We start from the raw sequence: 57,671 nt of genomic DNA, 5'->3' as shown, positions 1-57,671 counted from the left end.
CCGCACCGGGTACGTTGAGCGCACGGAACAGTGCCTTGATATCGGCGATCTTCATCTGTCCCTTGTCGCCTTCGCCATGCTTGCGCACACTGGCGGCATCGTTCTCGATTTCCTTGCCACCGACGACGAGGGCGAAGGGCACCTTCTTCTGTTCGCTCTCGGCGACCTTGCGATTGATCTTCTCGTTCCTCACGTCGAGATGGACACGCAGGCCCATCGCTTCCAGTTCGGCCGCGAGATCGGATGCATACGTATGGTGCGCATCGGCGATGGGCAGGATGCTTACCTGGACCGGTGCGAGCCAGAACGGGAAGTTGCCCGCATAGTGCTCGATGAGAATGGAGATGAATCGCTCCATCGATCCGAACGGTGCACGATGGATGATGACCGGACGATGCTTGGCGTTATCGGCGCCGGTGTATTCGAGCTGGAATCGTTCAGGCATGACGTAGTCCACCTGCACCGTACCGAGCTGCCACTTGCGGCCGATGGCGTCGCGGACGATGAAGTCGATCTTCGGTCCATAGAAGGCGGCTTCGCCTTCACCGATGAAGTAATCGAGCCCCATCTCGTCGGCGGCCTCCTTGATCTCGCGTTGCGAGACTTCCCACAGTGCGAGGTCGCCACCGTACTTGTCCGCGTTGTCGTCACGGAAGGACAGGCGCGTCGTCACGTCCATACCGAAGGTGCTGAACACGAACTGCGTGAGTTCGACGACGCTCTTGATCTCGTCCTTCAACTGATCGTGCGTGCAATAGATGTGGGCATCGTCCTGCGTGAATCCGCGTACGCGGGAGAGACCGTTGAGCTCACCCGACTGTTCGTATCGATAGACCGTGCCGAACTCGGCGATACGGACGGGAAGGTCGCGATAGGAACGCGGCTTCGACGAGAAGATCTGGTGGTGATGCGGACAGTTCATGGGCTTGAGCATGTACTGCTCCTCTTCCACCTGGATCGGAGCGAACTGCGACTCGGCGTAGTACGGATAGTGTCCGGACGTCTTGTACAATTCCAGGTTACCGATGTGGGGCGTGATCACTTCCTGATATCCGCGCTTGAGCTGTTCCTCGCGCAGGAAGGCTTCCAGCCGGCGACGGATGAGCGTGCCGTTGGGCAGCCATACGGGAAGGCCACCGCCGATCATCGGGTTGATCATGTAGATCTCCAGCTCGCGGCCGAGCTTGCGATGGTCACGGCGTTCCGCTTCCTCTCGTTGCGTGAGATACTCTTCCAGTTGCTGCTTCTTCGGGAAGGAGATGCCGTAGATGCGCGTGAGCACCTTGCGCTTCTCGTCGCCACGCCAGTAGGCACCGGCAACGGACAGCAGCTTGGGATACTTGATGAAGCCCGTCGACGGCACATGCGTACCGCGACAGAGATCGGTGAAGTCACCCTGTCGGTAGAAGGTGACCTGCTGGCCCTTCAGCCCGTCGAGCAGTTCGAGCTTGTATTCGTCGCCCTTTTCGTTGAAGTAGGCCACGGCATCGTCCCACGTCACCTCTTCGCGTCGATACGGAACGTCGCGCCTGGCGAGTTCGAGCATGCGCGCTTCGATGGCGGGAAGATCCTCGACGCTCAGCTTCGTATCACCGGGCAGATCGACGTCGTAGTAGAATCCGTTCTCGATGGGTGGTCCAATGCCGAACTTCACGCCAGGGTAGAGTCCTTCCAGCGCCTCGGCCATGAGGTGGGCCGTGGAGTGCCAGAAGATCTCGCGGCCTTCGTCATTGTCGAACGTCACGATACGGATGGCGGCATCGGCCACGATGGGACGCGACAGGTCGTACGGTACGCCGTCGACGAAGATGCCGAGGGCGACGCGTGCCAGGCCGTCCGAAATACTCTTGGCGATGTCCATCCCGGTAGTGCCGGATGCATACTCCCGGACGTCACCGTTGGGCAGGGTGATCTTGATCATGATGGTCTCTTGTGTTGAATGTCACGTCGGTACACGCCATGGAACGGCGCGGAAGCGACGGCGATGTCCCGGAAGGGACGCCGCCATCGGCATTCGATTCTGCAAAGTTAGGGTTATTGGCGTTCGGCCGGGAGGAGGGAGGTCACGTTCGCTGCGTATGCATGGCGCCGAAGAGGCGCACTTCGCACCGTATGACGCGGCCGTGCAGGCGGCGGTTGGCCTCGCCCAGCAGTCGCGGTTCGATATGGAGGTGCCGCAAGGACATGGCGGAAGATAGGGATTTATGGGGAGACGGGGAAGGATGGGGCCTGGACAGGGTTCGAATACCCGCCTCGGTGAGGAGAAGCAGGTCTTCGTCGTGCAAGGGAATATACAGGCATCAGGTCGACCTGAATGATCGCCCGCATCATATGATCCAGCACTCGTGCTTCATCACGGTGATGAAGCGCATCCACGTTCCGTTCTTCTCATTACAGACGCCGGGTATATAGTGCGCGCGTCGGCGGTTCGATTTGCCGGCTGCTTCCGTTTCGTGAGTGACGAGCACGCTACCCGTATCCATCGCATATGCTATGAGGAAAGGATCGGCTGCTCGTGGATCGTGGTCGACCAGACTCGAACAATCCTTGCGAATACGGTCAGCCATCCGCAACAGGTTCATACCTCTGGAGTCTCGATACATCGAGTTCTTACTGCTCTCACACTAGGAACACAGTTCCGCATCGCCGATTCTGCGGACCTCTTCCCAGACATGGTGAATGACATGGATACGATTATGTACGACCATTTCCTCCAGTCTGGCCTATACCGAAGGGAAGACACCGGGAGGATAGTTCTCGCTCTACCAGTCGATAAGCACATTGGTATCCAGAACGTAATGACGGTCGGCCATTCACGACTCCTGATAGACGTTCTCGATCAATTCGCCAAAGTTGTTGGCTCTGACACCGATAGCCGTGAGCGCATCGGTCAGACTCAAGGCTTTACGATGATATGCCCGCACCACACGACGGATGACCATTCCCGAATTCTTGTTCAGTGCCAGATAGACAGGGTCCGGTTGCCCTGGAACCTTGCGTTGGGGCAAACCCGCATTGCGGGCGCTCCATCCACGTAGTCATGCATCATACTCTCGATCCGATATTGTCTTCAGCGCCAATAACCTCGTCATCAATCCCTTTGGGGTAAATCCCAGGTCCCGGATATCGATCGCAAGTGATCGGTATCATCCATCAGCTTTCCTGGAGTGGTAACTCGCAGTAGCTTGTTCAGATCGGTGGCGGGAAGAAGAACATCGCCGGCGATACGTTCGACGGCAGCTTCATTCGCTGTATCCATGGAGGTCGATGCACTGATGGTTGTTGCGTCATGCTGGAGAACATGTACGAGTTCATGCAACAACGTATACAGCTTGAACTCGGTCGAATACTCCTTGTTGTTGACCGCTATCGCAGGATATTGTCCTCCTGGAACCGAGAGACCCCGGAAGGCGTCTCGATTCACGCAGTATGTCTGACGACCAGGATTCCGAGCGACTCGATTCTCCGACGTATATCACGGAAGCTCCGGTCAATGCCCCGGAATTCGTCTGTCCGGATCTCGAGAGAACTACGAACCTGATCGGCCAGTGCATTCTCCGTTCCATTGAATATCCGCCCCCCGTCCACGCTACGACGTGTCGACCGAAGACTTCCATTCATCAACGTATCGATAATCACCGCAACAACAATGGCATCATCTCCGACGACCAGGGCGTACGGCACTCGAGGAAGATCATCGGACCGTATCCATCGGGAAGAGCGATGGCGTGCGGCCCTGCACCGAACCATGTTGCCTCGCTCAGCAACCCGCCCGATGGCGAGTATGCCGACATCCGCACAGGAACATCCAGAACCGTCGTGCTCGTCGCCTGGCGCAGACTACCCGTACCGACGATGCGGACGGACAGCGATTCGATGAAACGCACCATACGCCTGGTGAGACCACAGTTCTCCAGCCCTACGGTTCCCCGCAGCACGGTGACCGACCGGCAGTCGACCGTATCGACACCGGCTCCCGTGATCGTGAATTCAGGTTGCATCGAAAGCATCGCCACTCCTTCGAGGATCGCTACAGTGTCGGATCCTGGAGCGACGGTCAACCTCAACACATCCATCGCGCCGATCGTCGTGCGTCGCACCAGCGTCGCAGGACTCCAGCCCGTTACATGGAAGGCACGATTCGGCACATGGATGTCGATGTCCACCGGTTGTGATGCCAGACCCGTCCTGCGGACCAGCGGCAGCCGGATGTTCTTCCCAGGCTGCACCATGACGTCGGGCAAGACGAAGACGATCGTCTGCGGCTCCGTAATGACGAGCCTCCATTCGGCAGTGTCGGTGCATCCGTCCGGAGACCGTCCGATCGCACGCACGACCGCCATGTCGGACGCACGCCCGGTATAGGAACTCCCCGAACCTATCTTCCCCCACCGGCCATCGTACCACGTGATGTCCACCGCACCAGACGCATGAAGATCGACCTTGTCATTCGCACATGCGGTGGCAACACCGGCGATGGACAGGACCGGACGCGGCAGGACCATGACGACGCAACTGTCGACGCCGACGCATCCATCCATGGTCATACGACAGCGATAGGTCGTCGTACGCGCGGGCCGTACTTCGAACGTATCCGCACCTGCGTTCACGATTCCTCCGTCGGACGACCAGGTCGCCGATCCTTCGCCGTCCGCATAGAGCATCACCGCACCGCCCCTGCAGATCGCCGTATCGGGTCTGCACCGTACGCGTGGCGGCTCCTTCACCCTGACGGTCATCACGAGGGTTCGTTCGCATTTCTGTGCCGACATCACCGTCACGGTATAGGTCGTGGTATTCTGCGGTGTGCAGAGAGGCGTCGCCGAAGACGGATCGTCAAGACCGTCGATCGGTGACCATCGATATCCCGCTCCTCCCTCCGCCTTCAACCGTATCGACGTTCCCCTGCAGATGGCCGTGTCGGATGTCACGCGTGCAGAGAGGATATCGCTGACGGTGACCGTCACCTCGGACGTATCGATGCAATCACCGCGCGCCACGATGACCCTGTACGTCGTCGTCGTATCCGGACTGTCGATGACGTCATGGTCCGTACTGAGCGTTCCCCGGCCGTCGACCCTCCACTCGTACGTCTCACCACCGCTGGCGATGAGGCGTATCGACGAGCCGCGGCATATCGCCGTATCTCCCGGAACGACGGCGATGGTAATGGCCGAACGCACGACGATCGTGTCGCGCGTGGCGCATCCCTGGACGGAGAGGCCCGTCACGATCAGGACGATGCTGTCGCGATCCACCCGTATCGTGGGGCTCGCCGAATTCGGATCGCTGACGGCACCGCGTGGAATCCACGCATAGCGGTCGGCGCCGCGTGCCTGCAACTGGACGATGCTCCCACGACATGCCGAGATATCGGGCCCGGCGAAGACGACGGGCTTTGGGAAGACGACGACGGAATCGACGTAGATGTGTTCGCCGTGCTCGTTCTGCGTACGGAGGATGATCTGATACGTTCCCGGGCTGTCGTACATGATGGGCGGCGGTGTTGGTCCGTCATGGAACGACGGATTGCCCCGCGGAAACATCCACAACCACGACGTCGGGAAACGCGAACTGGAATCGCGGACCACGACTCCTTCGCCGAGGCAGACGTTACGCACCCTGAAGAAGCCGACGGGCCCCGGACAGGTGTAGGTGCGAAGTCCGCGATAGCCGCTTTCGATGATGTTGGGCAGACCGTCGGCACACTGTATGTCATCGGGGAACATCACGGCGTTCGGATGGAAGTTGCATGCCGTTCCCCTGCGCGTCGGCTCGTCGATCACGTGCAGACGATCCTTCGCACCGACGTAGATCTTGCCCGTAGGCCCGATCTGCATCGGCATGGCCCAGTAGTAGACGCCGTCGTTGGACATCGTGGTGATGATCGTTCCGCTTCTGATGATGTCCGACGTCAGGGACAACGACAGGTCGAACTGGATGATCTTCGACGTACCGATGCTCCGCGCCGAGCAGTAGAGCTTCTTCCCATCCCCACTGTAGGCGAGTCCGTACCACACGTTCTCGGCGGAATTGTAGATATCGGGATTCTCCGGTCCGATCGGGATACGCCTGTTCGTGAGGACGCCCGTCGCGGCGTCGAAATCGAACAGTTCGATCTTGTGCATCGGCGATGCGATGGCGAGATGACGTCCATCGGGAGAGATCTTCATGTATCCCACACGGTCGGACGGGACGTTGAAACGGGAGATCACGGGCGTCCTGTCCAGGCCGCCGCTCTGCGTGACATGATAGGCGAAGAAGGTCGTCGTGTCGGCCTCCATCATCACGACCCAGTATCCGAGGCCCGTGTTGTCGTGGGTGGCACAGAGACGTTCGGATCCCGTACCGCCGATAGCCTGGTTCTTCGCGACGACGTCGCCGAAGCCGCCGTTGGCCGACATGTCGATGAGATTGTAGGCATTGCCGGGATTGACGGGCTGCGTTCCGCCGGCGAGATCCGGCGACGTGAACAGATAGACGAGATCGGCGTTACCGGGATGCGGTACGAACAGCGCCGCCTGCGTCGCCGACATTCCGCCATTCAGTGCCGTACCGTTCGGCAATCCCCTGCCCATACGGTCGAAGACCGTCATGCCGTCACTCGACAGCAGGACATCACCGGTACACGGGTCGCTCCATACGGACGTGCCTTCGATCTGTCGTACGGGCGTATTGCGGATCGGCTCCGGTACTGCGAGGTCCTTGCCGTTCTTCACGAAGGTGATGCCCGAACGGATGCCGAAGTGCCACGTAGCCCACTCTCTCTGCGCTACGACATGCGTCGTGCAGATGACGAGTATGGCGACTATGAAAGGCAGACGGCGCAGCATACGGTCGGTATCCAGTGGCAGCCGGGTTGTGCAGGGAGCAACTTAACCCAATGGAGCTGGAAACAAAACACACGGCCGATGGAGGCCCTTCGCGCGGTAGCACGTCACTCTTTCCGGTCGATGAACGGGATGCGTACCGGCGTGCGGCGGCTACCGCTCCTCCGGACCGGCTTCGTCGTCCTGCGCCCGTACCTTCTTCGTTCCCGCATAGAGGGGGAATTCGAGCAGCCTGCACTCGATGTCGGCCGTCCAGAACGGTATGCGGCGCTTGCTCCGGAGCCCGATCTCCTTGGCCAGCTCGAAGTTGCCGGTGAAGACGTAGCCCGTGAAGTCCTGGCAACGTTGCTTGAAGAAGTCGCCGATATCGTGATAGGTCTCACGCAGCTCGTCCACGTCGCCGAGACGGATTCCGTATTCGGGATTGAGGATGACGATGCCTGGAGCGGGCGGGATGGCGGTGCTGCGGAAGTCCTCGACGGTGAAGCGTATGGATGCTTCCACACCGGCCGCACGTGCGTTGGCCCGTGCAGCGTCGATGGCACGACGGTCGACGTCGCCGGCATGTATCGTCGTTGCATCGTCCGTACGGATCCGGGCCCTGGCCTCGGCCACGATAGCCTTCCATGCCTTGTCGTCGTAGGGCAGAACGTGCATGAATCCGAAGTTCGTCCGCGTCAGCCCCGGAGCACGACGTCCGGCGATCATGGCGGCCTCGATGGCGAGCGTACCGCTGCCGCACATCGGATTCACGAAGGCCTGTCCGGGTTCCCACACCGTGGCCATGACGATGGCCGCGGCAAGGGTCTCGCGCAACGGCGCCTTGGCGGGATACAACCTGTAGCCGCGATCCGACAATGCCGTGCCCGACGTATCGAGATAGATCATGGCCGTGGAGTCGTGCCAGTAGAGGAAGACGACGGCACGATCGGTGCGCGGACCGGAGTCGGGGCGGCGGCCCGTCTTGCTGCGCATCCTGTCGACGATAGCGTCCTTGCAGCGGAGATTCGCGAACTGCGTGTTATCGATGCTCGGCGTGTCGACGCTCGATACGACGCTCACGTATCCGTCGGGATCGAGCCAGTCCTCCCATCGCACCGAATGGACGCCGTCGTAGAGATGCTGCGATCCGTGCGCCGTCCATTGATGCAGGCGAAGCAGGACGCGATGTCCGGTACGGACGTGCAGGTTCAGTCGCATCGCATCCGCGAAGGTCCCGCGTGTTTCCACGCCGGCCGGATGCATGGCCACGATGGGCAGTCCGAGGGCCTCCACTTCCCGTGCGAGATAGGGCGGGAGTTCACGAGGACAGGTGATCAGCAGGGGGAAGGTATCGTTGTTCACGTCTTGACTCATCGTTTCGGATCAGTGGGACCGACAGGCCGGGTCATTTCTTCCAGCCGTATCAGATAGGTCATGGCTTCTTGCTTCGACGTGCCGCACATGTCCGCGGAAGGCCGCAGCGTGATGCAGACAGCAGGTCGTTCGGGCGATCCGAACAGCAGGCATCGTTCGTCATCCGTCAACTGCACGCAGCGCGTACCTGCAGGCTTGCCGTCGGGCATGCCCGGTATCGGCGTGGAAATGGAGGGAGCGATGCAGCATGCTCCGCAGTCGGGACGACATTCCATGATGCGGACAATCTATGCAGCCGGGGCCGTAGTCGCACGCAGGGCGTCACCGAACGTCGCGACGAATTCGTCGACCTCGGCACGGCTGATGACGTACGGCGGAACGAGACGCACGACGTTGCCCGACGTGGCGTTGGCGATGATCCTGCGTTCGAGCAGGGCGGTGACGACGGGTGCGGCATCCGATGTAAGGACGACGCCCTGCATGCATCCCCTGCCACGCAGTTCGCGGATACGATCCGGCATCCGCGCCTGGAGATCGAGCAATCGCGCACGGAGATAGTCGCCGATCTCGACGACATGGGCCATCAATCCATCGACGACTTCTTCGACGACGACGGCGCCGGCGGCACAGGCGAGAGCGTTGCCCCCGTACGTCGTGCCGTGCATGCCCCGTTCGAACAGGGCCGCGGCCTCTTCCGTCGCGAGAATGCCGCCGAGCGGCAGACCGCCCCCCATGGCCTTGGCCACCGTCACGATGTCCGGCCGCACCCCGTAGCGCTCGAACGAGAAGAACGTCCCCGTCCTGCCGATCCCCGCCTGCACCTCGTCGGCGATGACCATGAAGCCGTAGCGTTCCTTCAGGCGCCATATCGCTTCGACGAATTCGGAGGTCGCTTCCGTGACGCCACCTTCACCCTGGACGAATTCGAGGATGACGGCTGCGGTATGTTCATCGACCCGGGACTCGAGGGCATCGACGTCGTTGTACGGCAACACCATGGTGTTGGGCAGGAAGGGGCCCATCCCGTCCTTGTACAGCGGCTTGTCCATGACCGACAGCGCGCCGTAGGTCCTGCCGTGGAATCCACCGGTGAAGCCGATCACGTCGTATCTGCCCTGTCTGCTGCCGAAACGCCGGGCCATCTTGATGGCTCCGTCGGTCGCTTCCGCACCGGAGTTGCTGAAGAAGATGCGGGGATAGCCCGACACCTCCACCAGCGCTTCGGCAAGGCGTATCTGCGGTTCCTGGTAGAAGAAGTTCGACACATGCATGTAGCGGCGAGCCTGGTCCACGACCGCTTCCACGACCTTGGGGTGGGAATGGCCGAGAGCGTTCACCGCGATGCCGCCGAGCATGTCGAGATAGGATGTTCCGTCGACGTCGGTGACACGACACCCTTCCGCGTGGGCGATGGCGACGGGAAGCCGCTTGTAGGTCTGAAATACGACGGCATGCTCACGTTCGATGAGCATGCCGCCTTGATCGTTCATCATATGCATCGTTACTATTGCTTGAGGATGACCACTTCCACACGACGGTTCTTCTGTCGTCCATCGTCCGTCGTATTCGTTGCGACCGGCTTCGCCTCGCCGTAGCCGACGGCGACCGTGCGGGACGGATCGATGTTGCCACGCTTCACGACGTAGTCCGCAACGGACTGCGCGCGGGCGAGCGACAGCTTCTGGTTGTAGTCGTCGCCACCACGATCGTCCGTATGACCACCGACTTCGATGACCATGCCCGGATTCTCCACGAGCAGCTTGGCCACGCGGTTGAGTTCCGGATAGGACTCCGACCGCAGCGATGCCTTGGCGTAGTCGAAGAAGATGTTATTGAGCTGTACCGACGTACCGGCTTCGATCGGTACGAGATACAGGTCGCGACGGATCTCCGTGTATTCCTTCAGTTGCGTGAGGTCGAGGTTGTCGTTCACCGACAGGAAATTCGGCGCCGAGGCGCGGAAGCCGTACGATTTGCCGGCAGGCAGGACGATCTTGTACTCACCCGTCGTGGGCGTGGAGCGGGCGAGCCCCGCCTCCGTACCCTGCGGGAGGATTTCATAGAAGATGTCCGTTTCGATCGGCTCGTTGGTCTTCTTGTTCAGCACCCGGCCATAGACGAGAACGACGGGACGGGGACGGACCTTCTCGGGAAGGCGGACGCGGAAGATGTCTCCCGCGCCGAACGAACTGTTGTACGATACGTAGTAGGCGAACTCGCCGTTCGCGGGAATCGTATAGTACAGGTCCCATCCGCTCGTGTTGATCGTCGCTCCGAGGTTCTCCGGCTCGCTCCAGTTCGTCCATGTGGAATCGAGGCGTCGTGTCACGAAGACGTCGAATGCACCGTATCCACCGTGGCCGTCTGAAGCGAAGTAGAGGGATGTGTTATCCGATGCGATGAAGGGTGTGGCCTCGTGTCCTACCGAGTTCACGACGGGGCCCAGGTTCTGCGGTTCGGTCCATGTCGTGTCGTCTTCCCGGAACGAGACGTAGAGATCCTTCCCCCCCCTGGAATCGCTCCGTTCCACGGCCAGGATCATCGTCTTGCCGTCGTTCGAGAGCGAGTATTCACCGAAGCGGTTGTTGTTGTAGAAGTTCCGGATGTTGACGGCGCGCGGTACGCTCCAGCCGTCGGCCGTACGCTTCGAGATCGCGATGCTGCGCTGACGGTTCTTGGCGTCGCTGTAGCCATCCCCGACGATGATGGTATTGCCATCGGGCGTGATCGAACAGAGATAGTTGTTGTCGCGATTGTTCAGCGGCGTACCGATATTCTTCGCCCTGCCCCATGTACCGTCGGGCAGCAGCTCGGCATACCAGATATCCTGGCGGCCGCCACCGATGTTTTCCGGCGATAGACTACGACAGAAATACAGGGTCTTGCCATCCGGTGCGATGACGGGCAGGATGTCGTCATAGACACTGTTGACGGAGGGACCGAGATTCTGCGGCAGGGACGACGTATCGGCCACCCCTGCGTGCATGGCGGCCGGCAACCCCGTAACGACTATCCCTGCGATGATTGCCCGTTTAAGATAACGGAACCACGTGGGTTCGATCATTTTTCACTCTTCTTTTGAATCGTCATTTCGACCTTTTCCAACGGATTGTCCCGCGCATCGCGCGGTGCGGCAACGATGGCGTCCGCGACTTCCATGCCGCTGAGGATCTCACCGAAGGCCGTGTACTGGCCGTCGAGCCAGGATGCATCACCGACGCAGATGAAGAACTGTCCACCGAAGCTGTTCGGATCGTTCGTACGTGCTGCGGATACCACGCCACGCGAATGCTTCTTCGAGGAGAATTCCGCGGCGACCTTTTCCGGCCAGCCACCCGTTCCCCATGCGTCGCGCGCCGCATTCTTGGAATTGGGATCGCCGCCCTGGATCATGAAGTTCGGAATCACACGATGGAAGGCCGACCCATCGTACCATCCTTCGGCGACGCGCGCTTCGAAGAAGGCACAGTGCTTGGGAGCCACATCCGGCCACAGTTGCAGAACCATCTTGCCCAGTTCGCGGCCCGACTGCTTCACCGTAATGACGTACTGGGGTCCGGCAGTCTTCTCGGTCGTCTTGTCCGTCGTTTGTGCGTTCATAGTCACAGTAAGGAACATTGCCATGCAGAACAGCGCAATGGCAAGGGATGGAAGAAATTTCACCGTCATGGAACCTCCGTTGTGGGCGAGTGTCGACGTCATTCGCTGAGTTTCATGGAACGTATCACGATAGGCTTTCGTGGAATGCCGTCCGTCTCGCCGAGCGGCCCGGGCTCGACATCCACGGCACCGATGGCTTCCACGACATTCATCCCTTCGAGGACGCGTCCGAAGATCGTGAACTGATAGGGTAATACCGACGCTTTTTCGAGACAGATGAAGAACTGGCTGGTTCCCGTTCCCGCAGCCTGCTTGCGTGCCATGGCGAGTACACCGGGCTGATAGCCGATCCGTGCCGAAGGCAGCACCTGGTCGAGCTCTTCCTTGAGTGGCTTGCCGTCGGCGGTCTGCCCGCCCCTTCCCCACTCCGCGCGTACCGAGGCATCGCGCGTCTTCGGATCGCCGGCCTGGACGATGAAGCCCTTCGAGACCCGATGGAAGAGGATGCCGTCGTAGAACTTCCTGCGCACGAGACCTACGAAGTTGCGTACGGTATGCGGTGCGTCCTTGCCGTACAGTCCGAGTACGATCGTGCCTTCGCTCGTGATCATCGTGACGCGCTGCGTGATCTCGGCCGTGTCCTGGACGACGGCCGGCTGCGGCGTCGTATCCGTCAGCCTCGTCGGCGGCGCCTTCATCTCCGGAACGACGTCGGCAGGACGCTGATCGGACGAGGAGCTGCAGGACGTCAGGAAGAGAAGGACGATGATACCGAGGGCGATTCTGTACATCACGAATACGTTCATGCTGCGTCGGCGCAAATAGGAAATCAGGAATGCGATGGACCAGTACCCGGTGATACCCGACGCTATCGTAGCTACCAGTAATTCGATACCGCCCTGACCCCAGGACAGATGCTTCAGCTCGTGCAGGAATTCCAGCACGCCGGCACCCAAAATTGCAGGAATGGACAGTAAAAACGAAAACCGGGCGGCACTTTCCCGGGAGAGCCCGCGCAGGAGCCCCGCAAGGATCGTCGTACCGCTGCGGGACGACCCCGGAATGAGGGCGAAGACCTGGGCACAGCCGATCACGAGGGCGTCGACGAGATTCATGTCCGCCGTCGTCCGCCTGAACGATGCACGCCGGTCGGCGAGCCAGAGCAGGACGGCCACACCGATCAGACTGCTGCCGATCACGGTGAGGTCCTTCGTGAAGGCCCCTTCGATGAAGTCCTTGAAGGCGAGTCCGACGACGACGATGGGAATCGTACCGAGAACGACGATCCACGCCAGGCGCGCATCGACACTCTGTTCACGGAAGGGCCTGCGGCCACTGCCGAGGTTCTCCCGGAAGAAGGCCATCACCATGTTGCGGATATCGGCTGCGAAGTAGAACAGCACGGCGGCGAGCGTTCCCAACTGTATCGTGGCCATGAAGGCCGTCCACCGCTCGGGATGATTCGGGTCCACGGCTCCCAGCATCGAGGCGGCGATCGTGAGATGGGCCGTGCTCGAAATGGGAATGAATTCCGTAAGTCCCTGGATGATTCCGAGGATGAGAGCTGTGAATACGGTCATGGATTGGTCGCGGGTTGCGGATGCCTGCTCGCGGAAGCGAGTACGGTGCAAATATCCGAAAAGGGCGAGACATGGGACGACAGGCCGGAACGGGTTCCGGCCCGTCGTCGACGTCCGTCAATGCGCCTCGTACCACGATGCGCCTTCACCGGTTTCCACGATGACGGGCACGCCGTCGAGCGGAAGTGCGGCTTCCATCTCTTCCTTGACGAGGATGCGCAGGACATCCAGCTCGTCACGATAGGCCTCGAACACGAGTTCGTCATGCACCTGGAGCATCAGGAGCGAACGCAGACCTTCGCGCTTCATGCGGTCGTGCACACGGATCATGGCGAGCTTCATCATGTCCGCCGCAGTGCCCTGGATGGGCATGTTGATGGACGCGCGCTCGGCTGCCGTACGCAGACCGCGGTTGCTGCTGTTGATCGCAGGGAAGTATCTCCTGCGTCCCATGAGCGTGGTGGCATAGCCCTTCTCCCGCGTGGCGGCGATGGTATCGTCGATGTACCGCTTGATGCCCGCGTACTTGGCGAAGTAGTTGTCGATGATGGCCTGTCCTTCCGTGCGGCTGATGCCGAGGCGCTGGGCCAGACCGAAGGCACCGAGGCCGTACATGATGCCGAAGTTGACGGTCTTGGCCGTGCGGCGATGATCGGACGTCACGGCGCCGATGGGTACGTCGTAGAGGATGGCGGCCGTGGCCGAATGGATGTCGTCGCCGGAGGTGAAGGCGGCCATCAGGTTGGGATCGCGGGCGATGGCCGCCATGATGCGCAGTTCGATCTGGGAATAGTCGGCGCTCATGATCACGGCGTTCTCGTGCTGCGGCACGAAGGCCTTGCGGATCTGCTGACCGAGTTCGCTGCGTACGGGAATGTTCTGGAGGTTGGGGTCGGTGGACGACAGACGGCCGGTCGCGGCCACCGTCTGGTTGTAGGTCGTGTGTACGCGTCCCGTGCGTGCATTGATCAGACGGGGCAGCGATTCCACGTAGGTCGAGCGGAGCTTCTCCACCTGACGGTAGTCGAGGATCATCTGCGCGATCGGGAACGTCTCGGCCAGTTCGCTCAATACCGACGCATCGGTAGAGTATCCGGTCTTCGTCTTCTTGCCCGCAGGCAGCATGAGCTTGTCGAACAGGACGTCGCCGAGCTGCTTGCCCGAAGCGATGTTGAACTCCATGCCGGCTTCGTTCCATATCTCGCGCTCGAGACGCACGGCCTCGTCGCGCATGAACGTGGCCAGGTCCTTCAATGCTGTCGTATCGATGGCGATGCCGTTGTACTCCATCGTCACGAGCGTCTCTTCCGTGCGGAACTCGATGTTCCGCGCGAGATCCATGAGACCTTCCTCTTCGAGCTTCGGCTTCAGGATGTGCATCAGCTTGAGCGTGACGTCGGCATCCTCGCCCGCGTACTCGGCGACGCGTTCGGGATCGATGTCACGCATGGACAGTTGCTGCCCCTTCTTCTCGCCGATGAGATCGGTGATGGGAATGGGACGGTATGCCATCCAGTGCTGCGCCAGGGCATCCATACCGTGCTGCATGTCGGGATTCAGCACGTAGCTCGCGAGCATCGTGTCGAATTCGATAGGCTGGACGACGATGTCGTGACGCCGCATGATGAGCGCGTCGTACTTGAGGTTCTGTCCCACCTTGCCGACGTTCGGGCTTTCGAGCATGGGCTTCAGGCGGGCGAAGACGTCGGAGACGTGCAGGCCCTTCCGCTGCGAATCGTCGACGAACAACGACTCCGGCGCCGCATCCGTGGGATCATCCACCGCGATATAGTAGGCCTTGCCCGGTTCGATCGACAGGGCGACACCTACCACACCGCAGGACATGGCATCGAGCGACGTCGTTTCGAGATCGAAGCAGACCGTCGTCGCCGTGGCGATCTCCTTCATCATCGCCTCGACCTCGTCATGGGTCCGGACGAGAATATAGTCGTGCGGAGTGTCCTTGACCGTATGCATGACTTCGTCGCTCAGCCTCGACGCTTCGTCGGCAAGTGCATCTGCGGCATCCTCGAGCAGATCCACGCCGGCTGCGAGAGCCGCCTTGCGGAACCGGCTGCGCAGCGTATGGAAGCCCAGTTCGGCGCAGAAGGCATCGATCGCCGCGAAATCCACCGGCTGGCGCACGAGAGCGATGCGCTTGGCGTCGATGGGAACGTCGGTATGGATGGTGACGAGCTTCTTGCTGAGGAAGGCATTGTCACGGCTGTCGGCGAGCTTCTTCTTCGTCGATTCCCTCTCCACTTCGTCGAGACGTTCGTAGATGGCCTCGACGGAACCGAACTTCTCCACGAGGGGAATGGCCGTCTTCTCGCCGATCCCCTTCACACCCGGTACGTTGTCGGATGCATCGCCGGTAAGGGCCAGCACGTCGATGACATGTTCCGGATAGACGCCGAACTTCTCCTTCACGCGTACGGCATCGTACGTATCGTAGATGGCGACGTCCTTGCCCGGACGCAGGATCTTGACCTTGTCCGTGACGAGCTGGAAATAGTCCTTGTCGGAGGTCACGCACAGGACTTCATGGCCGTCGGCCGATTCGCGGCAGGCGATCGTCCCGACGATATCGTCGGCCTCGTATCCCGGCAGTTCGACCTGCTGCAGGCCCATGAGGGTGATCAGACGTTTGATGCGGTCGAGCTGGGGAACGAGGTCTTCGGGGAAGGCATCGCGGTTCGCCTTGTACTGGTCGTACATCTGGTGACGGAAGGTAGGCTCCTTCGTATCGAATATCACGGCGATGGCATCGGGGCTGTGCTTGTCGAGCAGCGACGTCAGAATGTTGGCGAAGGCGAAGACGGCGAAGGTCGGCTCTCCGGACGAGGACTTCATGCCGGTGCGCTGCAACGCGTGATAGGCGCGGAACACCAGCGACATGCCGTCGATGAGGATCAGGGGACCGGGCATCGGGAACTATCCAGACGATTCAAAAAAAGTTGGGCCCTGTTCGGGGACCGGCAAGATACCCAGGGGGACGTACACGGACATGCCTCCCGATACACTCGTATATGAATGCAGAGAATCCCCGTATGTTTGTCGTTCACAATATCACCCCTGCCTATGATTCCGGATATCTGGCTCTATACTGGCTTCGTCATCCTCGTCCTGTTCCTGCTCGCTCTCGACCTGGGAATCTTCAACCGCACGCCCCATGTGGTGAAGCTGAGCGAGGCACTGGGCTGGACAGCCTTCTGGGTAACGCTGGCCATGGCGTTCAACGGCTTCATCTACTTCACACGTGGGGCTCTGCCAGCCAAGGAATTCTTCGCCGGATATCTGCTCGAACAGTCCCTGTCGGTCGACAATATCTTCGTCATCATCCTGATACTTCGATACTTCAAGGTCGCCCCGCAGTATCATCACAAGGTCCTGTTCTGGGGTATCGTCGGCGCCCTCGTCATGCGCGGGGCGATGATATCGCTTGGAACGATGCTCATCCATCAGTTCGACTGGATCTTCTATCTGTTCGGCGCCTTCCTCGTCATCACCGGCGTACGGATGGCCTTCGACAAGGAAGAGGCCGAAGACCTCGAGAACAACATCATCGTCAGGTGGTCGAAGCGCTTCCTGCGCATCACCCCCGACTACCATCAGGAACGGTTCTCCATCGTGAAAGACGGCGTGCGATGGTTCACGCCGCTGTTCCTCGTCCTCGTCGTCATCGAATTCACGGACCTGATCTTCGCCATCGACTCCATTCCGGCCATCCTCGGCGTCACGCACGATACGTTCATCGTCTTCACGTCGAACGTCTTCGCCGTCATGGGGCTTCGCTCGCTGTTCTTCGCCGTCGCCGGCGTCATGAATCTCTTCCACTACCTGAAGTTCGGCCTGAGCGTCATCCTCTGCTTCATCGGCGTGAAGATGTTCATCCAGCACTGGTACAAGCTGCCCATCGACATCGCCCTCGGCGTCATCGTGGGCGTGCTCGCCATCTCCATCGTGGCGTCGCTCCTCTTCCCCCAGAAGAAGGAAGAGGAAACGACGTAACGACGTCATCGATTCCTACAGGCCGAGCCCCGCTGCCACACGGGCACCGAGATCGGCATCCGCCTTCGTGAAGTGTCCGATCTGCCGTCTGACGATGGCATCGCGGTGCGGGCCACCGATACCCTTCATCGACGATACGATGTTGCCCACGAGCTGATCGCGCTCGTCCGCCGACAGCACGTTGCGCCACAGCATACCCGGCTGCGTATAGTGGTCGTCATCACCCGGACCGTTACGGTCGTACCAGTCGGCCGCTCCATCGAGGGCGAGAGGGGCATCCGGACGGCGCGTATCCTGAACGAGGTCCTCGCTGCTGTTCGGCCAGTAGTTGGGCGATCCTCCACCGTTACCGTCCACACGCATCTTACCATCGCGCTGATGGTTGGCCGCGAACGGACAGCGATTGACGGGAATCTGTTCGTAGTTCGTACCGAGGCGGTAGCGTTGTGCATCGGGATACGACAGCAGACGTCCCTGCAGCATCTTGTCCGGCGAATAGCTGATACCGTCCACCACGTGCGCCGGTGCGAACGCCGACTGCTCGACATCGGCGAAGTAGTTGTCCGGAATACGATTCAGCTCGAGGACTCCCACGTCGTGCAGCGGGAAGTCGGCATGGGGCCAGATCTTCGTGATGTCGAACGGATTCCAGGGGAAGGCATTGGCCTGGGCCTGCGTCATGATCTGGATCTTCATCGCCCATCGGGGATGGTCTCCCCTGTCGATCGCCTCGACGAGGTCGCGCTGTGCCCAGTCGGGATCGGTACCACGCATCGTGCGCGCATCGGCATCGTTGTAGTTGCGGATGCCCTGCATGGTCTTGAAGTGGAACTTCACCCACGTGCGTTCACCCGCGTCGTTGATCAGCGAGAACGTGTGGCTGCTGAATCCGTCCATATGCCTGTAGCTATACGGCGTGCCGCGACTGCTCATGAGGATGAGGACCTGGTGCAGGCTCTCGGGATTCAGCGACCAGAAATCCCATACCATCGTCGGACTCTTCGTATTCGTGCGCGGGTCGCGCTTCTGCGTGTGGATGAAGTCGCTGAACTTCTTCGGATCCTTCACGAAGAATACCGGCGTGTTGTTGCCCACGAGGTCCCAGTTCCCGTCCTCGGTATAGAACTTCACCGCGAAGCCGCGCGGGTCGCGTTCCGTATCGGCACTACCCTTCTCGCCACCGACGGTCGAGAACCGGAGGAATACCGGCGTCTCCTTCCCGATGGCGCCGAACAGCTTCGCACGCGTGAAGGACGTGATATCGTGCGTGACGCGGAACGTGCCATAGGCGCCGCTGCCCTTGGCGTGAACGACGCGTTCGGGAATGCGTTCCCTGTTGAAATGGGCCATCTTCTCATGCAGAATGTAGTCCTGCAGCAGGACCGGGCCCCGCGGCCCGGCAGTCTGCGAATTCTCGTTCTCCGCGATCGGACGTCCCGATGCCGTCGTCATCAGACGCTTGTTCGATGCCATGACAGACTCCATTCTATTGATCGACATGAAATTGTTTCGACCAAACTCGGCCTTATCTTTCCATCATGAAAATTGATACTTTCTATCGATCCATCGATTTTCTCGATATCCCTTTCATTGAATCGGCCATCGGAGCGCAACGATGACACTGACGCAACTCGAATATATCGTCGCCGTCGACACGTGGCACAGCTTTACCGATGCAGCGCATCATTGTTTCGTAACACAGCCCACGCTGAGTATGCAGATCCAGAAGCTCGAACACGAACTGGGCATCGTGATATTCGACAGAAGCAGGGCGCCGGTGGTGGCCACCGACGAAGGCAAGGCCGTCATCGACCAGGCCCGTGTCGTCCTGCACGAAACCAGCAGGCTGAAGGAGAACTCGCACGCACAGCACGGAACGTTTTCGGGCGAGTTGCGCATCGGCATCATTCCGACGCTCGCGCCGTACCTCGTACCGCGCTTCCTGCCCTCGTTCCTGGAACGGTATCCGAACGTACGGCTGACGCTCACGGAGATCACAACGACGGAGATCGTGGAACGCCTCAAGACGATCCGTCTCGACGGCGCCATCCTCGCCACACCGCTGGACGACGCCTCCCTCCGGGAAGAGGCCCTGTTCCGTGAGGAATTCTTCGCCTACGCATCGGCGGATGCCGTACGCGGCGACAAGTCGGTGGTGCGTCCGAAGGACCTCGTCACGGACCGTATGTGGCTTCTGGAGGAAGGCCATTGCATGCGTTCACAGATGACGCAGATCTGCACGATACGTGAACGTGCGGAGCATGGCTCGCTGCACTACGACGCCGGTAGCATCGAAACGCTCATCCGCATGGTCGATACCTGCGGTGGCGTCACGATCGTTCCCGAGCTCGCCTTCGATACGCTCGATGCACGCCAGCGACGTCTCGTTCGTCGCTTCGCCCCGTCGGCTCCGGCACGCGAGATCAGCCTCGTATGCCATCGATCGGCACTGAAGCGGCGCCTGCTCGATGGTCTCCGCAAGGAGATCGTCGGGAGTCTGCCCGGGGACTTCCCCCAACGCACGAAGAACCGTATCGTACCGCCTGTCCTATGATCCGACGCTCGTCCATCGTCCTGATTCTCCTGCTCGGATTGATCCTGTCGGCATGTTCGACGTCGCGCATCGCGTCGCGATCGTCGAATCCCGTCATCGTCCGCGTCCTCGAGGAAGCAGAAGATCTTCTCGGGACCGATTACTGTTCCGCGGGTACCACTCCCGACTGTTTCGACTGTTCGGGTTACGTGTCCTTCTGCTTCGGCCGTGCCGGCGTCGCACTCCCCCGGAGATCGGAAGAACAGTACGCTGCCGGCGTGGCCGTGAAGAAAGCCGGCCTGCAGCCGGGCGACCTTGTCTTCTTCCGCACCGGTGGCTCCCGCATTTCCCACGTAGGCATCTACGTCGGAGAGGACAGATTCATCCATTCGAGCACGTCGAAAGGCGTGATCATCACATCCCTGTCGGACGTATATTGGCGGCAACGATATGTCGGCGCACGCCGGGTCGCGGGGTAGGGGCGCCCACCCTGTTGATATCGCGACTTTGCGTAGTAGTACGTAAGTAGATATATTTACCGCTCAGGTCGTTCCGGATAGTATGGGCACGATAGGGAACGGCAAGAGATACAACCTAATTTGAGAAAGGGTACGGTAATGAAACCGTTACTCTTCATGATCCTCCTGATCCTTTTCCTGCCCTGGACGTTACGTGCGGGCGACGCGACCCTTGTGAGCGGTACGGTGAAAAGCATTACGGGACACCCCTTCCCCAAGGCCGACGTCCATATATGCGACAGCGAAGACGGTCGCCCCGACGTATCGGCCCAGGTGGATGGCAAGGGTAACTTCACCATATCGACGGCGTTCCGCGGCAGGGCCTACATCGTCATCACGGCACCGCATCATCGTCCGGTGGGACATGCCATCTTCCTGTACGGGCAACCCACGCTGGCCGTGGATGCCGTACTGGAGACCTATCTGTCCGGCACGCACGTCGACTCCATCCAGATCATCGGCGACTTCAACAGGTTCGAGTTCGACAACGGCATCCTGATGACCCCCGATCAGAACGGACTCTACTCGGCCAGTATCCCCTCGCCGAAGAAGAGGACGCGTTATCAGATCGTCATCTACGAAAGCAAGGGCGCCGGACCGCGCTCGGACGAAGTGCGCAGCATCAACGGAATCCAGTACGACGAGCTCGAATACGACAGCGCCGGCGACTACCGCTCCGTCATCAATACGACGGCTCCGACGACGACGGTCTCGTTCGACGTCTCGAAGCTGCCCATCGCACAGGGAACCGGATATCTGAAGCTCATGGACGCACGGGAACGCGACCTCGTGGCCACGATGATGTCCATCGAAAAGACGATCTACAATTTCCAGAACGCCTTCATCGCCGCCGGGACGGGATACGAGGAACACGCCAAACTCCACGACTCGCTGAATACCCTGCTCGACGCCGACGTCGAGGCCTATGCGAAACAGACGGACGACTTCCAGCGCGAACTGATGACGCTGCGGATGCTCTCCTACGTGGAACTGTCGGGCAGCCTTGACCAGCAGCAGGTGGGCAAGGCCATCGGTTTCGCTACCTCCATCCCTCCTTCCTCGATCGCATGGTCGGCCTATCCGACCGCCCTGGGCACGTTGCTCAAGGCCTCGGGCGGCAATGCCGACACGCGGGCCTACCTCGAGCGCGTGGCGACACAGAACATGGCCGTCGACGTCCGTCCGGCAGCCCTGTACTTCCTGGTCGGGCATGCCGCCGACCACCACGACACGCTCAGGCAGGTCACCTTCTTCCGACAACTTGTGGAGAACCACCCCTACAACCATTTCACCACGAGTGCACGACTCTCCTACGTACCGCGTACGGAGATCGTCGTCGGCAAATCCCTTCCGGCCTTCACCTTCCCGGACTTCGAGCAACCCAAGCAGTCCATCACGGGCTCGTCGCTGAAAGGCAAGTTCGTCCTCATCGATCTCTGGGCCACATGGTGCGGCCCCTGCGTCGAGGAGCGCGATTCCCTGCTGAAGCTCTACCGTCAATTCGAAGGTCCCCAGTTCCAGATCGTCAGCATCTCGCTCGACAGCGATCCGCAGGCCGTCAGGAACTTCCGGAAGAACGGACCCGAAATGCCCTGGCAACATGTCCATCTGCCCGGTGTATGGAAGAGTCCTCCTGCCGAACTCTTCGAAGTGGCCACATTGCCGAAGATCATCGTCGTGAATCCCGAAGGGAAGATCATCGGCGTCACGAACGGCCTGAAAGGTGCCGGTGTGGATCGCATCGTGGCACGGGCAATGGGACAATAGTCGACCCGGCCCCCGCGACGCCCCACCTGCATCAACGTACAGTACGAACCCCGTTCGCCGCCGATCGGGGTTTTCCGTTTCGATCCTGCCCGACCGTTCATGTCGAGGACTCCAGGCCGTTCTCGATCGACCTTACCCCCATCATCGGTGCTTTACCCGGGCAGACAAGCATTCTGTCACCAAAACCTGCCATTCTGTCTGCATGATGTTCGAGAAAGCCGCCATTCTGGCATGAATTCCGGTTTGGCACGGTTCTTCAGAGAACCTTTTCACGAGCGAACACTTGCAATACACAATCGGTAAGGTAACGGTCATGTTCTATCATCATCATCCCAGGAGATCGACAATGGGTATCGTCAACGTCGCCCCGTTTCGGGGCCTGGATCACGTCATGCGACGTGTCAACGAAGTATTCGAGGATATCAACCGTGGCGGTGTCCGTCTGGAAGTCGGCGACTTCACGCCTCGCGTGGATATCTCCGACGATGCGACGGCTCTCACGGTACAGGCCGAATTGCCGGGTGTCAGCAAGGAAGACGTCAAGATCACCATCGGTGAAGGCAACGTGCTGACGATCCGCGGAGAGAAGAAGCATGCGGAAACCCACAAGGACGGAAATCATGTACGGCTCGAACGCAGCTATGGCAGTTTTACGCGTAGCTTTGCACTGCCGGACAATCTGCAGAAGGATGCGGTGACGGCTTCCTTCGAGAACGGTGTCCTTACGCTCACCATTCCGAAGGCCGAACCGACCGCTCCCAAGGAGCAGGAAATCAGCATCAGCTAAGGTTCGCCGCAGCACTGCATGCGGGCGGAGTTGTCGCCCCAGGACACAACGACGGAACACACTCAGCCCCCGGCCTGGCCGGGGGCCATTCTAACGAAAGGAACATCGAGCGATGGGAAAAATCATCGGAATTGACCTCGGCACCACCAACTCGTGCGTAGCCGTGATGGAAGGCACCACACCGGTGGTGATCGCCAACAGCGAAGGCATGCGGACGACTCCGTCCATCGTGGGCTTCACGAAGTCCGGAGAGCGTCTGGTCGGACAGGCTGCCAAGCGCCAGTCCGTCACCAATCCCAGGAACACGGTCTATTCGGTCAAGCGTTTCATGGGTCGCACCATGGGCGAAGTGAGCGAAGAAGCCAAGAGCGTCCCCTATGCCGTCGTAGCCGGAGACAACAACTCGGCTCGTGTCGAGATCGACGGACGTCTCTACTCGCCGCCTGAAGTATCGGCGATGATTCTCCAGAAGATGAAGCAGACGGCCGAGGACTACCTCGGTCAGAAGGTGACGGAAGCCGTCATCACGGTACCTGCATACTTCAACGATGCACAGCGTCAGGCCACGAAGGATGCCGGCGAGATCGCGGGCCTCACGGTACGACGCATCATCAACGAACCTACGGCGGCGGCGCTCGCCTATGGTCTCGACAAGAAGGGCGCGAACCAGACCGTTGCCGTCTATGACCTCGGTGGCGGTACGTTCGACATCTCGGTGCTCGAAATCGGTGACGGCGTCTTCGAAGTGAAGTCGACCAACGGCGATACGCACCTCGGTGGCGACAACTTCGACCAGCGCCTCATCGACTTCCTTGCCGACGAATTCCTCAAGCAGGAAAGCATCGATCTGCGCAAGGACCCGATGGCCCTGCAACGTCTGCGCGAAGCGGCCGAAAAGGCCAAGATCGAACTGTCGCAGATGCTGCAGACGGACGTCAACCTGCCCTTCATCACGGCGACGCAGGACGGCCCGAAGCACCTGAATGTGAACATCACGCGTGCGAAGTTCGAATCGCTCTGCGCCGATCTGTTCGACCGTTCGCTGCGCCCCTGCGAGCAGGCACTGAAGGATGCGAAGATCACGCCGTCGCAGATCGACGAAGTGATTCTCGTCGGTGGCTCCACGCGTATTCCCAAGATCCAGGAAATCGTACGCAACTTCTTCGGCAAGGATCCCTCCAAGGGTGTGAACCCCGATGAAGTCGTGGCCGTCGGTGCTGCGATCCAGGGTGGCGTTCTCGCAGGCGACGTCAAGGACGTCCTCCTGCTCGACGTGACGCCGCTGTCGCTCGGCATCGAAACGATGGGTGGTGTGATGACGCCGATGATTCCGTCCAATACGACGATTCCCCATCGCAAGACGGAGACGTTCTCGACGGCTTCGGACAACCAGCCCAGCGTGGAAATCCACATCCTGCAAGGCGAACGCCCGATGGCTTCGGACAACCGCTCGCTCGGCAAGTTCCACCTCGACGGCATTCCGCCGGCACCGCGCGGCATTCCGCAGGTCGAAGTGACGTTCGACATCGATGCCAACGGTATCCTGAGCGTAAGCGCCAAGGACAAGGCCACGAACAAGGAACAGTCCATCCGCATCACGTCGTCGAGCGGCCTGTCCAAGGAAGAAGTGGAAGGCATGAAGCGTCAGGCACAGGACCACGCCGCCGAAGACAAGAAGCGCAAGGAAGAGATCGAACTGAAGAACCAGGCCGACAACCTCGTCTACTCCACGGAAAAGCAACTGAAGGAATTCGACGAGAAGCTCGATGCCGATACGAAGGATCGCATCACGAAGGCGAAGGATCGTCTCTCCGATGCCGTGAAGAACAACACGGCCGACGTCCGTCCCGCAATGGATGCCCTGAATCAGCTCTGGAGCGAAGCTTCGACGAAGATGTATCAGGATGCGGGAGCTTCGGGCTCCACTGCCGGTGATGCATCGGATGCAGGTACCGGCTCCGCTGGCAGCGGTTCCACTGGTGACGGCAAGGTCGAAGATGCGGACTATACCATCGTCGACGAAGAAAAGTAAACCGACGTCGTTCCCATCGCAACGAAGGCGAATCGTCTCCCTGGTGAGACGGTTCGCCTTCGCCTTTTTTCGGCCGTCGTCATGGCGTATGACGGCGCTGTCCATAGTAGGAACATCGTTCGTATACTTGCTCCATGACAGCCACCACACGCTCGAAATACGTAGAACTGTCGGAACACACTCCGCTGCAGATCATCTTCTACGGTTTGCTCTCCCTGCTCTGTGCCGTCTCCCTGCTCGTCTTCGTCGCCGCACCGTCGATGGAACTCTTCTTCGCTTCCTTCCTGCGCAGCGAAGTCGTCCGGGATGGAACACCGGTGATCTACCGCTTCGCCGAGAACAGACCCGAAGAGATCATCACGACGGGAGATTTCGGTACGTGGGCACTCGTCGAAGCGAGGGACTCGTCGCGCATCGCCATGACGCCTCCGGGCATGCGGTCGAAGGAACTCCCCAGAGCCGAGTACATCTTCAAGCCGCTCTTCGCATTGGCGCCGCTGCTCATCGTCGGAGGCTTCACGCTCGCGGCGCTCGTCACCACGGTCCTGTCCGGCGGAGCCGGCCTGGTCCGACAGAAGATCGAACGTGAAATCCTGAACGTCCTGGACCGCCTCGCCATATCGCAGTTCGGAGAGCATACGCCGGAAGAGATCCGCCAGCTCACACGCGATATCCTTCAGGCGGATACACGCCGGCTCCACGACATGGCCGATATCTACGGTATGTCCTTCGATGCCATCGACCTTCTGCAGCGCGCCCTGCGCTGGCGCGAAGCGTCCGGCGTGGGCAAGCTCTCGAAGGTGCACGACGCCATCAAATTCTACATGCGCGAGTACTTCACGGACCGGTATTCGAATGCCGTCCTGGGCATGGTCTACATCGGCGCAGCCATCCTCATCATCGTCATCGGTCTGCGCGGTCTCAAATTCCTGCCCGCCACGGACCCCTCGCTCGTCCTCGGTGCACTCGGTCTGGAATTCATGCTTCTCATCACCTATGCCGTCGTCCTCATGTACGGCAAGTCCGAGGATTCCGCACCGACGCTGCAGGTCCACCAGGGCAGTGGTGGCATCGGCGGTCTCACGGCCGATGCGGATACGGAACACCTGCTGCGCGCCTTCCTCGGCACGCAACGCGGAGAACGGCCATGACGACACCACTGGCCGGACGCGAGCATGTCTGCGAACGCCTTCTCGAAGCCGTGGAACGATGGAAGAAGGGTGCGGGCGACGTCGTCATCCTGTCGGGAGAATCGGGTATGGGCAAGAGCGCCCTGCTCGAATGGCTCGAAGCATCGGTCAAGGAAACCATCGTCCGCGTGGACTGCCGTCCTCCCGTCGGCTCCTTCAACGTCAGCACGATCCAGCCGCTCCAGCCCTTCGGTCATGCCATCGAACGCCTCTACCTGCAGGGGGAACAGACGGCGCGCAAGCGCCTCGCCCTGAACATCGGCATGAGCGTTCTCGCATCGATTCCCATCGCAGGCGATCTCTTCTATGCGGTGAAAGCGATATCGCAGGACGTCAGCGAATACAAGCGGGAAACGGCAGCCCTGCAACAGAAGAAACGCGCGGCCGTGAGCGAATGCGTCGACACGCTGGTACGCATCGCCGAACGGACGCCCTTCATCCTGCTCGTCGACGACGGACAGTGGAGCGATGGCCAGAGCGTGGAAGTGATACGCTCCCTTACCGAAACCATCTCGGACGTCCCGCTACTGATCGTGTGGACGGTCACGCCATCCGTCGCCCAGCGCTCGAACCTGCCGATGACGAACCTGCTGCGTTCGCCGGCCGTGGTTTCGCGCACCATCGCACTCGGTCCCATCGACACCGCACAGACAGCTTCCATCCTGTCGTCGCTTCTCCCGTCGGCCACCATCACCGATGCGCTCGTCGGACGTCTGCACGACCGCTCCGGTGGATCGCCGGGCATCCTCGCGGAATATGTCCGCTATCTCCAGAGGACGGGACGTATCGATGCCGACGGAACCTTCGCCGACGATGCCATCGACGAAGCGGATATCCACCTGGGTGATCATCCCGATACCGATACGATTCTCCGGACCGTCCCGGAAGAAGACGCCACGATCCTGTCGTTGTGCGCCGCCGAAGGACGCGAGTTCACGGCCTTCCTTGTCGCCGCACTGACGAATACAGACGTACTCTCCATCATCCGCACGTTGCGCCGTATACAGCGAACGACGGGAATGATCCGCAGCATCGGCATGCGTACGCGCTATGGCATCAAGACGACGGCCTATGAGTTCACGCAGTCCTTCGCCTATACGTACTTCGTCCATCTTCCGGAGTACGAAGAGCGCAAGGCGCTCCATCAGCGGATCGCCGACATCCTCGCGCGGGAATACGCAGCAGCCGAGCTCGACCAGGTGAAGGATCAGCTCGCAGGCATGATCGCAGCTCACAGCGCCGAGGCCGACGATGCGGTGACGACGGAACGCATGCTCACCATCAGTGCCGAAGCGGCCGTGCGCATGGGTGCCAACGACGTGGCCGCACACATCCATCAGCATCTTCTCCCCCTCTATCATGCACCATACGTGGCTGGTGATGCGGACGAACGCCCTGTCGCCGGCGAAACCTCATCGTCCGTTGCTGGCGGTGCCCTGCAGCATCCTCCCGTACGCGATGCATTGCGGACGATCGCCGACATGCTGATCGCAGGTCGTGCCGTCGATGCACTCTCGGCCTCCATGACCATTCTGGCGGAGCGGTCCGACGCTCTCGCCACCGGCGAACACGTCACCCTGCTCTGCCTCGCCGCGCGTGCTGCGATCGCCATCGACGAGTATCACGACGCCCTCACCTTCCTCGCACGGGCGGAGCAGATCCACAATCTGTCGCCGCGGGATCGCACGACGATCCTTAACGTACGGGCCGCTGCCGCCATGCGGCAACAGGACATGGACGCGGCACGGACGGCACTGCACGAGGCGGCATCGCTGGCATCGGAGCTGCCCGCTGCCCTGCAGGTACTCACGCTCGGCAACATCGTCATCCTCCTTCGTCGCACGGGAGATCCCGGCATCGCACGGTACGAACGCCACCTTCGCCGCATCACGTCCTCGCTTGCATGGGACGGTATCCGTGCTGATCTTGAGCTATGAAATTCCTCGCCATCGCCCCGGCCCTGCCCAGCCTGGACATGCAGGCCAGCATCGCATTCTATCGCGACGTTCTCGGGTGCACGATCCAGACGTATCAGGATGACTCCTACGCCGTGGTATCACGCAACGGCATGGCCCTCCATCTCTGGACATGCAGCGATCCCGACATTCCCGCGGCATCGGGCTGCTGGATAACGATAGACGATGCACAGTACCTGTACGATGCCTGCGCGAAGGCGGGAGTCATCCACCCGAAGGCCCACATCGAGGCCAAACCATACGGTATGCTCGAATTCGGAGTACTCGATCCGAGCGGCAACCTCATCAGATTCGGACAACAGATAGCGGAGATATGGTGATGAGATTCCTAACCCTGTTCATGCTCGTCACGTGCTCGATCATCGCCCAGGAACACCCCAACGTACGCCACATGGAGCGGGCCCATCCGACGCCCGTCGTCACGGGACGTCAGTACCGCTTCCCCTACCTCGTTCCGATCGTGGCGGAACGGCGCTTCCCCTCGCGCTTCGAGAACGTGGACATGATCACGGGCGAGAACGACGACCTGCCCGTGCAGAACGAATCGTCCATCGCCATCAATCCCGTCGATCCACGCAACATCATCGGCTCGGCCGTGGACTATCGCAAGCGGTCGTCCACGTGGGCCTACTATTCCACCAACGGCGGCAAGACATGGGAGAACGTCGACCTCGGCACCGCCCGCCAGGGATGGGCATCGAGTAACGATCCTTCCGTAGCCTTCGATGCAGACGGCCGTGGCTATCTCTGCTATGGTGGCTTCAACAGGACGGGGAATACCCAGTTCGGCGAGAACGGCGTCTTCATCTCCGTCACGAACGACGGCGGCAAGACGTGGAATCCGAAACACGTTCCCGTCATCATCCATACCGGACAGCAGACGGCGGACTCGTCCTTCGAGGACAAGTACTACGTCCATGTCGACACCGCATCCGCATCGCCCTTCAGGCATCGCGTCTACATTCCATGGAAACGCGTCGTCAACGCCGACTCCTCCACGCAGATCGTCATCGCGCGCAGTCTCGACCGCGGCCTCACCTGGCTTCCTCCCGTTCCCGTGAGCACGCGCTTCCCGCATACGAGCGAGGACACGACCTTCGGACAGAGTTTTCCGCTTGCACGGACGGGTCCTGACGGCAGCGTGCACCTCGTATGGAACAGCGGCACGGAACGCGCCGTACGTTATGCGCGCTCGACCGACGGCGGCGCCACATGGACGGCACCACGCATCATCCAGCGATACAACCGCTTCGGTATCCAGAGCACCATCAACGGTCAGACCAACAGCCGCGTCAAGGGCATCGTACGTGCCGAAGCGTATCCAACGATGGTCATCGACAACACGAACGGTCCGCGCCGTGGCAACATCTATCTCGTATGGAGCGCCGACCGCATTCCGAACGTCTACTTCAGCCGCTCCACCGACAACGGAGAAACATGGTCGGACCCCGTCATCGTCCATAGCGACACCACCAACGACCAGTTCTGGCCCTGGATCGCCCTCGATCCCGTCAACGGCGATCTCGGCGTGATGTACTTCGACAGCAGAGACGATGCGGCGAACATCCTCGTCAACTGCTACGTGAGCTACTCGGCCGACGGTGGTCTGACGTGGAAAGACCGTCGCGTGGGCGACGGCGTCAACGACCTGCGGCGCAATCCCTTCTCCGGCAATACCTTCGCCGGCGACTACAGCGGTATGGACTTCCGCGACGGCATGCTCTATCCCTCGTGGGTCGACATGCGTCACACCGACGAGAACCCATCCAACAACGACGTCTACACGGCCATCGTCAACGTGCGCGCCCCTTCCGCCGTCGACGAATTCACGGCCGCGACCCTGCCCGCCGATACGACGTCCATCTCCCTTGCATGGACGGCGCCGACGGAGCGTTCCTATGGCCAGGAACTCGCTCTTCAGGATTATAAATATGTCCTGTATCGAAACGGACGGTTCCTGCGCGACATCGCATCGGGAACGACGACGTATCTCGACCAGGGACTCGACGCCTTCACCGAATACACGTATGGCCTCGACGTGGTGAGCGCTGCCGATACGAGTGCACGCCGCATCGCCAGCGCCTTCTCCGGCGGATCGCGCCAACCTGCCGCGCCTGCGATCATGGTCGCGACGGGCAGTGAGAGTGGCTTCATGGCGTCGACCTTCCGCCTGCCGTCGCGGCGTTCGGATGGAATCACTCCGCTCGTGAACATGGCGAAGATCAGGATACGCCTCGACGAGCAGACGTTCGATCTCGACGTTGCGGCATCCGATACGGGTACGGTACGATCCTTCGATGCCCTTCCTTCCGCATGGGGCTGGTATCGCGTCAGCGCACGCATCGTCGACGCCCTGGGCAACGTCGGACCGTCATCCGACACCCTCGTCGCCTACACCGGATCGCTCGGTACAGGACATCCCATGCTCACACGTGGCGAGACGTTCGACACCATGCCGCGTCTGCTCCGCATCCGTGGTGGATGGGACCGCACGACGCTCTTCTCCTACAGTCCCGACGCATCGCTGACGGAATCACCGAACGGCCCCTATGGACCATCGGAACGCGACAGCATCATGCTCTACCCATTCCGCGTGACGCCGCGCGCCGCGGCTCTCACGTTCTGGCATGCCGCCTTCATCGATCCAGGCGATACGGCCTACGTGGACATCGCCTACAGCTATCCGTCGACGCAATGGACGACGCTGGCGACCTACAATGCGGGACAGTACGATCGCTGGAAGGATACGACGAAGGGTACCGATGCATGGCGATTCGCCTCCATTCCCTTCACCGCACCGCAGGAGGGCGATACGGCCTACGTACGCCTGCGCATGCGATCGAACATCACACGTCATTCCGATGGCTGGTACGTGGACGACATCAAGGTCACACCCGCATCGGGTGTGGAAGAGGGTTCGCCCATCGCCACCACCGTACGTCCCCAACCGGCATCGCTCGGCGTGGCCGTGGGCCTCGCCACCGAGGCGCCGCTCGACCGCGTCGTGGTAACGTCCGTGGATGGCGTGGAGATGGAAGCGCCGTGGACGCAATCGTCACGGACGCTGCATATCGACCTGCATTCCGTTCCGAGCGGCATCTACAGCGTGACCTTCATGCAGGGCATGCGTGCCGAACGGCGTGTCATCCACGTCTGGAAGTGATGCCGGATTGAACTGCGATCAGTAGCAGGATCAGATCATAGTTCCGACAGGCGTGTTCGGAAAGGTCTTTCCGTTAGCGTACGAAGGAACATCGGTCGATGGCGCCCCGGAAGCGTGACCCACGGAAGCCGTCGCCACGTTCCGCTCGTTACACGTCTCCTTCAACCCGAAACCATCGCTTCCCCATATGAGGTACATGTATACCATCTGCATTTCCATGCTTCTGTCGTTATCGCTCACAGCCTGCAGTTCCGATCGGAAGGTTTCCGAGGAAACGAATACTGCAACGGTGACGAAGACCAGGAAGGTCGTGATCAACGGGGACTACTCGATCGACATACCCGACCACATGAAAGAGAGGAAAGGCCTCAATGACGACGCTTCCCTGCAGTTCTGCAATATCTTCAAAGGCATGTATGTCATCGTGATCGACGAATCGAAGGATACATTCATCGACACCTTCAAAGGCATCGATGAATACGACACCACACGTTCCGTTGCCCAGAACTACCGCGATGTGTAACTACAGTTGATGACGGAGCACTACAGCAATGTCGAGCAATCGACGTCGAAATCACTACGCATCGATGGTCTGGATGCGGAAATGCTCACGATGGATGCGCGGGTGGACGGGACTGACATCTCTTACCTGCTCACCTTCATAGAGGGGACCGACAATGTGTATTGCATCATGGCATGGACATTGAAGAACAAGAAAGAGAAGCACATCGGGGCTTTCAGCGAGATGGCAAAGACCTTCAGGCTAGTCGATGAACCGGTCGTACATTGATCCATAACCAGGTGGATAGCCGGATCATTTCTGCCGATATGTTGCAGTGATCGTCATCTTCGCCCCGATGTAACACCCTGACGATCCATATCGGGAAATGCTCTCCCGCAGAACTCAGCCCCCACCATTCCCCTTGAGGACGAATTCGATACACGTTCCGACGCCGACCTCGCTCTGCACGCGAGCCGGGGCCTGATGGGCTTCCAGGATATGCTTCACGATGGCGAGGCCCAGGCCCGTACCACCCACGGCACGTGAACGGTCGCGATCGACACGATAGAAGCGTTCGAAGACGCGGGCCTGATGTTCGGGTGGAATACCGATGCCCGTATCCTGGATGCGCACGCGTACCTGACCGTGATCGGGGATGGCCGATACCGTGACGGTACCTTCGGGGACGTTGTACTTGATAGCGTTATCGATCAGGTTGGTCAGCACCTGCGTGAGGCGCTCCTTGTCTCCGTAGACGATCACTTCCTGATCCCCCGATTCCTTGAACTCCACCGTGACGTTACGTTGTACGGCGCGGATTTCCATCGTATGGACGAGATCGCGTAGCAGCTCGCCGATGTTGAAGTACCGGAAGCTCAGACGCAGTTCGCCGCTCTCGATCCGTGAAATGTCGATGAGATCGCTCAGCAGTGCATTTAGCCGGAGTGCATTCGAATAGGCCTTCTCGAGGAACTGTCTGGACACCGCCGGATCGTCCAGTGCACCGTCGAGCAGCGTTTCCAGATAGCCCTGTACGCTGAAGATCGGCGTGCGCAGTTCGTGGGAGACGTTGCCGATGAATTCACTCCGTACGCGTTCGAGGCGCTTCATCTCGGCGATGTCGCGGATCGCCTTCTCCGCCAGTCTGTTGATGGCCTCGGCCACGCGCTGGGCGTCACTGAAGGCCGGGCCGGCGAGTTCGATACGACCGGACACGGCGCCTTCCGTGATGGCCTGCGTCACTTCCGTGATCTGGCGTAGCGGGCGTAACAGACGACGCTCGAGCGAATGCGCATAGGCCCACGTACAGATCGTACCGATGATGGAAACGATCATGACGTAAACGATAACGACGGAAGGCGTAAGGAGAGTGCGCAGGTCGGGTACCAGTGCGGCGAGGGCGATCACGCCTATGACCTGGGCACCGGCGAGGGCGAGGAGGAACCAGAACCAGCTATGTCGATGCAGCGACGACCGTCGCGTCGGTATACTCATGCTGTCGGCACGTTAGATCTGATCGCGGAAGCGGTAGCCAACCCCCTTGACGGTCTCGATGAAGGGGCCGTACTTGCCGAGCTTCTCGCGGATCTTGGAAACGTGAACGTCGACCGTGCGATCGATGACGAAGACGCTCTCGCCCCAGATGCGGCGCAACAACGCTTCGCGGGTGAATACCTTCCCGCGGTTCGACGCCAGGAAGGCGAGCAGTTCGAATTCCTTCTTCGGGAAGAAGCTCTCCTTGTTGTCGATACGGACGGTATAGTTCTGGCGATTGACTTCGATGGCCCCGATGCGCAGGATTTCCGGTGCGGCGATCGTTTCCGTGCGCACCTTCTCCGTTCCGCGTCTGAGGATCGTCTTCACGCGGGCCAGGAGGACGCGCGGTGAGATCGGTTTCTGGATGTAGTCGTCGGCGCCGAGTTCGAGGCCGAGAATCTGGTCGATCTCGCCGGACTTCGCCGTCAGGAACATGATGGACGTGGTCTGCGTCGTGGGATGCTGGCGCAACGTGCGGCAGACCTCGAAGCCATCCATACCCGGCATCATGATGTCGAGGATGATCAGGTCGGGCTGTGCCTTTTCGGCCAGTTCCACGGCCTGGGTACCATTCGTGGCCGTGAAGACCCGGTACCCTTCCTTGCTCAGGTTATAGGAGATGAGATCGACGATATCCTGCTCATCATCGACGATAAGGATCTTTTTTTCCATGGGGACCTGCGCGTCTGCTGACATATGGACAAAACTACCGCAAATCCAGATGCGGTAACGGGTTAAAAATTGGTAACGCCGGGGACCTATTTCGGTTCCTAACTCGTTTTCACGTTGTATCTTGCTAGAACGCTGGAGCGATGCGCCCTCTCCCACGATATCGCCACCTCGTTGTCACGACACTGCTGTTGCTTGGCCTCGCACCAACAGTCAGCGCCCAACGCGAAGCGTGGAACTGGTATTTCGGTCACCGTGCCGGTGTGACCTTCAGTTCCGGTACGGCCCAGTCCCTGTCGGACGGCCGTCTCAGCACCAACGAAGGCTGTGCGACGCAGTCCGATCCCGTCACCGGCGACCTGCTTTTCTATACGGATGGCGTTACGGTATGGAACCGCATGCATGACGTCATGCCGGGCGGTGAAGGTCTGTACGGCGATGCATCGACGAGTCAGAGCGCGCTCATCGTACCGGTACCCGGCAATTCGAGCCTCTACTACATTTTCAATCCGGCTCCGATAACGTCATCGGCCATCGGCAACCGCTGCTTCTGTCTCTACTACTCCGTCGTCGACATGCGGAAGCAGGGATCGTTCGGCGAGGTGGTGCGCTGGAACCAGCTCCTGACCACCGACATCACGGAACATCTTACGGCGACCATCGACTGTCGCGGCGATTCCTACTGGATCGTGGTACGAAGCCGCACCTTTCGGCAGTTCCTCAGTTTCCGGCTGACGCGTGATGGCCTGCAGACGACGCCCGTCATCAGCGATGCAGGCAATCCCAACCTTCCCGTACGCGACGCCGGGCAGATGCACATCTCGCCCAACAGCCGTCATCTCGTGATCACCAGCGCGGCCGGAAATTCCCAGCTCTACGACTTCAACACCATCACCGGCAAGGTCCTCAACGCCATAGATCTCTTCCCGACGTCGACGGCGGGATCCCACTACGGTGCGGCCTTCTCGCGCGATTCCAGAAAACTCTACATCTCCGTCTCGAACAGAGGCGATACGATTCCCGCCGAAGTCTATCAGTTCAACACGGCCGCCGGTGATGCTTCCGACATCCAGAATTCGCGCAAACTCGCATTCACGCTGCCGAACGTGACGACGTGGACGTCCCTCCAGCTCGGCCCCGACGGCAGGATCTACGCCACGCGGCCCGGCGAACCGTACCTCGCAGTCATCGAACGTCCGGGACGGAACGTCGACTCCATCCGGTTCCGCGATTCGGCGGTCATCCTGACGGGCCAGTGCAGGGTGGGCCTCCCGAACGTCATCGGCTCGATGCTCGTTCCACCGAATCCGATCCAGGCAGGATGCAACGCTCCCATCGCGTCCTTCACGGGTGATACGACGTGCGCGAACACGTGTCTCGGCTTCATGGACGAGAGCGTCGGCAACATCGATACGTGGGAATGGTACTTCGATGGCGGCACACCCGCATCCTCCATACTGAAGAATCCGTCCCGCATCTGTTACGCACAACCCGGACTCTATCCCGTACGCCTCGTCGTCAGCAACAGGTTCGGCTCGGACACGACCTATCGTCTGGTACGCATACAACCGCCACCGTCGATCTCGACCGACAGCGTGGCCGACCTCTGTCCTGGAACATCCGTACGTCTCGGCGTCTCCGGAGCCGATACGTACGAATGGTCGCCCAGGGAATCACTGGACGATCCGGCATCTCCGAGACCGTTGGCCCGACCGAAGCGTACGACGCACTACATCGTCGTCGGACGGAATGCCCACGGCTGTGCCGACACGGCCAGTGTGACCGTACGGGTCCTGGACGTCGGTGCCGGTCCCGACATCACGATCTGCCGCGGCGGCAGTGCACGTCTGGCGGCCCACGGGGCGACATCCTACGTGTGGACACCGGCGGAGGGACTGGACGATCCGACGTCGCCCGCACCCGTCGCCTCACCGACCATCAGCACGAACTACGTCGTACGCCTGATCACGCCGACGTGCGAGATCTCCGACACCGTACGTGTCAACGTCGTCGATACGTTCCGGGTCGCCATCTCGGGTGCACCGACGATGTGCGCAGGCCAGGCGGCTCCCCTCAGCGTCAGCGGCGGAGGCTCGTCGTTCAGATGGACACCGGAAGAAGGACTGGACGATCCGACGTCGCCCACACCCGTCGTGAGACCGCTGCGCACGACGACGTACCGCGTGACGGCCCTGAGCGGTTCGTGCAAGGCCGAGGCGGAGATCACGATCACCGTCCTCGATCCACCCATGGTCGATGCGGGAAAGAATGCCGTCATCTGTGCGGGCGATACGGCCGCACTCAGCGCCACGACGACGGCCACGTCGGTACTGTGGCAGCCGGTCACCGGGCTCAGCGATCCGACGTCGCTGACGCCGAAGGCGACACCGGCCAGAACGACGACCTACTACCTCAGGGCTACGTCCGCCAATAACTGCGTCGCCGTGGATTCCGTCACCGTCATCGTGCGCTCGTCGGTATCCATCAATGCAGGCACCGACAAGTCGATCTGTGCAGGACAGGCAGTACAGCTCACGGCCTTCGGAGAATCCGCCACGTATTCGTGGTCCCCGACGACGGGCCTGAGCGATCCCACCAGCCTCTCGCCCATCGCGAGGCCATCGGTCACGACGATGTACGTGCTGACGGCCCGCTCCGGATCATGCATGGCCATGGATACCGTCATGGTCTTCGTCTCGTCGTTGAACCTTACCGTCACACCCGACACGACGATCTGCGCGAACGACGGCATACGACTGCGCGCCGAAGGCGCCACGAAGTACGTCTGGACTCCTTCCGACGGCCTGAGCGATCATACGATCAGCAATCCGATCGCCTCACCGGCGACGACGACGACGTACATCGTGCAGGGAACCGATCAGTACGGATGCACAGATACGCGCTCGGTCACCGTCAGCGTGCGGCCGCACACTCCTATCACCCTGCGTCTCGGTACGGTGACTGCGGAAGCGGGCTCCATCAATGCGGGCATACCGATCTTCATCGACATCGACCCCTCGCAACTTGGGATGACGATCGATACGTTGCGCGCCGAGATCCACAACAACATCGACATCTTCAAGCCCGAATCGACGGACCGTGGCAAGATCGTTCCGGGCTTCCGCCTCGATGACGGAATCCGCATCACGTACCTCGAAATCGCCAATGTCGTCCTGCTGGCCCCCCGACAGAAGCTGACCGAGATCCGTGGCATCGTGCTCCTGGGCAAGGACGATACGACGCCGTTCACCTGGGCCGACATTCTGGTGAAGGGTATCACCTGCCCCGAGATCACGTCCACCCCGGGCATGCTCTTCGTATCGGGCTGCAACATCAGGGGACGCGCACTCAAGCGCTTCATGGATGCCACCCTGAGTATCCAGACCAGCGTCGAACGCCAGGCCATCGACCTCGAGATCGGCGGCACCATGCCCGGAACCTATGGACTCCGTCTCGTCAGTACCGAAGGGCGTACCCTGTGGGAGAGCGACTTCGAACGCCCGTTTGACGACGCGCAGCCCCGCCACCTTTCGATCGACATGTCGGCCATCGGGACCGGCCTCTACTACGTCGTCTTCCACCGGCCGACGGGGACGGACGCCTCGCCCATCCTCTACATGCCCTAGGTTCGGTCCGCGAGCGGTAATTTTGTCGGATGTTCCCGCGAATACCGCTCCTCCTCACCGCCGTCTGCCTTATCAGCATCGCCACGACCGGCCGCGCATCGGCACGGAACGATAGCCGCGACTCCACGACGACACGCCGTGTGATCGACAGCATCCGTACCGTCACGAAACAGCAGATCGTCGTCACCGGCACACGCAACGAAGTCCATCTCAAGGACTCTCCCGTGCGGGTCGAAGTCATCGGCCAGGAACGTATACGCACGACGGCGATGGTGACGCTCGCCGATCTGCTCAAGGAACAGACGGGCCTGCTGATGAACGGAGGGATCCGCACCGGCGTACAGATGAACGGCCTCGGTCCGGACTATACGATGATCCTCATCGATGGCCAACCGATGGTCGGTCGCGTAGCAGGCGTCCTCGACCTCTCGCGTATCAGCGTCGGCAACATCGACCGCGTCGAAGTGGTGAAGGGCCCGATGAGTAGCATGTACGGCAGCGAAGCCCTTGCCGGTGTGATCAACATCATCACGCGCAGGGCGGCGGACGGATGGACGGGCCGCCTCTATTCCCAGTACCTGAACCGCGGCCCCGCCGAAGTGCAGATGGAAACGGGCTGGGGAAGCGACGAAGTCGAAGCGTCGGCCTACGTCAACTACAAGAACGCGCCGTCGTTCTCGCTGCAGCGGGACACTCTTTCGATTCCTTATTCGGCGTATCAGGACGGCACCCTGCATGCCAAGGCCCAATGGTCCTTCGCGAAAGGATGGAAGGCCAGGGGCACCCTGCGTCTGTTCGGAACGCAGACGCGAGGCACGTTCGTCGAGAGCGTCTTCGGTCAAGTCGCCGAGAACTCGGGCAGCGTCACGCAGTGGGACGTTTCGGGAACGGTCGGTACGGAATGGCAGTCGGGTCGAGCTCGCCTCACCACGAACGCCTATGCCGCCGTCTATCAGGAACGCTACAACTTCGACGTCGCACAGGGCGATCGCGGTACGGTCGACGATCTCATACGACGGAATGCACGCCTGTACGCACAGTACGACCTTCTCTTCGGCTCGAGCAATCGTATGACCGTCGGCGGTGAGTTCCTGTACGACGACGTAGGCGGTTCACGCTATCACGATTCGCTCACACCGGGATACCGTCCGTTCTACCGCACCGGCGTCGCGTTCACGCAATGGGAAGGTATGCCGACGGACTGGATATCCTACGTGCTCAGCGCGCGGTTCGACGACAACAACGTCTATGGTGCGGCGCTGAGTCCACGCCTGTCCGTGCTGTGGAAACCGGACGATCACTTCCGCGTCAGCGGGAGCGTGGGCACAGGCTTCAAGGCACCCGACTTCCGCCAGCTCTTCGTCTCGTTCTCGAATCGTCTGCCCGGTGCAGGATACGATCTCATCGGTGCAGCCAGGCTCGGCATACATCTTCAGCCCGAGCGCAGCATCTCCTACGATCTTGGATTCCGCTACGACGATGTGGAGTTCAGGATCGATGCGGATCACACGCTGCTTCTCGCCGCGGAGATTCGCGGATTCCATAACGATCTTCACAATCTCATCGAATACTATCTCGCCGGCCGCGTCGACAACCGTGCCGTCTATTCGTACCGGAATCTTTCGCGCGTCTATACGCAGGGTATCGAAATCAATCTCAATAGCGTTCTCGTCATCGACGAAGTCGGCTCCTTCACCCTCGGCGGAGGCTATCAGTACCTCGATGCCAAGGACCGTGAAGTACTGGATGCCATCGACAGGGGACTCGCCGGCACCATCGACAAACCGCTCACACGGGCCGACTACGACGGACTGTGGATGCGCTCGCATCACAGCGGAACGTTGCGGCTGCTCTACAACTCACCAGAACGTGCATGGAGCGCCAGCCTGCGATGTCAGTTCGTCGGGCGATACGGGGACGAAGCCCTCGACAAGAACGGCTTCGTGATGAGCGATCCCCCGCGCAAGGTTCTCGACCGTGAGGATGAATACGTTCCAGGATATACCATGGTGAATGCCGCCGTGACGCATACGTTCACGTTCACCGACCATACGTCGGTCTCCCTTTCGACCGGCGCGAACAATCTGTTCGACATCATGAATCCGACGTTGATCCCGGGACTCGTCGGACGACAGTTCTTCTTCCAGGCAGCGTTACGGTTCGACTGACCGTCTCTCAGATCGGCTTGAAGCCTTCGAAGGCCTGCAGGCAGGAGTTGCAGTAGTGAAGCGAGCGGCAGAGCGTCGGCCCGAACGGGGACTTCATGACGGTATCGTCGCTGCCGCAGTAGGGGCAATGCATGTGCTCGAGCACATCGAGCGACAGTACCAGTTCGTATGGTTCGGGCGGTGCGAGGCCATGCTTCAGCAAGGCCTTCCTGCCGTTTTCCGTCAGACGGTTCGTCGTCCAGGGAACGTCGAAATTCACGTTGACCACCACCGACCGTACACCGAGTGATCGTACCGCCTGCTCCACGTCGTTGCGCATGACGTCGATGGCCGGACATCCGACGAATGTCGGTGTCATCGTCACTACGACGTCATCGTCATCATCGATCCGCACATCCGTGATGATACCCATGTCGACGACGGAGATCGTCGGGATCTCGGGGTCCTTGACTTCACGCAGTGCGGTCATGATGTCGTCGGTCGTCATCGTCGTCTACCATTCCGCCGAAGGATCGATACGATATACTTCGGTCATTTCGTTGAGAAGGGGCTGCAGGTATTCCGTATGCGTGCCCTTGCGTCCACCGTAGACGGGTTCCGCATGATCGGGAATGCGCAGGGCCGCATTGCCGAGCGTCGCACCGACGAAGTCGAGCCACATCCGCTTCAGTTCGTCCTCGCCTGCGAAGACGCCATCGGCCTTTAGGGCCGCCTCGTCGGCACCGGGTTCGAACATTCCGAGCGCATAGGGCCACATCTCGTCCAATGCCGCCTGCATACGACGGTGGCTTTCCTCGTCACCCTGGGCGCCGAGCTGGACGACCCACGTCTGACCGTGGTACAGGTGATACTTGAGCTCTCCGTGCACCTTGCGTGCGAGCTTCGCGAGAGGTTCATACGATGACGACTGGAACATGCCGTAGCGATGATATTCCGCCGCATCGAAGAGGAAGTGACGTACGAGACTGCGATCGTATTCACCGTTCGGCAGTTCCACGAGCTGCGAACACCGGAGCGATGCTTCGTCGCGCATGAAAGCCGTGGCGTCGGGATCGGCCTCGCCCAGCTCATGCAGGATCTGATACAGAGCCTGTGCATGGCCGAGCTTGTCCTGTGCGATCGACGAGAAGGCGATGTCTTCTTCGAGGACAGGGCCGAGCCCTGTCCATTCCGAGTGGCGATGCGCCAGAATCAGTTCGTCATCCGCGACGCGATAGAGCAGATCCTTGAGGGCATCCATGTTCATTCCGTTGGGCCTTTCTGTTCCTTCTTGAAGGCTTCTACCTTGTTCCGCACCATGTAGGCGGCGACGTCGCGATACTTCTTCTCCGGCGTCGTGGCGAACACGTCCGCGTCTTCCGCAGCCATCGTGAAGATATTCTCCGTGCTCACGACCCACAGGTTGACGCTCTGGCCGCGGCGACCGTATTGTTCCTTCGCCAGGACCAGGGCCATCTCGCGGTTGGGTGCATGCACCGTACCTACGTGTATATGACGTGCACCGGTCTTCTGTTGGTGGAAGACCTCATAGGTCGGAAACTGGTCGAGCTCCGGTTTCGGCTCCAGAGGCCGTTGCGGATCGGAATCGATGTGAGCGCGCATCACGCGCGGATCGAGCGAAACAATCGTAGCCATATCCCTGCACAATCGTTGTATTTCCTGCAAAGATACGGGTTTACGGGCAACCCTGTCTGTACGGCATTACTGCACGACGGTGACGGGTACGGACCGGATGACATGGCCGTCGGATGAAAGCACGACGAGCAGATATGGTCCGGGCGGTAGGTTCGCGACGCTCGTTCTGAAGGCATATCCCGTCATCCCATCCTCGTCGTCCGTCGCGATTGCATCCGCGATGGTGACGGCCCGGCCCAGGGCGTCCACCAGATGGACCTCAGGACGGCCTGCCATGGATGACGCGAGAATGCGAAGATCGATGAAGGTGTTCGACGGTACGGGTGACGGAAGTGACAGACGATAGCTCGATCCCGCACGGACGATGGTGGTCCCCACCGGTACGTTACAGCGCGACGTTCCCTCGGTAACGATGGCGAGTCCTCTGCTCTCGAAAGCGATGTACGTGGGCGAACAGGTATCGGGCAGGACGAGTGTGTCATCGATCATTCCCGAGTCCTGTGCCGATGCACAGACATCGAGCATTCTCGTCTCTCCCGGTGGAATCACGATGGGAAGCTGATGAAGCGGAATGCTGAAGAGGACGTTGCCGACGAAGGCCGGATGCGCGATGACCAGATTGTCCTCCGTCGACTTGTTCCTGATGGCCACCGTATAGCACGACCTGTCGCCAACGGCGTGATCGGGAATATGGATAGGCGTGACCGAGGAAAGGACTTCGACCTTGTTGCGCGTGTTCAGGACCGTGACGGTCATGGCTGGCGATGTACCCGCGCAGCCGAAGTCGTCCACGACATGTACCGTATACGTCCCCGCCTCTCCCACGGTGATGTCGGCATCCGTGGAACCGTTCGACCACTCGTATCGTGCGTAGCCGCGCGGTGCGCTGAGCTTGACCATTTCGTCGATGCAGATCGTCGTATTCCTGTTGGCCGTGATCACGGGCGCAGGTATCGGACGTACGGTCAGCACGAAGGGATCGGAAACGTGCTGGCACCCGTTCGTGTCGAGAACGGTGACGGTATACGATCCGGACGTCTTGACGACGATGGTCGATGTCGTGTCGCCCGTCGACCATTTCTTCGAGATGAACGTGCCGGTACAGGAGAGCACGGCGGAGTCGCCCTGACAGAGCGTCGTGGCCGCTCCCTGGATCTGCGGCTTGTCGTTCGGATATACCCGGACGTAGACGGTGTCGGACGACTGGCGACAGGTACGGACGTCGTAGGCGGTAATGACGTAGCGGCCTTCCGTTCCTACCGGGCGTTCACGACCGCTTACACCATCGTTCCACGTATAGTCCCGGAATCCTTCCGACCCTTCCAGTACGGTGACATCCCCCGGACAGATCGAAATGGTGTCCGTTTGCGGTTGCACGAAGGTGACGCTGAACCCGATCTCGTTGAAGTTCGACCGATAGATGCCGTCGCCGGCGATGTAGCCCAGCGTGTCGTTCACGAACCAGACATCATCGACATCTCCGTCGATACCGCAGTTGCGCAGTATCCACGACCGGCCCGCGTTCGACGTGTAGTAGACGGATCTCCTGGAGCCGACACCCCATCCCTCGTTTTCGTTCAGGAGGAAGGTACCGAACATGCTGGCACCGGTCTGGAATTCACGCCAGGTCTTCCCCATATCCGGGGTCCAGCGGATGGAGCCGTGCGTCGGATCCTGGCCATCGCAGTCGTTGCCGGCCGTAGGCAGGCAGAACGTCTGGTTGATATGGGTGATCTCTTCCGTCCAGTACTTCTCACCGGTACGTGCCATCATGGACCAGTTCACGCCATAGTCGTCCGTCGTCCACAGCACACCGCTGGATACGGCGTAGCCGCTGCCGTCGCGGTAGAGCAGGCAGTCGCTGAGACCACTGCTGGGCTCGATGGTGAAGGATACCGTCCACGAATTGCCACCGTCGGTGGTGCGGTAGTAGGACTGTGCATCGGTCCCGCAGCCACCGGCCAGGAAGAGACCTTCCATCTCGTTGAGGAAGTAGCACCCCCAGGACTTGGAGGCCGTAGCGTTGAACGGCGTGATGTCGCGCCAGGTCACGCCACCGTCGGTACTCCTGAAGATCCCAGCAGGACCCGACGTATAGCCGACCAGCGGGGTCAGGAACTGGACGCTTTCGAGGAATTCCTGGGGAAGGGTCGAACCCTCCCACGTCTGACCTCCGTCCGTCGTCCGGACGACCCACCCTTCGATACTGCAGGCCCATCCGTAGTTCGGAGACGAGGGCAGGAAGAAGACGTCCAGATAGTATCCCGTGGCATACTTGCCGGGCAATGTGAGCTTCTTCCACTGGGCCTTGCCTTCATGGGCACCCAGCACCGTCAGCACCACGCACAGCAGAGCTGCAACGACATGGCGCTGACGGATATGTGTGCTATGAAGACTGCGATTCTGCATGCTTGTCAGCGGACGATGACGGCACGACCGTGGATGACACGACGTTCGCCGACGATGGCGAGAACATAGGTTCCGGGCGCTGCCTGTGCACCGTCGTTCATCCTGCCGTTCCATACGTAGGAAACACGGTCCGAACCGGCCGAGATGCGATCCTGGTGAACGAGTATCCCGAACGCGTCGAAGACGTTGACGACGTAGGGCTCTCCGGCGACGGCGCCGAAGGAAGCCGTCACCGTAGCCGATGACGGAACCGGGGCCACGTCCATTGTCTCGTGTGCCGCGATGATGTCGTCGACGCTTGATGCGGGGCTGATGATGATCCTGATGGGAGAGAGGAAGTTCCACCTGTCGCCGGCATCGGGCGCGCCGCTGAGATTCACGGCATTGGCAGCGGCGTGGAGCCAGGCCGTCCCTTCCGTCTGCGGGGCCGTCCATGTGAACTTGAACGAGACTTCACCGGCGCTGAAGGACTTCGGCGACGTATGCGTGAGCTCACCGAGCTGGACCCATGTGGATTGACCCGCGACGCTGGCCAGACTGCCCGCATTCGTATTGCCGTTCTCCGACGTCTTGACGGAAAGGTTGAGTCCGCAGGCCTTGGCCGTGCTGTTGCTGACGACCAGGGTAAGATCGACCACCTGGCCTGGCAGTACGCGCAGGGTGTTGTCGATGCTCTCGGCGATACGCAGCGTCGTCAGCGTGGAGGCCGACGTGCCATGACACTGGCCACCACCGCAGCCGCCGGAATTGAGGGTGGAGCGGCGCACGATACCGCTGGACGATGCATGCGCGTCCGACGGGGTCAGCATCAGGATGGCTGCAAGGGGAAGAACCGAAGAAAACAGGGAACGCAACATCGTCACGAATGACTCCTCGTACTTGAAATGATGTGGTGTGTGTTTGCTGTATGATGGGCGAAGCCCCGCACATGTTACGAATAGTGGTGGGCTTCGGAGAAAAAAAAAGGGCGCACCGAGGTGCGCCCTTCATTCATCTGCCGGACGTCAGGATTACTGACGAACCAGGCGTACAGTCCAACGTTGGTTACCCGTGGTGACGACCACGTTGTAAACACCGCTTGCAAGATCACCCATCGTGACGGTGGTGCGGAAGTTACCGCCAGCCGTCTGTTCGTTGAGCGTCATGACAAGCTCGCCAACTGCATTGACAAGTTCAATGCGAACCGGACCGGCTTGCGTGATTTCCGTCTCGATCGTGAACAGACCATTGGTCGGGTTCGGGAAGAGATGGAGTTCAGCCGTACGACCTGCCACTACATCGTCGTCGACATTCGTGAGAATGACGTCGAAGGGTTGCGAGCTGGCCGAGCAGGTGTTGTTGTCAGCGATGCTGACAGTGTATGCACCCGGTTGGTTGACGACGTAGAAGGACTGGGTGGCACCCGGAATGATTTCGTCATTCCGCTTCCACACATAGGATTCTGCTACTGCGGAGACAGCCTTCAGCGTGTCGCCAACGCGGGTGATGGTCGGGCGGGCGGGCAGCGGGTTAACCGTTACTTCCGTGACTACCGAAGCAGCCATGCAAAGCATGTTATCCGATACCATGACCGTGTATTGACCACCGTCCGTCACCGTGATCGAGCGCGACGTAGCGCCGTTCGACCAGATGTAGTTGGCGTAGCCTTCCGGTGCCGTCAGGGTTACCGCATTGCCTTCGCAGAAGGTTGTCGGACCGTTGGCGGAGATGACCGGGGTAACGACCTGGCTGAGGTTGATGACGACTGCATCGGATTCACCCGTGCAACCGTTGGCGTCTACCACTTGAACCTTGACCGTGTCTGCCTGCTTGACGAAGATCGTACGACCCGTGCCATAGACATGACCAGCGGCGCTGATCCAGGTGTATTGCGAGTAACCGGCGGGAGCGCGGACTTCGACGGAGTCGCCGTCGCATACCGTCGTGGCACCGATGACTGCGAGGACCGGATGCGGCGTCGGATAGACGGTGACATCAACTTCCGTCGACGTACCCGTGCAAGCGTTGCCGTCTGCGACCGTTACAGTATAGGAACCGGACGTGGTAACCGTGATCGACTGCGTCGTTTCGCCGGTCGACCAACGATAAGCGGAGAATCCGTTCGGAGCCGTGAGCGTTACGCTACCACCTTCGCAGAACGACGTCGGACCACTGAGGGCGATGATCGGCAGCGAAGACGGGAAGACGTTGACGCGAACGGTGTCCGAGCTGTTCGAGCAACCGTTGCCATCCGTGACGACTACCCAGTAATCGCCAGTGGTGCGGGCAACGATGTTACGCGAGGTTTCACCCGTCGACCAGACATAGGAGGAGAATCCGAGCGGAGCGGAGAGGGTTACGTCTCCACCTTGGCAGAACGTCGTCGGACCGCTAGGCGTGACCGTTACGTTCGGCAGCGAGTTCACCATGACGTCGATCTGGTTGATGGCCGTGCAGCCATACGTGTTCGTTTCCGTGACCCACAGCGTAGCTGCGCCAGGAAGCGTCCACTCGACCGTTACGTTCGGCGTGGTTTGACCCGCGCGGATGATGTTACCACCGCTCACCGTCCAGTTGTAGGAGTTACCAGGGATACCAGGCGTGCTGTACGTCTGGATCGAGTTCTGGCAAACCGACAGAGGACCGGAGATCGTCGGGTTCGGAAGCGGGTTGATCGTGATCACTTGCGTGGTCTGCGTGGTGCAACCCCACGGAATCGTGGTGTGCTGAACCGTGATCGTACCCGTCGTGGGAGCGTTGGTTGCGTTGGCCCATTCGACGACGACCGTGGACGTGCCTTGGCCGCTGATGATGGTACCACCCGTTACCGTCCAGTTGAAGGAAACGCTACCAGGATTGCTCGAGGTATAGGTGTACTGGTTGATGGTCGGCGGAACGTCCGTGTAGTCCGTAGCGCAAACCGTCGTCGTACCCGTGATGGTCGGAACCGGCGGGAGCGGACGAACCGTAACGTTCAGCGTCGTGGACGTTGCGCAAGCGGCCGGATCCGGGACTGCCGGAAGCGTACCTGCAACGAACTCTTCAACCGAGACGGAGCCTGCACCTGCAGCACCCCACGTTACCGAGATCTGATTCGGAGCGATCGGCGACCACACCGTACCTGCAGGACCGGAGACGGTCCACGTGTACGTGTTGCCGGCAACGAACGGCGTGGTGTAGACCTGCGTGCTGTTTTCGCACGGATCAACAGCGCCGGTGATCACAGGCGTCGGCTTGGGACGCTTGTCGATGTCTTCCGTTACCGTCGTGATGCAATCCGATCCAGGAACCGTTTCCGTGACAGACACCGTGCCTGCACCCGGACCGGCCCACAGAACCGTGATCGTGTTCGTGTTCTGACCGCTGACGATCGAACCACCCGTTACCGTCCAGAAGTAGACGTTGGCAGGCGTTGCGGCCGTCGTGTAGACGTGCGTGCTGTTTTCGCAAACCAGACCCGGGCGCTGCGAGGTCGGCGAGCCGAAGCCCGTCGTCGACGTGATGACCGGAGTCGGGATCGGATTCACCTGGACATCGATGGATACGGTCTTCGAGCAGCCGGCGATGGACGTTTCCGTCACAGCGACGTTGTGGAGACCCGTTTGAATCCATTGAAGGGTGATCGTGTTGCTGTTCGGATAACCGGCGATCGGAGCGAAGACCGGCGTAACAGAACCGACACCAGGCGTGATCGTCCAAGCGTACGTGTTGCCAGGGATAGCCGGCGTGCTGTACGTATGGATCTTGTTGATGCAGGATACCGTCGGGCCCGTGATGACAGGCGTGGGTTGCGGCGTGACGTTCACGTTTTGCGTAACCGTCTTCGAGCAGGTCGAACCCGTCGTCGTTTCGGTTACCGTGATCGAGCCGTTACCAGCCGTCAGCCAGAGGACGTCGACTTGATTCGTGCCTTGACCGGTGACGATGCTACCACCGACGACGGTCCAGACATACGTGTTACCCGAAGTACCCGTGTTGTAGGTGATCGTTTGACCTTCGCAAGCCTGGCCAAGTGCGCCGGCCGGAGCGATGCGGGCGATGACCGGGTTCGGCGTTGCCGATACCGTTACCGTTTCCGTCGTCGTAGCCGTGCAGTTGCCCGTAGCGTTGTTTTCGGTCAGCGTGATCGTGTACGTACCGGCGATGAGCCACTTGACGGACATCGTTGCCGACGTCGTGCCCGTGGTGATCTGCCAATCCGTGTTGTTCACGCCAGGAGCGATCGACCAGCCATACGTGTGACCGCCAACTGCGGCAACCGAATAGGTGTCCGTGTTGTCCGTGCAGCTCGTATTCGGGCCCGTGATTGCAGGTGCAGGTTGATCTTCGACCGAGACGTTGAGCACCGACGTAGCGGCGCACATCGGGGAACCGGTCGTTTCTTCAACGAGCGTCAGCGTTTGATTACCGATGGCGGTCCATTGAACCATCACGGTCGTCGTGCCTTGACCGGCCGTGATCGTACCACCCGTTACCGTCCACGTATACGTGGAGCCGGCGACGGTAGCACCGCTCGTGTATTCGATCGACGTACCGACGCAAGCCTGGTTTGCATTGCCGGCATCCGTGCGAGCGATCGTGGAGACGACAGGCTGGCGATAGACCGTGACCGTGATGTTGGCCATGGCCATGCAACCGCTCAGCGTATTCGTTTCCGTGACGTCGATCGTTGCCGTCGTGGAACCCGAAGCCGGGCTCGTGAACTGCACACCGATCGTGTTCGTGTTGTTCGGCGTCGTCAGCGTGCCACCCGTGACCGTCCACATGTAGGTGTTGCCTGCGACCATCGGCGTGGAGTACGTAGCCGTGGTTTCGCCGCAGACATTGACCGGACCGGAGATGACAGGAGCCGGCGGATTCACGACCGTTACGGGTTGCGATACCGTCGTCGTGCATTGCGTGCTGGTGACCCATTCGGCAACCGTCACAGAACCACTGCCGACCGTGTTCCAGTCGACCGTGATCTGATTCGTGCCTTGGCCACCCGTGATGGCGCCGCCGACAACCGTCCAGTTGTAGCTATGACCAGCGACGTTGGCGGTTTCGTAGACGACCGTCTGACCGACGCATGCAGCGCCGAGGACACCACCAGCCGTGATGCGGGTGATAGCCGGAGCGGGCTTCGTGTAGACCGTGACCGTGAAGGCAGCGGACGTCTTCGAGCAGTTCGTTACCGTGAACGTTTCCGTCACTTCGACGGTGAACGTACCGAAGGTAGCGGGCAGCGTTACGGTACCCGTGTTGAACGTGGCACTGGCCGTCGAGCCGCCCGATACGATGCTTACGCCCGTAAGGTCGGTCGTGCCGGTGATGTTCCACGTGTACACGCTGTTCGGAGCGTTGTTCTGCGTCGAGAGAACGATGTTCGTGTTGTCGCAAGCCGTCGTCGGGCCAGTTACGACCGGCGTCGGCGTCGGCGTGACATCTACGGTATACGTGTTCACGGCGATACAGCCTTGAACGGACGTTTCCGTGAGCTTGATCGTAGCCGTCGGATTCGGCATGTCGAGCCAGTCGATCGTGATCGTGTTCAGGCCGAGACCGGCAAGAACGCTGGGGCTGGCATTCGTGCCTGCACCCGTACCACCGACGATCGTACCACCGACAACTTCCCAGAGGTAGTTGTCACCGGCGATGAGCGTCGACGTGTAGATCACACCCATCTGGTTCTGGCAAACCGTAGCCGGACCCGTGACGTTCGGCGTCGGGAGCGAGTAGACCGTTACGTTCTTCGTAACCGTCGTTGCGCAGCCCCACGGAAGCGTAACGAGAACCGTGACCGGAGCGATACCCGTACCGGCCGTCGTATTCCATTCGGCAGCGATGTGGCGCGTACCTTGACCCGAGCGGATGACACCCGTCGGACCCGTCGGGCTCGTCGGCATCGTCCAGAGGAAGGTCGTACCAGCAGGCCACGTCGTGTTCGTACCCGTGCCGCACGTCGTGCGATACACATCGTAGTCTTCGACGTGCTGTTCGTAACCACCATAGATACATGCGGTAGCATCGCCTTCGATGTCGCCGTCATGAACGGCCGAGTTGATCACGACATCGACGGTCGTCGTGTCATCGCAACCCGTAACGACATCGACTTGAACGAGCTGGATCGTTGCCGTGATGGGGCTGTTCACACCATTGCAGGCAAGATCGTTCGGACCCCACGTGACCGTGAACGGATCGACCGTTCCAGGACCGGAAGGCATGGCGGCAAGCGGCGTGGTGCCGAGCGGTGCGTTGGAGATCGACCACTCGTAGGTATAAGCAGCGCTCGAACCTACGGGCGAGTAGTTCTCTACGTCACCACCACAGATCGGAGACGTCGGCGGCACGATGGCAGCCGTCGGTTCCGGATTGATCGTCAGCATCGTGGTACCGACCGTGACTTCGCAGCCACCGACCGGGATCGGACGCGTGATCGTGACACCATCGACGAAGAGGCGACCTTGAACCGTCAGCGTCACGTTGACCGGAGCGCCGGGGTTCGTAGCCTGGATCTGGAGGATGTCAGCTTGCGAAATCGCGAAGTTGATCGCACCCGTAGGCGTGGTGATCTGCTGAAGCTTCGTGGGAACGAACGGCGTCATGCCGCCACCCCAGTAGACTTCGTATTCCACACCGTCTTGCGTGTTGGCGACCGTCAGCGTGGTGGCATCGTTGTTCCAGCAGACTGCTGCCGGAGTAACCGTTACCACTTGCGGCGTGATCGGAGCGAAGACCGTCACTTGCGGATTACCGTTCATGACTGCCGAGCACGAAGGCAGCGACGTCGTGGTAGCGACGACCTGATATTCGTAGTTCGGAGCTGCCGTGAGCGGGCCGCTACCAGCGGGGCTGGTGTTGTCGACGAGCGTGAGCGTACCGCCGTTACCGGCAGCCGAGACACCCGTGCTGGCGAAGACGCCACCAGGGAGCGAACGGCGCTCGAGCGTGTACGTGATCCATGCATCCGTCGAAGCGACGTCGACAGGGATGGGCTGACCTTCGCAGAAGAGAACGGTCGTAGCCGTCACCGTCTTGACATCCGGGTTCGGATGGACGTTGATCGTGATGTTGTTGGAAGCGAGATAACCGGGGCACGAGCCGTTCGGGTTCACCACCGTGCGTACGAGGTACGTCGTGATGGAACCCATGGAACCCGTGTACGGCAGATCGGCTGCGGGGATAGCCCAGTTCGTGATGACCGCACCCGTACCGGCCTGAGCGAGAGCCGTAGAGGCGCCCCACGTCGTACCGCCGTCTGCGGAGATCTCGAGCGTATAGCTATAACCGACTTCCGAGCCGGACAGTTCTACGAGCGGCGAGGCGCCGGCGCACATGTCAGGCAGGGTTGCGGGCGTCGGCGAAGCACCGAAGCCGAGCGAGTATACCGTCGGGATGACCGAAGGATTGATGATGACGGGGAAGTCAGGCGTCGTGAACGAGCAACCTGCACCGCCTTGGCGGATTTCCGTGACCTTGATCTTGCCAGGGTTCGGACCCGTCCAGCGTACGACGACGAACGGAGCGGTTTCCGCACCGTAGTTACCCGACCACGTCGTGATTTGCGACGTCGTCGAGAGAGGCATGGTGTTCGTTACCGTTGCACCGTTATCGCTGTAAGCGACGATGTAACCGTTCGTAACCGTCCAGTTGTAGTTCGAGCCGACAACGATCGGCGACGTGACGTAGTACTTCTCATCCGCGATGTTCGGATTGTACGTAGCTACCGTTTCGCCGTTGGGGCAGACCGGACCGAAGTTACCCGTGAAGGTCGTGTTCGGAGCCGGGTTGACCGTGATCGTGATGATCGATACGCGCATACAACCCGTGACGGGGTTGACAGCCTGGATACCGTAGACGACGCTACCGGCATTCCAGCCAGCGACCGTCACGTTGTTCGAAGGACCGACATTGATACCGAAGCCGCTACCAAAGTCGATGTCCATGCTGGCCAGCCAGTAATAGTCGATACCGGCTTCAGCATTGTTGATCGTGATCGTCGGCAGGGGCGTCTGCGTTTGGCAGAACGGAGCCGGCGGGTTGTAATCGACGTACGGCGTGCCGGAAGGCGTGGTGCCTACGGCCATCGGACGAGGATTGATGTTCTCGTTGGCGGTACCGGCAGGGCTGGTACACGTCGTCGAACCGAACGTGTTGGATTGCGTAGCGGAGAACGAACCGACGATCGGCGCCGGCGTGTTGTTCGTCCACGTTACGGAAGGCAGGTTCTGGGGAGCGCCCGTACCGACACCCGTAGCCGTAGCCGACGTACCGTTGAAGAGACCGTTCGTGACCGTTACCGTCCATGCCATACCGGCTTCGGCGGTAATCGTATACGTTCCTGCCGCTACGACGTCGGCGTCGCAACGATCCGTACCCGTACCACCGATGACCGGAGCGGCCGGCGTGCGGACGATCGTGAAGTTCGCCGTGTTCGTGTTGGAGCAACCCGTGACGGTGTTCGTCACCTGGAGTTGAACCGTGTACGGACCGGACGTAGCCGTGATCGGATTCGTCAGGTTGAAGCTTTCGGACGGACCGTTGCCGGCACCGACCATCGTGGCGAGACCACCGGGGTTCGCCGTGAGCGACCATGCATAGGCCGGAACACCACCATTGGTGAGACCGGATACGCTGAAGGCGATCGAGGAACCACCGCAAGCTGCCGTCGGACCCGAAACGAGGAACGAGGGAAGCGGCTCGATGGTGATCGTGTAGACTTCGATGGCCGAGCAACCGCCGGCATTCGAATATTCGTGGCTGATGGAGCCCGACGTACCGGCACCCCACGTTACCTGGAGCGTACCCGTAGCGGCGGCCGTATACGTAGCACCCGTACCACCACCCGTTACAACGCCACCCGGATCCGGAGCGGCCGTGATCGTACCACCCGTGATCGTGAAGCTGCTGTTATCGGCAGCGGCCGTGTTGAACGTATAGACGTTGCCCGTCGAATTGGCGCAAGGATTGGCAGCCGAAATGCCAGGACCCGTTAGGGACATGTTGGCAGCCGTCGGCGTGGGATTGACCGTGAGGTTATAGGTATTGGTACCGACGCAACCGGTGGTTACGTTCTGTTCCCATACCTGGAGAACACCTGCACCCGGAGCCGTCCACTGAACGGTGATCTGCATTGCACCCGTCGTGAACGTACCGGCACTCGGATACGGGTTGGCGTAGGCACCCGGTACACCGTTGACAGCAACGATGATACCGTTCGTGACCTGCCAGCGATATCCGTCGGCGGGAGCACCCGTTACCGTATAGACATACTGCAGCGGGTTGGGGTTCGTCTGATAGGAAGGATTACCTGCCACGGGAGCGACGTACTGGCAAACCGGCGAAGCGACGGCAACCGTCGGCGTCGGCAGCGGATTGACCGTGAACGTCTGCGTGTGCGTACGCGTGCAACCGGCACCCGTCGTTTCCAGAGCGTTGACCGTTGCCGTACCGGCAGCCGTGAAGTTGATCACAGCGCTGGTTTGGCCAGGACCGCCAGCGGAACCGATGATGGAACCCGGAACGCCGCTGAACGACCATGCGATGTTGTTCGCCGTCGCGCCACCGTCCAACGAGAACGTGATGTTCTGGTTGGGGCAGATGGACGTCGGAACCGACGTCATCGTACGCGTGATCGGAGCGGGGTTGAACGTGATCGACGTCGTCGTCGTATACGTACACGTCACACCGGCACCCGTCGTGACGACGACCTGAAGCGTGGTCGCAACCGGGCTCAGGCTGGCGGCTTGCGTGAAGCCGCTGGTCAGCGTGACCGTCGTCGACGAAGCCGAAGGCGTGTTGATCGTTACATACGGAGCAACCGATGCAGGAAGTGCAGGGTTGAAGGACCACGCATAGCCCGTACCGGCAGGAGCCGTGAACGGAGCCGTAGCGGAGCTACCGGTAGCCGGAGCACAGATCGGCGTCGTGCCGCCCGTGATCGGACCGGAAGGCGTGAGGTATACCGTAACGGGAAGGTCGTTGTTCGGGCCGACGCAGGCAGGAACACCAGGGCCGGTTTCAACGACGCGGATCGTCTGCGGCGTACCACCGATCGAAGCTGCGCTAGGATTGAAGGTGATCGTGACCGGAGACGAGGTAGCGTTCGGCGTGATCGTATAGTCGACACCGGCGGTGAGACCAGGAACGGACCATTGGAAGGTCGAACCCGGAACCGTCTGCGTGAACGAATACGAGTTACCCGTACCCGAGCAGACGTTGGCGTTGCCTACAGGCAGCGATGCCGTCGGGGACTGGATCCAGGTGACCTGGTAATCCGGAGCTTGAACCGTCGTACAGTTGGACAGCGTCGCAACCGCATAATAGTCGACGTTCGCAGCCGTGGGCGACGAAACGACCGCGTTATACGGAGACGTATTGTCTACACCCAGCGAACCACCGCCGACCTGGAAGAATTCGACACTCGTGACCGTGATGGCCGGACCTGCCGGATCCCAGTTATAGGCGGCATTGACGACATCGGCGCCGGGGTTGTCCTGGCTTTGACCGACAACTGCAGCCGGAGGCTGGCAATTGTTGGCGATACCGATGGAGTACTCCTGCTGATTCGCCGGAGCGCCCGGATCCTGATCGCTGATGAGCGTGACACGGATCTCGATGCGACCATCGTTCGGATGGCCCTGGAGATAGAGGAGCGCCTGAACCGTAACGACATCGCCGTCGTTCACACCGGGGTTCTGATAGTTATACATCGGAACCGCGTCGAACGTCACGACGAGAACGTTACCACCACCGATGTTCTGGACTTCCCACCAGATCTGTCCGCCGGCTTGCGGCGAAAGGTCCGTGTTGGCCAGATAGATGGCGTTGTACGACTCGCCGACGGCAGGTGCCGCCAGATTCTTCGGATTGATCTGCGTTGCGAGCGGATCATTACGGAACGTAATGAAGCCGTTCGAGCCGATGTAGAAGCCGTTGACACCAAGGTCGATCGGCGTTCCGAAGAAATTGAAAACTTGGCCAGCCGCGAGCTGCTGGGCCGACACCTGGTCGTCACCAAGGACGACGTTGTTGGCCGCACCCGCAGCAACCGGTGCTGCGTATGCCAGACCCGCAGCGGCGTAACCGGAATTGGCCGGTAACCCCGCCTCTGTAGCGGTTAGAGTGACCGACGACCCAGAACACTGGGGGTTCGGTGCGCCCGTAACCGTCAGAGTCTGCGCCCTCACAACACTGCTTGGTAGCAGGCCGACGGCTACAATAGCCGACAACAACATCGCAAGTAGCCAGCTACTGCCAGACTTGCGTTGCCGTTGTGAGGGATACGCGGAATCGAAACGATTCATACGATCCTCCGAAAGAGTGTAAAGATTGAAATGGTTGATGTTGTCAAATCGATTGTTGCGGTAGTAAAGACCGGAAACACCGAAAGGCGCTCATGGCGCCTCGTTTCGTTCATATGTGCAGAGGGAACTGTCCTCAACCGTCCAGCTCCGGTGTACCGTTGATTCATACGCCTCTCGTGTACCGTTCCATTGTGGCAGAACGGCGCAATACACCCCCGCACGCGGAAGTGCACGTCTCTAAAGCGCCGCTAAAATATCGCCGACCCGAGTGATAAACAAACCATTTTTTGGCACAGAAACCTGTGTCAAGCCGTGGTGTCCCAACGATATGATGGTTCTTCATCACTCCTCATTTCCCCGTCGTCATGCACAAAACGATGTGTACGAACTACTACGTACACATACCTGTGAAGCGAACTCCACAGTGACACGAGCCCGAATGTCGGAACTGGCCGTTTTGACCACTTCCGACCACCGACCTTAGTGGCGGATCATACTCTACAACTCATGTGCCAAATTCATTTCCTGACGTTCAGAGCGCCTGCCGTTGTCTCTCGACGTACGTCCACAATACCCGGACGAGCTCATCCAGCCCCTCGTGCGCAACGGCCGATATCATCCGGGCACGATGACGCTTCACGAAGGGATGATGTTCCAGCTCGGCCCGCTCCTCCGCCGTGAGCGTGTCACACTTGCTGATGCAGACGAGCCACTCCTTATCCATCATGGCCTCGTCGTACTGCTCCAGCTCGTTGCGCAGTACCCGGAGGTCTTCCTCCGGATCCTCCGAACGCGCGTCGATGAGGAAGAGGAGAACGGCCGTCCGCTCGACGTGACGCAGGAACTGGAGACCGAGTCCCCTGCCCTCGTGCGCCCCTTCGATGAGCCCCGGGATGTCGGCTACGGTGAAACTGCGGTAGTCCCCGGCCTTGACCATTCCCAGGTTGGGTACGAGCGTGGTGAAGGGATAGTCGGCGATCTTCGGCCTGGCCGCCGAAATGCTCGAGATGAGCGTGCTCTTCCCGACATTCGGATAGCCTACCAGGCCGACATCGGCAAGGAGCTTGAGCTCGAGCTCGAGCTCGAGCTCTTCGCCCGGCGTACCGTCCTCGGCCGTCCTCGGCGTCTGGTTCGTGGCCGTCGTGAATTCACTGTTGCCCTTGCCACCTCGCCCGCCGTGGGCTACGACGACCGTGTCGCCGTCGGCTTCCATGTCCGCGATCTGATCCCCGGTTTCCCTGTCACGGATGACAGTTCCGCACGGGACCTTGATGATGACGTCGTTGCCGCTGCGGCCGGTGCAGTTGGACTTTCCACCGCGCTCTCCGTCCTTGGCCTTGTAATGACGCTTGTAGGTGAAGTCGAGAAGAGTACCAAGCTGCTTGTCGGCCACGACGACGACGTCGCCGCCGTTACCGCCGTTGCCGCCGTCGGGTCCACCCTTGGGCACGTATTTCTCGCGTCGGAAGGAGACGCTGCCGTTGCCACCGTCGCCAGCCTTGACAACGATGGTCGCCGTATCGATGAAGTTCATTGTCTGCTAGATGAAGGTTTTATGGATGGCCTGGCAGAATTCCATTGCCACGACACTGTTCGGTTCTATCCCCTGCTCGGCGAAGAATCTGTCGAGCTTGCCTGCGGCGGCCTTCCAGTTCTCGCTGTCGAGAACGTCGAGGACGACGCGTTCGTATAGCTCGTCGTTCGCGACGAAGAGCTTCTTCCTCACCTTGTCCCGCGTACGCTCGTCGAGCAGCTTGCCGAGGGCGGTGAGCCGGGACAGGACGTGACTGCCGGTACCGATGACAGGAGCTTCGGTGGTGATTGCGGCTTCCTCTTCGACGACGGGTTCCGTCGTGCGCTCTTCGATTCCACCCGCTTCCGCCATCACGACAGGCACCGGTCCGGGTGCGACCACGGGCTCCGGATCGTCGGTTCGTTCATCGTGCCGCACACCGGCGGCGGCGAAGACGTCCATCGGTGGCAGTTCCGTGACGAAGGCGGCATCGCTGTCTTCGAGGGCAAGGATGACGTCGTCGATGACTTCGATGAGTTTGGTGCGTGTGAGGTAGCGGAGTTCTTCGCGGTAGAGAAGGCGTTCGAGGGCCTGCGAGATAGGCACGGCCCCCTTATCGTCGAGGAAGATGATGACGGCTTCCGTCGGCACCGATTCGGGCGGCAGTTCCGGGTTGGCCGTTGCGAAGAACTCGAACAGATTGTCGAGCAGTCCCACGAAGTCCTGCTGCGACAGGTCGAGGATCGCATCGTTGTCGATCTTCTCGATGATGCGCTCGAACTCGACGACGCTGAGAATCTCGTAGGACGAGGTATCGGTACCGCGGGCGCGCGCCCACTGTTCGAAGCCTTCCACCAGGTAGCGGTTATCGTAGAGATATCCGAGACGCAGGAGGATTTCCTGCAGGGGCTTGGTGGGCTCGCCGCGGTAGACGAACCATTTCAAGGTGGTGCGGGGCCGGCAGAGGAAGTTCAGGCGGGTCTTGGCGGCTGCCTCGATGGTGGCA

The 57,671-nt window shown here is 60.4% G+C and carries 37 protein-coding genes (2 of these 37 cut by a window edge); 15 read left to right on the top strand and 22 right to left on the bottom strand.

Features of this window, described 5'->3' with window-relative positions:
- Both BGO89_05145 and BGO89_05140 read right to left on the bottom strand, forming a co-directional pair.
- Window positions 1-1,921, bottom strand: partial view of a threonine--tRNA ligase gene (locus tag BGO89_05145; GenBank protein OJX60951.1) — the 5' portion only. Its footprint begins 5 nt before the window's first position; 1,921 of the gene's 1,926 nt are visible here — the first part of the coding sequence; its start codon is at window positions 1,919-1,921; its stop codon lies beyond the left edge, outside the window.
- A 406-nt stretch (window positions 1,922-2,327) separates the two neighbouring features.
- Entirely contained in the window at window positions 2,328-2,582 is a 255-nt protein-coding gene (locus BGO89_05140; protein OJX60950.1) for a hypothetical protein, read from the bottom strand.
- 90 nt (window positions 2,583-2,672) lie between these two features.
- Between BGO89_05140 and BGO89_05135 the strand changes: the two genes are divergently transcribed.
- Window positions 2,673-3,038 carry a hypothetical protein gene (locus BGO89_05135; GenBank protein OJX60949.1) on the top strand — a complete coding sequence of 122 codons (366 nt, stop codon included), beginning with the start codon at window positions 2,673-2,675 and terminating at the stop codon, window positions 3,036-3,038.
- A 53-nt stretch (window positions 3,039-3,091) separates the two neighbouring features.
- Here the strand turns inward: BGO89_05135 and BGO89_05130 are convergent, their stop codons facing one another.
- The 9 genes from BGO89_05130 to BGO89_05090 form a co-directional block, all read right to left on the bottom strand.
- Window positions 3,092-3,424, bottom strand: coding sequence for a hypothetical protein (locus BGO89_05130; protein OJX60948.1), 333 nt, complete (start codon window positions 3,422-3,424; stop codon window positions 3,092-3,094).
- Between the two features lie 211 nt (window positions 3,425-3,635).
- On the bottom strand, window positions 3,636-6,833 hold the full coding sequence (locus BGO89_05125; GenBank protein OJX60947.1) for a hypothetical protein: 3,198 nt from the start codon (window positions 6,831-6,833) through the stop codon (window positions 3,636-3,638).
- A gap of 150 nt (window positions 6,834-6,983) precedes the next feature.
- On the bottom strand, window positions 6,984-8,186 hold the full coding sequence (locus BGO89_05120; GenBank protein ID OJX60946.1) for a hypothetical protein: 1,203 nt from the start codon (window positions 8,184-8,186) through the stop codon (window positions 6,984-6,986).
- Entirely contained in the window at window positions 8,183-8,461 is a 279-nt protein-coding gene (locus BGO89_05115; protein OJX60945.1) for a hypothetical protein, read from the bottom strand. Before BGO89_05115 ends, BGO89_05120 begins: the two co-directional genes overlap by 4 nt.
- 12 nt (window positions 8,462-8,473) lie before the next feature.
- Window positions 8,474-9,676 carry a hypothetical protein gene (locus BGO89_05110; protein OJX60981.1) on the bottom strand — a complete coding sequence of 401 codons (1,203 nt, stop codon included), beginning with the start codon at window positions 9,674-9,676 and terminating at the stop codon, window positions 8,474-8,476.
- A 14-nt stretch (window positions 9,677-9,690) separates the two neighbouring features.
- Complete coding sequence (locus tag BGO89_05105; GenBank protein ID OJX60944.1) at window positions 9,691-11,172, bottom strand: hypothetical protein; 1,482 nt, start codon at window positions 11,170-11,172, stop codon at window positions 9,691-9,693.
- Between the two features lie 74 nt (window positions 11,173-11,246).
- Window positions 11,247-11,693: a peptidylprolyl isomerase gene (locus BGO89_05100; protein ID OJX60980.1), complete on the bottom strand. Its 447-nt coding sequence runs from the start codon at window positions 11,691-11,693 to the stop codon at window positions 11,247-11,249.
- 191 nt (window positions 11,694-11,884) lie between these two features.
- Window positions 11,885-13,366, bottom strand: coding sequence for an undecaprenyl-diphosphatase UppP (locus BGO89_05095; GenBank protein OJX60943.1), 1,482 nt, complete (start codon window positions 13,364-13,366; stop codon window positions 11,885-11,887).
- 117 nt (window positions 13,367-13,483) lie between these two features.
- Entirely contained in the window at window positions 13,484-16,294 is a 2,811-nt protein-coding gene (locus tag BGO89_05090; protein OJX60942.1) for a DNA polymerase I, read from the bottom strand.
- A gap of 153 nt (window positions 16,295-16,447) precedes the next feature.
- Between BGO89_05090 and BGO89_05085 the strand changes: the two genes are divergently transcribed.
- Entirely contained in the window at window positions 16,448-17,377 is a 930-nt protein-coding gene (locus BGO89_05085) for a tellurium resistance protein TerC (GenBank protein ID OJX60941.1), read from the top strand.
- A gap of 15 nt (window positions 17,378-17,392) precedes the next feature.
- Here BGO89_05085 and BGO89_05080 read toward each other — a convergent pair whose 3' ends face one another.
- Entirely contained in the window at window positions 17,393-18,850 is a 1,458-nt protein-coding gene (locus BGO89_05080; GenBank protein OJX60940.1) for a catalase, read from the bottom strand.
- Between the two features lie 142 nt (window positions 18,851-18,992).
- On the opposite strand from BGO89_05080, the gene BGO89_05075 reads away from it, so the two are divergent.
- The 11 genes from BGO89_05075 (at window position 18,993) to BGO89_05025 (ending at window position 32,133) form a co-directional block, all read left to right on the top strand.
- Complete coding sequence (locus BGO89_05075; protein ID OJX60939.1) at window positions 18,993-19,931, top strand: hypothetical protein; 939 nt, start codon at window positions 18,993-18,995, stop codon at window positions 19,929-19,931.
- Window positions 19,928-20,389: a hypothetical protein gene (locus BGO89_05070; protein ID OJX60938.1), complete on the top strand. Its 462-nt coding sequence runs from the start codon at window positions 19,928-19,930 to the stop codon at window positions 20,387-20,389. The genes BGO89_05075 and BGO89_05070 overlap by 4 nt, the downstream gene beginning before the upstream one ends.
- 138 nt (window positions 20,390-20,527) lie before the next feature.
- Window positions 20,528-22,195: a hypothetical protein gene (locus tag BGO89_05065; protein OJX60937.1), complete on the top strand. Its 1,668-nt coding sequence runs from the start codon at window positions 20,528-20,530 to the stop codon at window positions 22,193-22,195.
- Between the two features lie 346 nt (window positions 22,196-22,541).
- On the top strand, window positions 22,542-22,982 hold the full coding sequence (locus BGO89_05060; protein ID OJX60936.1) for a hypothetical protein: 441 nt from the start codon (window positions 22,542-22,544) through the stop codon (window positions 22,980-22,982).
- Window positions 22,983-23,094: 112 nt separating this feature from the next.
- On the top strand, window positions 23,095-25,014 hold the full coding sequence (locus BGO89_05055; GenBank protein ID OJX60935.1) for a molecular chaperone DnaK: 1,920 nt from the start codon (window positions 23,095-23,097) through the stop codon (window positions 25,012-25,014).
- Window positions 25,015-25,148: 134 nt separating this feature from the next.
- On the top strand, window positions 25,149-26,165 hold the full coding sequence (locus BGO89_05050) for a hypothetical protein (protein ID OJX60934.1): 1,017 nt from the start codon (window positions 25,149-25,151) through the stop codon (window positions 26,163-26,165).
- Entirely contained in the window at window positions 26,162-28,141 is a 1,980-nt protein-coding gene (locus tag BGO89_05045) for a hypothetical protein (GenBank protein ID OJX60933.1), read from the top strand. Before BGO89_05050 ends, BGO89_05045 begins: the two co-directional genes overlap by 4 nt.
- Window positions 28,138-28,500: a hypothetical protein gene (locus tag BGO89_05040; protein ID OJX60932.1), complete on the top strand. Its 363-nt coding sequence runs from the start codon at window positions 28,138-28,140 to the stop codon at window positions 28,498-28,500. Before BGO89_05045 ends, BGO89_05040 begins: the two co-directional genes overlap by 4 nt.
- Window positions 28,494-31,343, top strand: a complete 2,850-nt coding sequence (locus BGO89_05035; GenBank protein ID OJX60931.1) for a hypothetical protein — start codon at window positions 28,494-28,496, stop codon at window positions 31,341-31,343. The genes BGO89_05040 and BGO89_05035 overlap by 7 nt, the downstream gene beginning before the upstream one ends.
- Before the next feature lie 196 nt (window positions 31,344-31,539).
- Window positions 31,540-31,866, top strand: coding sequence for a hypothetical protein (locus BGO89_05030; GenBank protein OJX60930.1), 327 nt, complete (start codon window positions 31,540-31,542; stop codon window positions 31,864-31,866).
- A 9-nt stretch (window positions 31,867-31,875) separates the two neighbouring features.
- Entirely contained in the window at window positions 31,876-32,133 is a 258-nt protein-coding gene (locus tag BGO89_05025) for a hypothetical protein (GenBank protein OJX60929.1), read from the top strand.
- Between the two features lie 114 nt (window positions 32,134-32,247).
- On the opposite strand, the gene BGO89_05020 is transcribed toward BGO89_05025, so the two are convergent.
- The gene (locus BGO89_05020; protein OJX60928.1) at window positions 32,248-33,339 is read right to left on the bottom strand and encodes a hypothetical protein; all 1,092 of its coding nucleotides are present in this window, start codon (window positions 33,337-33,339) and stop codon (window positions 32,248-32,250) included.
- A gap of 12 nt (window positions 33,340-33,351) precedes the next feature.
- Complete coding sequence (locus tag BGO89_05015; GenBank protein OJX60927.1) at window positions 33,352-34,053, bottom strand: DNA-binding response regulator; 702 nt, start codon at window positions 34,051-34,053, stop codon at window positions 33,352-33,354.
- 260 nt (window positions 34,054-34,313) lie between these two features.
- Between BGO89_05015 and BGO89_05010 the strand changes: the two genes are divergently transcribed.
- Both BGO89_05010 and BGO89_05005 read left to right on the top strand, forming a co-directional pair.
- Complete coding sequence (locus tag BGO89_05010) at window positions 34,314-37,676, top strand: hypothetical protein (GenBank protein ID OJX60926.1); 3,363 nt, start codon at window positions 34,314-34,316, stop codon at window positions 37,674-37,676.
- A gap of 29 nt (window positions 37,677-37,705) precedes the next feature.
- Entirely contained in the window at window positions 37,706-39,844 is a 2,139-nt protein-coding gene (locus BGO89_05005; GenBank protein OJX60925.1) for a hypothetical protein, read from the top strand.
- Between the two features lie 7 nt (window positions 39,845-39,851).
- Here the strand turns inward: BGO89_05005 and BGO89_05000 are convergent, their stop codons facing one another.
- The 8 genes from BGO89_05000 to BGO89_04965 form a co-directional block, all read right to left on the bottom strand.
- Window positions 39,852-40,331 (bottom strand): phenylacetate-CoA oxygenase subunit PaaJ, encoded by a 480-nt coding sequence (locus BGO89_05000; GenBank protein OJX60924.1) that lies wholly within the window; start codon window positions 40,329-40,331, stop codon window positions 39,852-39,854.
- Window positions 40,332-40,337: 6 nt separating this feature from the next.
- Entirely contained in the window at window positions 40,338-41,090 is a 753-nt protein-coding gene (locus BGO89_04995) for a phenylacetate-CoA oxygenase subunit PaaI (GenBank protein OJX60923.1), read from the bottom strand.
- Complete coding sequence (locus BGO89_04990) at window positions 41,087-41,479, bottom strand: hypothetical protein (protein ID OJX60922.1); 393 nt, start codon at window positions 41,477-41,479, stop codon at window positions 41,087-41,089. The genes BGO89_04995 and BGO89_04990 overlap by 4 nt, the downstream gene beginning before the upstream one ends.
- A gap of 66 nt (window positions 41,480-41,545) precedes the next feature.
- Window positions 41,546-43,888: a hypothetical protein gene (locus BGO89_04985; protein OJX60921.1), complete on the bottom strand. Its 2,343-nt coding sequence runs from the start codon at window positions 43,886-43,888 to the stop codon at window positions 41,546-41,548.
- Between the two features lie 5 nt (window positions 43,889-43,893).
- Window positions 43,894-44,745, bottom strand: coding sequence for a hypothetical protein (locus BGO89_04980; GenBank protein ID OJX60920.1), 852 nt, complete (start codon window positions 44,743-44,745; stop codon window positions 43,894-43,896).
- Between the two features lie 153 nt (window positions 44,746-44,898).
- Window positions 44,899-54,852: a hypothetical protein gene (locus BGO89_04975; GenBank protein ID OJX60919.1), complete on the bottom strand. Its 9,954-nt coding sequence runs from the start codon at window positions 54,850-54,852 to the stop codon at window positions 44,899-44,901.
- An 832-nt stretch (window positions 54,853-55,684) separates the two neighbouring features.
- A complete protein-coding gene (locus BGO89_04970) occupies window positions 55,685-56,686 on the bottom strand; it encodes a GTPase ObgE (GenBank protein OJX60918.1) in 1,002 nt (333 codons plus the stop codon).
- A 6-nt stretch (window positions 56,687-56,692) separates the two neighbouring features.
- Window positions 56,693-57,671: the 3' portion of a hypothetical protein gene (locus BGO89_04965; GenBank protein ID OJX60917.1), read on the bottom strand. It continues 281 nt past the right edge of the window; only the last 979 of its 1,260 coding nucleotides appear in the window; the start codon falls outside the window, past its right edge — the gene reads right to left on this strand; it ends in the stop codon at window positions 56,693-56,695.

It is taken from the genome of Candidatus Kapaibacterium thiocyanatum (assembly GCA_001899175.1).
In the GTDB taxonomy this organism is placed as follows: Bacteria; Bacteroidota; Ignavibacteria; order Kapaibacteriales; family Kapaibacteriaceae; genus Kapaibacterium; species Kapaibacterium thiocyanatum.
This window is presented reverse-complemented; position numbering and strand designations above follow the sequence as displayed.

What these genes read in the sequence shown, in the direction of transcription:
- BGO89_05095 (OJX60943.1), bottom strand. Translation starts at nt 13,366, where the DNA reads ATGACCGTATTCACAGCTCTCATCCTCGGAATCATCCAGGGACTTACG.
- BGO89_05000 (OJX60924.1), bottom strand. Translation starts at nt 40,331, where the DNA reads ATGACGACCGACGACATCATGACCGCACTGCGTGAAGTCAAGGACCCC.
- BGO89_05070 (OJX60938.1), top strand. Translation starts at nt 19,928, where the DNA reads ATGATCCGACGCTCGTCCATCGTCCTGATTCTCCTGCTCGGATTGATC.
- BGO89_05080 (OJX60940.1), bottom strand. Translation starts at nt 18,850, where the DNA reads ATGGCATCGAACAAGCGTCTGATGACGACGGCATCGGGACGTCCGATC.
- BGO89_05105 (OJX60944.1), bottom strand. Translation starts at nt 11,172, where the DNA reads ATGCACGCAGGGGTGGCCGATACGTCGTCCCTGCCGCAGAATCTCGGT.
- BGO89_05100 (OJX60980.1), bottom strand. Translation starts at nt 11,693, where the DNA reads ATGGTTCTGCAACTGTGGCCGGATGTGGCTCCCAAGCACTGTGCCTTC.
- BGO89_05025 (OJX60929.1), top strand. Translation starts at nt 31,876, where the DNA reads ATGACGGAGCACTACAGCAATGTCGAGCAATCGACGTCGAAATCACTA.
- BGO89_05030 (OJX60930.1), top strand. Translation starts at nt 31,540, where the DNA reads ATGTATACCATCTGCATTTCCATGCTTCTGTCGTTATCGCTCACAGCC.
- BGO89_05140 (OJX60950.1), bottom strand. Translation starts at nt 2,582, where the DNA reads ATGAACCTGTTGCGGATGGCTGACCGTATTCGCAAGGATTGTTCGAGT.
- BGO89_05090 (OJX60942.1), bottom strand. Translation starts at nt 16,294, where the DNA reads ATGCCCGGTCCCCTGATCCTCATCGACGGCATGTCGCTGGTGTTCCGC.
- BGO89_05125 (OJX60947.1), bottom strand. Translation starts at nt 6,833, where the DNA reads ATGCTGCGCCGTCTGCCTTTCATAGTCGCCATACTCGTCATCTGCACG.
- BGO89_04970 (OJX60918.1), bottom strand. Translation starts at nt 56,686, where the DNA reads ATGAACTTCATCGATACGGCGACCATCGTTGTCAAGGCTGGCGACGGT.
- BGO89_05120 (OJX60946.1), bottom strand. Translation starts at nt 8,186, where the DNA reads ATGAGTCAAGACGTGAACAACGATACCTTCCCCCTGCTGATCACCTGT.
- BGO89_05065 (OJX60937.1), top strand. Translation starts at nt 20,528, where the DNA reads ATGAAACCGTTACTCTTCATGATCCTCCTGATCCTTTTCCTGCCCTGG.
- BGO89_05050 (OJX60934.1), top strand. Translation starts at nt 25,149, where the DNA reads ATGACAGCCACCACACGCTCGAAATACGTAGAACTGTCGGAACACACT.
- BGO89_05015 (OJX60927.1), bottom strand. Translation starts at nt 34,053, where the DNA reads ATGGAAAAAAAGATCCTTATCGTCGATGATGAGCAGGATATCGTCGAT.
- BGO89_05085 (OJX60941.1), top strand. Translation starts at nt 16,448, where the DNA reads ATGATTCCGGATATCTGGCTCTATACTGGCTTCGTCATCCTCGTCCTG.
- BGO89_04995 (OJX60923.1), bottom strand. Translation starts at nt 41,090, where the DNA reads ATGAACATGGATGCCCTCAAGGATCTGCTCTATCGCGTCGCGGATGAC.
- BGO89_04985 (OJX60921.1), bottom strand. Translation starts at nt 43,888, where the DNA reads ATGCAGAATCGCAGTCTTCATAGCACACATATCCGTCAGCGCCATGTC.
- BGO89_05055 (OJX60935.1), top strand. Translation starts at nt 23,095, where the DNA reads ATGGGAAAAATCATCGGAATTGACCTCGGCACCACCAACTCGTGCGTA.
- BGO89_04990 (OJX60922.1), bottom strand. Translation starts at nt 41,479, where the DNA reads ATGGCTACGATTGTTTCGCTCGATCCGCGCGTGATGCGCGCTCACATC.
- BGO89_05020 (OJX60928.1), bottom strand. Translation starts at nt 33,339, where the DNA reads ATGAGTATACCGACGCGACGGTCGTCGCTGCATCGACATAGCTGGTTC.
- BGO89_04980 (OJX60920.1), bottom strand. Translation starts at nt 44,745, where the DNA reads ATGTTGCGTTCCCTGTTTTCTTCGGTTCTTCCCCTTGCAGCCATCCTG.
- BGO89_05110 (OJX60981.1), bottom strand. Translation starts at nt 9,676, where the DNA reads ATGAACGATCAAGGCGGCATGCTCATCGAACGTGAGCATGCCGTCGTA.
- BGO89_05135 (OJX60949.1), top strand. Translation starts at nt 2,673, where the DNA reads ATGGTGAATGACATGGATACGATTATGTACGACCATTTCCTCCAGTCT.
- BGO89_05035 (OJX60931.1), top strand. Translation starts at nt 28,494, where the DNA reads ATGGTGATGAGATTCCTAACCCTGTTCATGCTCGTCACGTGCTCGATC.
- BGO89_05115 (OJX60945.1), bottom strand. Translation starts at nt 8,461, where the DNA reads ATGGAATGTCGTCCCGACTGCGGAGCATGCTGCATCGCTCCCTCCATT.
- BGO89_05060 (OJX60936.1), top strand. Translation starts at nt 22,542, where the DNA reads ATGGGTATCGTCAACGTCGCCCCGTTTCGGGGCCTGGATCACGTCATG.
- BGO89_05005 (OJX60925.1), top strand. Translation starts at nt 37,706, where the DNA reads ATGTTCCCGCGAATACCGCTCCTCCTCACCGCCGTCTGCCTTATCAGC.
- BGO89_05075 (OJX60939.1), top strand. Translation starts at nt 18,993, where the DNA reads ATGACACTGACGCAACTCGAATATATCGTCGCCGTCGACACGTGGCAC.
- BGO89_05045 (OJX60933.1), top strand. Translation starts at nt 26,162, where the DNA reads ATGACGACACCACTGGCCGGACGCGAGCATGTCTGCGAACGCCTTCTC.
- BGO89_05040 (OJX60932.1), top strand. Translation starts at nt 28,138, where the DNA reads ATGAAATTCCTCGCCATCGCCCCGGCCCTGCCCAGCCTGGACATGCAG.